This window comes from Pediococcus sp., assembly GCF_003533255.1.
GTDB classification, from domain to species: domain Bacteria; phylum Bacillota; class Bacilli; order Lactobacillales; family Lactobacillaceae; genus Pediococcus; species Pediococcus parvulus.
The window spans coordinates 22365-80035 of sequence record NZ_DOEM01000028.1 but is presented as its reverse complement, the minus strand read 5'-3'; the positions used below and the strand labels follow the sequence as shown (position 1 = coordinate 80035).

At 38.4% G+C, this 57671-nt stretch carries 57 protein-coding genes and 1 other annotated feature (1 of these 58 only partly in view); of the genes, 4 read left to right on the top strand and 53 right to left on the bottom strand.

The features are described from left to right. Window positions 1-203: the beginning of a ribonuclease J gene (locus DD627_RS07305; RefSeq protein ID WP_068805525.1), read on the bottom strand. Its footprint begins 1513 nt before the window's first position; the window shows 203 of its 1716 coding nt (coding positions 1-203); it begins with the start codon at window positions 201-203; the stop codon falls past the left edge of the window. 411 nt (window positions 204-614) lie between these two features. After that, window positions 615-884: a 30S ribosomal protein S15 gene (rpsO, locus tag DD627_RS07300; protein WP_057784500.1), complete on the bottom strand. Its 270-nt coding sequence runs from the start codon at window positions 882-884 to the stop codon at window positions 615-617. A gap of 267 nt (window positions 885-1151) precedes the next feature. Here rpsO and rpsT point away from each other — a divergent pair, with 267 nt between their 5' ends. Further along, window positions 1152-1406, top strand: coding sequence for a 30S ribosomal protein S20 (gene rpsT, locus DD627_RS07295; protein ID WP_057784501.1), 255 nt, complete (start codon window positions 1152-1154; stop codon window positions 1404-1406). 59 nt (window positions 1407-1465) lie between these two features. Here rpsT and holA read toward each other — a convergent pair whose 3' ends face one another. From holA to DD627_RS07200, 19 genes are all read right to left on the bottom strand, one after another. After that, window positions 1466-2503: a DNA polymerase III subunit delta gene (holA, locus tag DD627_RS07290; protein WP_260274541.1), complete on the bottom strand. Its 1038-nt coding sequence runs from the start codon at window positions 2501-2503 to the stop codon at window positions 1466-1468. Continuing rightward, window positions 2481-4694, bottom strand: a complete 2214-nt coding sequence (locus tag DD627_RS07285; protein WP_260267443.1) for a DNA internalization-related competence protein ComEC/Rec2 — start codon at window positions 4692-4694, stop codon at window positions 2481-2483. The genes holA and DD627_RS07285 overlap by 23 nt, the downstream gene beginning before the upstream one ends. A gap of 58 nt (window positions 4695-4752) precedes the next feature. Then, window positions 4753-5235, bottom strand: coding sequence for a ComE operon protein 2 (locus tag DD627_RS07280; protein ID WP_057784503.1), 483 nt, complete (start codon window positions 5233-5235; stop codon window positions 4753-4755). A gap of 51 nt (window positions 5236-5286) precedes the next feature. Beyond that, window positions 5287-6045: a helix-hairpin-helix domain-containing protein gene (locus tag DD627_RS07275; RefSeq protein WP_260274542.1), complete on the bottom strand. Its 759-nt coding sequence runs from the start codon at window positions 6043-6045 to the stop codon at window positions 5287-5289. Window positions 6046-6152: 107 nt separating this feature from the next. After that, entirely contained in the window at window positions 6153-7199 is a 1047-nt protein-coding gene (locus DD627_RS07270) for a SepM family pheromone-processing serine protease (RefSeq protein ID WP_260267390.1), read from the bottom strand. 12 nt (window positions 7200-7211) lie between these two features. Further along, the gene (gene coaD / locus DD627_RS07265; protein ID WP_260274543.1) at window positions 7212-7688 is read right to left on the bottom strand and encodes a pantetheine-phosphate adenylyltransferase; all 477 of its coding nucleotides are present in this window, start codon (window positions 7686-7688) and stop codon (window positions 7212-7214) included. Next, a complete protein-coding gene (gene rsmD, locus DD627_RS07260) occupies window positions 7689-8249 on the bottom strand; it encodes a 16S rRNA (guanine(966)-N(2))-methyltransferase RsmD (protein WP_068805519.1) in 561 nt (186 codons plus the stop codon). An 11-nt stretch (window positions 8250-8260) separates the two neighbouring features. Beyond that, on the bottom strand, window positions 8261-8536 hold the full coding sequence (locus DD627_RS07255; RefSeq protein WP_057784507.1) for a YlbG family protein: 276 nt from the start codon (window positions 8534-8536) through the stop codon (window positions 8261-8263). Between the two features lie 28 nt (window positions 8537-8564). After that, on the bottom strand, window positions 8565-11999 hold the full coding sequence (locus DD627_RS07250) for a pyruvate carboxylase (protein ID WP_260274544.1): 3435 nt from the start codon (window positions 11997-11999) through the stop codon (window positions 8565-8567). A gap of 19 nt (window positions 12000-12018) precedes the next feature. Continuing rightward, window positions 12019-13179 carry an FtsW/RodA/SpoVE family cell cycle protein gene (locus DD627_RS07245; protein WP_260274545.1) on the bottom strand — a complete coding sequence of 387 codons (1161 nt, stop codon included), beginning with the start codon at window positions 13177-13179 and terminating at the stop codon, window positions 12019-12021. Window positions 13180-13425: 246 nt separating this feature from the next. Then, entirely contained in the window at window positions 13426-14961 is a 1536-nt protein-coding gene (locus DD627_RS07240; protein WP_260274546.1) for a mucin-binding protein, read from the bottom strand. 25 nt (window positions 14962-14986) lie between these two features. Continuing rightward, window positions 14987-15301 (bottom strand): mucin-binding protein, encoded by a 315-nt coding sequence (locus tag DD627_RS07235; protein WP_260274547.1) that lies wholly within the window; start codon window positions 15299-15301, stop codon window positions 14987-14989. Then, window positions 15294-16820 (bottom strand): mucin-binding protein, encoded by a 1527-nt coding sequence (locus DD627_RS07230; protein WP_260274548.1) that lies wholly within the window; start codon window positions 16818-16820, stop codon window positions 15294-15296. Before DD627_RS07230 ends, DD627_RS07235 begins: the two co-directional genes overlap by 8 nt. 126 nt (window positions 16821-16946) lie before the next feature. Then, entirely contained in the window at window positions 16947-17330 is a 384-nt protein-coding gene (locus DD627_RS07225) for a hypothetical protein (RefSeq protein WP_260267395.1), read from the bottom strand. 9 nt (window positions 17331-17339) lie between these two features. Beyond that, complete coding sequence (locus DD627_RS07220; RefSeq protein WP_260267397.1) at window positions 17340-18053, bottom strand: KxYKxGKxW signal peptide domain-containing protein; 714 nt, start codon at window positions 18051-18053, stop codon at window positions 17340-17342. A 154-nt stretch (window positions 18054-18207) separates the two neighbouring features. Then, window positions 18208-18621 carry an arsenate reductase (thioredoxin) gene (gene arsC / locus DD627_RS07215; protein WP_057783871.1) on the bottom strand — a complete coding sequence of 138 codons (414 nt, stop codon included), beginning with the start codon at window positions 18619-18621 and terminating at the stop codon, window positions 18208-18210. 67 nt (window positions 18622-18688) lie between these two features. Next, window positions 18689-20533: a translational GTPase TypA gene (gene typA / locus DD627_RS07210; RefSeq protein WP_057783873.1), complete on the bottom strand. Its 1845-nt coding sequence runs from the start codon at window positions 20531-20533 to the stop codon at window positions 18689-18691. A 63-nt stretch (window positions 20534-20596) separates the two neighbouring features. Then, entirely contained in the window at window positions 20597-21367 is a 771-nt protein-coding gene (locus tag DD627_RS07205) for an inositol monophosphatase family protein (protein WP_260274549.1), read from the bottom strand. A 16-nt stretch (window positions 21368-21383) separates the two neighbouring features. Further along, window positions 21384-21665, bottom strand: coding sequence for a UPF0223 family protein (locus tag DD627_RS07200; RefSeq protein ID WP_229923075.1), 282 nt, complete (start codon window positions 21663-21665; stop codon window positions 21384-21386). A gap of 135 nt (window positions 21666-21800) precedes the next feature. Here DD627_RS07200 and def point away from each other — a divergent pair, with 135 nt between their 5' ends. Further along, entirely contained in the window at window positions 21801-22358 is a 558-nt protein-coding gene (gene def / locus DD627_RS07195) for a peptide deformylase (RefSeq protein WP_147206727.1), read from the top strand. A gap of 37 nt (window positions 22359-22395) precedes the next feature. On the opposite strand, the gene DD627_RS07190 is transcribed toward def, so the two are convergent. Next, a complete protein-coding gene (locus tag DD627_RS07190; RefSeq protein ID WP_057783879.1) occupies window positions 22396-22875 on the bottom strand; it encodes a hypothetical protein in 480 nt (159 codons plus the stop codon). A gap of 185 nt (window positions 22876-23060) precedes the next feature. Here DD627_RS07190 and DD627_RS07185 point away from each other — a divergent pair, with 185 nt between their 5' ends. After that, complete coding sequence (locus DD627_RS07185) at window positions 23061-23273, top strand: DNA-directed RNA polymerase subunit epsilon (protein WP_057783881.1); 213 nt, start codon at window positions 23061-23063, stop codon at window positions 23271-23273. 115 nt (window positions 23274-23388) lie between these two features. Here the strand turns inward: DD627_RS07185 and DD627_RS07180 are convergent, their stop codons facing one another. The 31 genes from DD627_RS07180 to mraZ form a co-directional block, all read right to left on the bottom strand. Beyond that, window positions 23389-24804 carry a C40 family peptidase gene (locus DD627_RS07180; protein ID WP_260267401.1) on the bottom strand — a complete coding sequence of 472 codons (1416 nt, stop codon included), beginning with the start codon at window positions 24802-24804 and terminating at the stop codon, window positions 23389-23391. 595 nt (window positions 24805-25399) lie between these two features. After that, the gene (locus tag DD627_RS07175; protein ID WP_260267403.1) at window positions 25400-27334 is read right to left on the bottom strand and encodes a PTS fructose transporter subunit IIABC; all 1935 of its coding nucleotides are present in this window, start codon (window positions 27332-27334) and stop codon (window positions 25400-25402) included. A 14-nt stretch (window positions 27335-27348) separates the two neighbouring features. After that, a complete protein-coding gene (pfkB, locus tag DD627_RS07170; protein ID WP_057783889.1) occupies window positions 27349-28260 on the bottom strand; it encodes a 1-phosphofructokinase in 912 nt (303 codons plus the stop codon). After that, window positions 28257-29018 carry a DeoR/GlpR family DNA-binding transcription regulator gene (locus DD627_RS07165; protein WP_502695685.1) on the bottom strand — a complete coding sequence of 254 codons (762 nt, stop codon included), beginning with the start codon at window positions 29016-29018 and terminating at the stop codon, window positions 28257-28259. Before DD627_RS07165 ends, pfkB begins: the two co-directional genes overlap by 4 nt. Window positions 29019-29125: 107 nt before the next feature. Next, window positions 29126-30181: an AI-2E family transporter gene (locus DD627_RS07160; RefSeq protein WP_260267408.1), complete on the bottom strand. Its 1056-nt coding sequence runs from the start codon at window positions 30179-30181 to the stop codon at window positions 29126-29128. A 141-nt stretch (window positions 30182-30322) separates the two neighbouring features. After that, window positions 30323-31303 carry a ribose-phosphate diphosphokinase gene (locus tag DD627_RS07155; RefSeq protein ID WP_260267410.1) on the bottom strand — a complete coding sequence of 327 codons (981 nt, stop codon included), beginning with the start codon at window positions 31301-31303 and terminating at the stop codon, window positions 30323-30325. A gap of 73 nt (window positions 31304-31376) precedes the next feature. Beyond that, the gene (gene recD2 / locus DD627_RS07150; RefSeq protein WP_068805476.1) at window positions 31377-33905 is read right to left on the bottom strand and encodes an SF1B family DNA helicase RecD2; all 2529 of its coding nucleotides are present in this window, start codon (window positions 33903-33905) and stop codon (window positions 31377-31379) included. Next, window positions 33905-34603, bottom strand: coding sequence for a tetratricopeptide repeat protein (locus DD627_RS07145; protein WP_260267412.1), 699 nt, complete (start codon window positions 34601-34603; stop codon window positions 33905-33907). Before DD627_RS07145 ends, recD2 begins: the two co-directional genes overlap by 1 nt. A 7-nt stretch (window positions 34604-34610) precedes the next feature. Next, the gene (locus tag DD627_RS07140) at window positions 34611-35285 is read right to left on the bottom strand and encodes a histidine phosphatase family protein (RefSeq protein ID WP_068805470.1); all 675 of its coding nucleotides are present in this window, start codon (window positions 35283-35285) and stop codon (window positions 34611-34613) included. Between the two features lie 121 nt (window positions 35286-35406). After that, window positions 35407-36534 carry a tRNA 2-thiouridine(34) synthase MnmA gene (gene mnmA / locus DD627_RS07135; protein ID WP_057783904.1) on the bottom strand — a complete coding sequence of 376 codons (1128 nt, stop codon included), beginning with the start codon at window positions 36532-36534 and terminating at the stop codon, window positions 35407-35409. 206 nt (window positions 36535-36740) lie between these two features. Beyond that, a complete protein-coding gene (locus DD627_RS07130) occupies window positions 36741-37082 on the bottom strand; it encodes a DUF1831 domain-containing protein (RefSeq protein ID WP_057783906.1) in 342 nt (113 codons plus the stop codon). Next, window positions 37082-38245, bottom strand: a complete 1164-nt coding sequence (locus DD627_RS07125; RefSeq protein WP_068805465.1) for a cysteine desulfurase family protein — start codon at window positions 38243-38245, stop codon at window positions 37082-37084. Before DD627_RS07125 ends, DD627_RS07130 begins: the two co-directional genes overlap by 1 nt. Window positions 38246-38278: 33 nt before the next feature. Further along, a complete protein-coding gene (locus tag DD627_RS07120) occupies window positions 38279-38965 on the bottom strand; it encodes a 5'-methylthioadenosine/adenosylhomocysteine nucleosidase (RefSeq protein WP_057783910.1) in 687 nt (228 codons plus the stop codon). A 10-nt stretch (window positions 38966-38975) separates the two neighbouring features. Continuing rightward, window positions 38976-39257: a nucleoside/nucleotide kinase family protein gene (locus tag DD627_RS07115; RefSeq protein WP_057783912.1), complete on the bottom strand. Its 282-nt coding sequence runs from the start codon at window positions 39255-39257 to the stop codon at window positions 38976-38978. 9 nt (window positions 39258-39266) lie between these two features. Continuing rightward, window positions 39267-39806 (bottom strand): NUDIX hydrolase, encoded by a 540-nt coding sequence (locus DD627_RS07110; RefSeq protein ID WP_057783914.1) that lies wholly within the window; start codon window positions 39804-39806, stop codon window positions 39267-39269. Window positions 39807-39832: 26 nt separating this feature from the next. Beyond that, window positions 39833-40087, bottom strand: coding sequence for a cold-shock protein (locus DD627_RS07105; RefSeq protein ID WP_057783916.1), 255 nt, complete (start codon window positions 40085-40087; stop codon window positions 39833-39835). A gap of 192 nt (window positions 40088-40279) precedes the next feature. Beyond that, window positions 40280-43075 (bottom strand): isoleucine--tRNA ligase, encoded by a 2796-nt coding sequence (gene ileS, locus DD627_RS07100; protein WP_260267414.1) that lies wholly within the window; start codon window positions 43073-43075, stop codon window positions 40280-40282. Window positions 43076-43123: 48 nt separating this feature from the next. Beyond that, window positions 43124-43337 (bottom strand) — a binding site (T-box leader). Continuing rightward, window positions 43336-44175 (bottom strand): DivIVA domain-containing protein, encoded by an 840-nt coding sequence (locus tag DD627_RS07095; protein ID WP_260267415.1) that lies wholly within the window; start codon window positions 44173-44175, stop codon window positions 43336-43338. (Overlaps the previous feature by 2 nt.) A gap of 13 nt (window positions 44176-44188) precedes the next feature. After that, a complete protein-coding gene (locus DD627_RS07090) occupies window positions 44189-44980 on the bottom strand; it encodes a YlmH family RNA-binding protein (protein WP_260274551.1) in 792 nt (263 codons plus the stop codon). Between the two features lie 15 nt (window positions 44981-44995). After that, window positions 44996-45262, bottom strand: coding sequence for a YggT family protein (locus DD627_RS07085; protein WP_260267417.1), 267 nt, complete (start codon window positions 45260-45262; stop codon window positions 44996-44998). A 4-nt stretch (window positions 45263-45266) separates the two neighbouring features. Beyond that, complete coding sequence (locus tag DD627_RS07080; RefSeq protein ID WP_057783925.1) at window positions 45267-45692, bottom strand: cell division protein SepF; 426 nt, start codon at window positions 45690-45692, stop codon at window positions 45267-45269. Window positions 45693-45779: 87 nt separating this feature from the next. Beyond that, on the bottom strand, window positions 45780-47069 hold the full coding sequence (gene ftsZ / locus DD627_RS07075; RefSeq protein ID WP_260274552.1) for a cell division protein FtsZ: 1290 nt from the start codon (window positions 47067-47069) through the stop codon (window positions 45780-45782). A gap of 25 nt (window positions 47070-47094) precedes the next feature. After that, window positions 47095-48447 (bottom strand): cell division protein FtsA, encoded by a 1353-nt coding sequence (gene ftsA, locus DD627_RS07070; protein ID WP_260274553.1) that lies wholly within the window; start codon window positions 48445-48447, stop codon window positions 47095-47097. Between the two features lie 175 nt (window positions 48448-48622). Further along, window positions 48623-49615, bottom strand: a complete 993-nt coding sequence (locus tag DD627_RS07065; protein ID WP_260267420.1) for a cell division protein FtsQ/DivIB — start codon at window positions 49613-49615, stop codon at window positions 48623-48625. Window positions 49616-49632: 17 nt separating this feature from the next. Then, window positions 49633-50727, bottom strand: a complete 1095-nt coding sequence (gene murG, locus DD627_RS07060; RefSeq protein WP_057783932.1) for an undecaprenyldiphospho-muramoylpentapeptide beta-N-acetylglucosaminyltransferase — start codon at window positions 50725-50727, stop codon at window positions 49633-49635. 3 nt (window positions 50728-50730) lie between these two features. Beyond that, window positions 50731-52107: a UDP-N-acetylmuramoyl-L-alanine--D-glutamate ligase gene (gene murD, locus DD627_RS07055; RefSeq protein WP_260267423.1), complete on the bottom strand. Its 1377-nt coding sequence runs from the start codon at window positions 52105-52107 to the stop codon at window positions 50731-50733. Between the two features lie 67 nt (window positions 52108-52174). After that, entirely contained in the window at window positions 52175-53143 is a 969-nt protein-coding gene (gene mraY / locus DD627_RS07050) for a phospho-N-acetylmuramoyl-pentapeptide-transferase (protein WP_057783937.1), read from the bottom strand. An 18-nt stretch (window positions 53144-53161) separates the two neighbouring features. Then, entirely contained in the window at window positions 53162-55339 is a 2178-nt protein-coding gene (locus tag DD627_RS07045; RefSeq protein WP_260267424.1) for a penicillin-binding transpeptidase domain-containing protein, read from the bottom strand. Further along, a complete protein-coding gene (gene ftsL, locus DD627_RS07040; protein WP_057783941.1) occupies window positions 55336-55725 on the bottom strand; it encodes a cell division protein FtsL in 390 nt (129 codons plus the stop codon). Before ftsL ends, DD627_RS07045 begins: the two co-directional genes overlap by 4 nt. Before the next feature lie 13 nt (window positions 55726-55738). Next, a complete protein-coding gene (gene rsmH / locus DD627_RS07035; protein ID WP_057783943.1) occupies window positions 55739-56686 on the bottom strand; it encodes a 16S rRNA (cytosine(1402)-N(4))-methyltransferase RsmH in 948 nt (315 codons plus the stop codon). Between the two features lie 11 nt (window positions 56687-56697). Continuing rightward, window positions 56698-57129 carry a division/cell wall cluster transcriptional repressor MraZ gene (gene mraZ / locus DD627_RS07030; protein ID WP_057783945.1) on the bottom strand — a complete coding sequence of 144 codons (432 nt, stop codon included), beginning with the start codon at window positions 57127-57129 and terminating at the stop codon, window positions 56698-56700. A gap of 333 nt (window positions 57130-57462) precedes the next feature. Here mraZ and DD627_RS07025 point away from each other — a divergent pair, with 333 nt between their 5' ends. Continuing rightward, window positions 57463-57582, top strand: coding sequence for a DUF4044 domain-containing protein (locus tag DD627_RS07025; protein WP_084254242.1), 120 nt, complete (start codon window positions 57463-57465; stop codon window positions 57580-57582). The last annotated feature ends 89 nt before the right edge of the window (window positions 57583-57671 follow it).

Here is a 57671-nt window from a genome sequence, read left to right as displayed (position 1 = left end):
AAGAACACCCCTACAATTTTGTCACTATGCTTTTCTAGATAAGAAAAATCAGGAATGACCACATCAATTCCCAGTAATTCATTTTCCGGATATTTCAATCCACAGTCTAAAATATAAATTGAATCATTCACCTCAACGGCATACATATTTTTGCCGTTTTCACGTACCCCACTAAATGGGATAATTTTGATACTATTACTCATTCATTCCACCTCAAAAATTTTTAGTTACTTTCATTTTCTGCTTGTTTATCTATCAAATATATGTGAGCTTTAAAACGACACTAGATCAATGTTCGCCACTTAGAAGCTCTCAAATATAAAACTTCGGTTGAATTTTCTGGTCCACAATTCTAAATAGTCCATATTTAGAATTATTTAATCCAAAAATTCTTTTAACCCTACTACAGCACATTTTAATGCGTTATTACAAAATCTATTCTGTCTCGACGTATAAACTGCTTTAAGTTTACCACATTTTAATACGAGAGTTGTGTTCCAAGTATTTGAAAGTTTATAAGTTTTCTTTAAAAGTGAACTAAACCTATTTTTAAGACCGTTATTTAATCGAGAGCACAAAAAAAGCGGAGACCGAAGTCTTCGCTTTTGAAAATCTTAACGACGTAAACCTAATGATTCAATTAAATCACGGTAACGTTGGATGTCAGTACGACGTAAGTATGCTAATAAATTACGACGATGACCAATTTTCTTCATTAATCCACGTTGTGAATGGAAATCTTTTTTATGAACGCTTAAATGCTTATTAATTTCATTAATATCTGCAGTTAAAACAGCGACCTGAACTTCTGTAGAACCAGTATCGCCATCATGACGCGCATATTTAGTGATGATTTCGTTTTTCTTTGCTTGTGAAATTGCCATTATTTTCACCCCTTTTATTTATTGCCCGAAACTGGGTTAATCGTTGGTGATTCGATAAACCAAGTATGGGTTCGTGCTTAACACACAAGATATATCATACCTAACTTTCACATAAAACACAAGTTTAGTTTCCCTCGTCATGGATAATCTAAGTGTTTTTGCCTATCAAGTAATGTTACTTGACAATTTCTTATTGCATTCAATACTTGTCTTCTGTATAATAACACTTGTTGTAGTATTGATTTCAGATCAGTGGAGGTGAATCAAATGCCAGTTATTAAATCCGCAATGAAGCGAGTAAAAACTAACGAAAAAGCAGCTTTACGTAACCAATCACAAGTAAGTAAGCTACGGACTGCAGTTAAAAAATTCGAATCAGCAGCTGTTAAGGGCTCTGACGACAAACAAGACTTATATCTTACAGCTATCAGTAAACTTGACCAAGCTAAAACAAAGGGCTTAATCAAAGCTAACAAGGCTGCTCGTACAAAGTCACGTTTAACAAAACAACTTGCTAAATAATTTATGAAACGAATAAAAGCCCTGAGGCATCTGTCTCAGGGCTTTTATTATCGAAACTTTTAAGCAATCTTTTGATCAATAAATTGTAGCAAAAACAGTTCAAACAGAAGTTCAGGATCTTTTTGAGTTGATTTTAGCTGTAAATCTAAATCAATCAATCCTGTATATCCCTTTGTAAGATCGGTCATCGAAAAATGCCGACTACTTTGCATTACCAACTTTACTCGATAAGGATGAACCTTTAAGGTTCCCGCAATATCACCTTGTGAAAAACCCTGATTTTGTAAAATTTTCACTTGTAACAATAATCTGATCTGCCCAACTAAAACGGCGTTAATTCGCAAAGGCTGTTCTTGCTGCGTAATTAAACTTTGATAAATATCGATAGCTTGTTTAGACTTTTTTTGCAAGACTGCATTACTCAAATCAAAAACATTTTGATCAAGACTTTTCGAAACCAAAGCATCTACAGATTCCACCGTAATCTCTTTTTTTCCAATATTATAAAGCATTAATTTTGGTAACTCATTCATCATGGTACTCAGTTTTGAGTCTGTGCGAAATAACAACTGATTCAAAGCCTCTGGTGAAATAGTGTAATTTTTTGTAGTAAGGCGTGTTTTAACCAATTGACTAATTTGACCTTGATTTAAATTACCAATTTGGATGGTTATCGCTTGTTTATTCAGAGTTTTAACAATCTTCTTGCGCCCGTCCAACTTTTCATAAGCGGCAAATATTACTAACACTGTGGAATCAACCGGATGTTCCAAATAAGTTTGCAAACCATCAACATCATGGTTTGGTCCCCCTTTATGTCGTTCTCCAGTTAAAAAATAAGGATCCCTCACAAAAACAACACGCCGTTCACCAAAAAAAGGGGCCGATGTGGCATCATCTAAGGCTGCTCCCAAGGAAGTCGATTCCATATCATAATTGCCAATATTCATTTCCTGCTCTTCTTTTGGAACTAAATTCTGAAAAGCCCGTTGAATTTGTTGTTCCAAATAATCCTCTTGACCCAAAATTAAATAAACCGGATCGGTTTGATCTGCATTCAGTTTTTTAAGTAAGTCAGTGTACTGTATCTTTTTCATAATTCCTCCGTACAAAACGCCAATTTGTAAATCCATGAGAGGTGAAGCGATAACTGATCATTCCCTCATCAATCGTTGATACCGATTGAATCTTTAACTGTTTCAAAGTTTGAAGAGTTTCTGGATTTGGATGACCATAATGATTATTCTTTCCAGCTGAGATAACTCCAATTTTAGCACGAATTTGGCTCAAGTAATCTTTAGCAGATGCTGTTTTGCTTCCATGATGCCCCAGTTTAACAACCGAAGCCTGTAATTGCGGATAACGGGCAATAATATCTCGTTCTCCTGCTTGATCTAAATCTCCCGAAAAAATAAAATTATCATCGCCAAACTTGGCCCATAAAGTCAAAGAGTCATGATTTTCACCTTTACCTTCTACAAACGGATGCACGATTTCAAATGGCAAATTGGCTACCTTTTGATCTGCCAATACTGGTAAGAGCGCTGATTTTTGCAGAAAAGGTTTAACTTTGGACTGAAAACCACGAGAATTTTCCATCCCTTTAGGAATTACCACTTGTTTAACTTTAATGCCAGCCAACAGCACTCCGGCATCCCCAATATGATCTGCATCCTGATGAGACAAACATAGCGTGTTTACTTTTGAAATTCCTAAACTATGTAAATAATCTAGAACTGGTGGGGTATGCTTTTTCTCTGGACCTTTTGCCCATGCCGGTTTCAAGAAACCAACTTTACCTCCAGTATCAATTACTGTCACGGACCGATTGAATGGCATTCTAATTAGGATGCTATCCCCCTGTCCCACATCCACAAAAGTTACCTCACCATGAAGCGGGAAATGAATCCATATGAATCCCATTAAATAACAGCTTAACAAAAGCCAACTAATTCGTCTCTTGTATCTGGGAAATGCAATCCAGGCGAGAGAAATGATTACTAAAACGGCCGTAAATGCTAAAGGAGGTTTTCCAAAAATAATTTGTCCAGGCAACTTACTCAACAAGGTTACCAATTGATGGAATAACTGCAAGCCCACCGTGAACCAGCTACTCAGTTGTGGAATTAACCAAAACGTTGCTGCACTCATGATCACCAATGGCATCACAAAATTTGAAAAAATTGGAATAATCAAAAAGTTCGCAAATGAAGTTAACAGATGCCACTGATAGGTATGAAACAAAATAATTGGTAAACTCACAATATTTAGAACCCAGGCCCGTCTAAACGACGAATAACTGCCAACAAAAATAAGTAAAAATGACAGTAAGTAACTCAACTGACCACCCATACTCAAAATAACATACGGATCAAAGACTAGATTCACCAGCATTGTTATACTCCACACATTCAATTGTGTGTGGCGTCTTTTTAAAGTCGTGCCTAACCCTAATTCTGCCATCATAATTGACCGAAAAAGACTCCCCGAGCCACCACCAATAATCAAAAAGGCAGGTAGAAAGCAAATCAGCAAGATACTTGTCGTTTCCTTAGTTACACGTAATCTCAGGAATAACTGGCGCAATAACCAACAAAAATAAAAAACATGTAATCCTGATAGACTAAAAAGATGAAGCAAACCCAGAGTTGTGACACCCTCCATATCTTCATCAAACGCCTCATCTTTGAAACCAATCAGCAAACTTAGCGCATATGTTTGCATTAGTTTAGGCAATTGCTGACAATAAAGTCGCATATTATTTCGCCAAGTATGCAAAAGCCCAAAAATTCCTACAATTGGATTACTTGCCTGAATTGGTTGCCAACTCACTACGGTTGTTTTACTTAATAGATTAGTAATTCCCTTTGAAAAACAATAAGTTCGATAATTAAATTGATTCAAATTTCCTGGTTGATCAATGGTTTGAATTTGCCCGCGAACTAGTATTTTTACTGGTCGCCGAATTTTTTCTAATTGTTGCTTTTCATGCGCTGCTTTTAGATACCCGGAAACTCTCAGTCGATGCCCTTTCTCGTCCACACCAGTAAACTGAAAATAATCTCCCTGGCATTTTAGTTCATCAGGCTGAACTATCAGACTTCCCTGCCAATTGGGCTGACTAGCCATCGTTTGCTGATTCAAAGTCGTACTATGCCACCAAAACAACATGGCAAAAATAAACCCAGCAAAAAACGTCCAATAGATCATCGTTTTGTCGCGTAAAAAGCAGACCCGAATCATCCAATAAACAACTAACAGAGTTAATACCCAAACGTGAGATGTGATTACAGCATCGAGAAGAACGCTTAAAATTGCAATAAAAAACCATGGAAAAGCTTCAAAGCTAGTCTTGATTTAAAATTTTATCCATTGAAACAGCTGCAATTTCTTCATCAGTAAATTCAACGTGCTGCACCTCAATATTCATACGTTTTAAAAGCCCCATTGCGTATGAATCATTGTGATAATTTCGTAAATAATGAATTTTTTTAATGCCTGCCTGTAAAATCATTTTGGTACATTGCAAACATGGAAAGTCAGTCACATAAATTTCGGCACCATCAGTTGCAGCACCAAACTTCGCACATTGTAAAATTGCATTCATTTCGGCGTGGATCGTTCTAACACAGTGCCCATCAACTAGATAACATCCCTCGTCAATACAATGTACATCACCGGAAACCGAACCATTATATCCGCCGGCAATAATGCGCTTGTCACGAACGATGGTGGCACCTACTGAGAGCCGTGTACAGGTGCTTCGCAGCGATAGTAAAACAGCTTGTGTCATAAAATACTGATCCCATGGGATTCTTTTATCACTCATAAAAATGCCTTCCTTCTTTAAGTTAAAGTATACCAAATATTTACCGCTAGGTTACACACTTAATTGTGGCTTTAGGGCTTCAAATGTTTTATCACCAATTCCTTGGACTTCCTTTAATTCATCAATACTTTTGAATTTACCGTGCGCTTCTCGATACTGAATAATTTGATCTGCCTTTTTATCTCCAATGCTGGTCAGCGTTTGTAATTGTTCTTTTGTGGCAGAATTCAAATTAACTGTTCCACCTGTAGATTCACTTCCACCTGTCGTCTCACTTGAAGAGCTACTGTCATTAGATGCACTGGTTGTAGTAGAATCGGACGAAACTGGTGCGGCTACTTCTGCATCCACGGTACCCGTTGCAGCACCTTTAATTTCACCACGAATGGGCACATAAACAACTTGTTGATCCGTTAATCGCTGTGCCAAATTAATATGTTTACGGTCCGCCGTTTTGAGCATCCCACCAGCCAAATTAATCGCATCGTCCACACGCATCGAATTTTTAACTTTAAAAATTCCTGGATGTTTAACTGCGCCTTTAACGTCCACATAAACATATTCACTTGTAGTTTCACTAGTAGTCATTGTAGGACCACTTGCCGTTCCAGAAACGGTGGCAGGTGAACTCGTTTGATTACTAGAACTAAATTGTTCAGACGAATTTTCACCACTATTCATCGTTAATGCATCTGAGTTTGTATTTGAGTTGTGTTTTCCCATCAAAAGAAAGACAATTAACACTACCAAAACACTCCCACCACCTATTAAAATGTATTTTTTATAGTTTTCCCATAATTCTTCAATCACACTCCTCACATCCCTTCACCTATTAAATACGCACATAAAAAGAGATATTTTTAATTATTATCAATTTTCGATAACTTTTTAAAAATATCTCTTGGTGTTCTATAAAACTATTTGGTTTTTTGCAAATACTTTATGGCATCCTCAAAATTCTTTACCGGAACCACTTTCAGCTTCGGATCAATTCGTTTAGCCGTTTTTATTGCCAACTGATAATTAGTCAAATGATTTGGCTCATATTTCTCAACAAGTTTCGTTGGTTTGAGATAAGGCGCAAAGAAAATTGTGGCACCCGCTTTTTTGGCAGCAACAATTTTTTTGTCAATCCCACCAATTTCACCGACTGACCCATCCGTAGCAATTGTGCCAGTTCCGGCAATATTACGACCCTTACGCAGATTCTGATTAGTTAACTGACTATAAATTTGTAATGTAAACATTAATCCTGCAGACGGCCCCTCTGTCCCATGCGCATCAATGGAAACGGGAATCTTAGTTGTCACAGAATTATTGTCTGTTAATCCAATACCAATACCAGGTTTACCAGTGGATAAACGGACTAGCTTACCAGAAGCTGTCTTAGTTTTACCATTATGCTGATAAGTAATTGTGATGGAATTGCCTACGTTATGTGATCTAATCTTCTTCATGGCATCTTCGGCACTAACTAATCGCTGATTATTGACTTTGGTGATGGTGTCACCAACATGCAAAACGTGTTTAAATTGTGAATTTTTCTCAATCTCAAGGATATAGATGCCCTTGAAATGAACCTTCACAGCCTTATCAGCCTTATGATAGGCCACATAAATGGCTTGATTAATTGCACTATTCATATAAAATGTCTGTACTTTATTATACGTGGCATTATCTTGATTACCAGTAATATCACTAACAGATTCGACTTCATAATTGGGCATGATTTTCGCAAACACATACATCGCTGGCGTCCCTTTGATCACCGAAACTGTGGTCATCCGGAAACTTCCCTTTTTGTGATCGCGTTTATGATTCACTTTAACGTACTGACTCAATTGATCCGCCGTTCCGGGACCTTCTACATAAAATGGTAAAGGTAAAAACACGAAAACAAGCGCAACGATCATTGCAACTAGTAATAACCAATATTTTTTGAAAAACTTTCGGATTCGTGCCAAAATGTATCTCCTTTACTTAAATTTATCTTTTAAAGGTTGCACGACATTTGCAGGCACAAAACTGGATACGTCGCCGCCCATTTTGGCAATTTCTTTAATAATACTTGAAGCAACATAAGTATTCCGAGGATTCGCCATTAAAAAGATTGTTTCAACTGCGTGATCGAGTTGATGATTCATCTCTGCAATTTGACGCTCATAGCGATAATCAGCCTCATCCCGCAACCCTCGGACTAACGTGGTTGCCTCTAATTGTTTAAACAAGTCAATGGTAAGCCCCTTAGTCGGGATCACTCGTACGTTGGACAAATCACTAACAGCATTTCGAATAAGCCGTACTTTTTCTTCAGTACTAAATAATGCTGATTTACTGGTGTTAATTGCGACAGCCACTACCAGTTCGTCAAATAACAAACTTGCCCGTTTAATTATATTAAGGTGCCCATTAGTCAATGGGTCGAAACTCCCCGGAAAAATTGCAACTTTCATCTAATCACCTGTTTCAAATTGATAAATGCTGACTTCCGTGATGCCATAATCTTGTCGTTTCCAAAGCTTAAAGTTGGGCATAGATTCCGGTAATTTTGCAAATTGATCCGTTTCGCAGACCACAATTGCACCGGCATTTAATAATCCTAAACTAACCATTTTTGCCATTTCTTTGACAATCTTCTGGAGTTTATACGGTGGATCCAAAAAGATCAGATCAAATTTTATGTCTTGATCAGCCAGAATTGTTAGTGCTCGATTGGCATCTTGACGCATAATTTCAAATTGATCTTGTGCCTTAGTAACCGCCACATTTTGTTCAATCGTTTGAATGGCTTGCCGTTGCTTATCTACTAAAACAGCCTTATCAATCCCTCGCGAAACGGCCTCAATACTCAATCCGCCACTTCCAGCAAACAAGTCCAAGGACCGACCACCATCAAAATAAGGGCCAATCATATTAAACATCGATTCTTTTACTTTATCTGTGGTTGGTCGCGTTTTTACACCAGGAACTGCCTTTAACCGACGACCACCAAAATCTCCAGAAACCACTCGCATTTATCATTCACCTAGTCTTCATTTGTACGTTTAAATTCCGCCGTTTCGTCATCATCAAAGTTCATCTTCAAGTCTGCACGCGGGGAAATTTCAGCGCTTTTAACGCTTGATAATTTGCCAATTGCAACACAAGCTTTTTGGGCCAGTTCACGATCAGTATACAAAACAGCATATTTCATGCTTTTTGAAACGTAATACAAAATGCCAAACTTTTTCAATTGCTTAACTTGTCTTAAATTAGATAAATTAATAATGATACTTTGTCGAGATTGAAGTGTAAATTCCATAATTGCCTCCTATGTGCGTCTCACAAGCCTATTTAAGCTTTTGAGGTGCAATCTCAATCAATAAGTCATTCGTGTCCACAACATCACCAGCAGCTACATAAACATGTTTAATGACACAATCAAACGGAGCTTGAATTGTTGTTTCCATCTTCATAGCTTCCGTAACCAACAGGTTTGTGCCCTTGCCAATTTTATCACCCGCGTGAACACTCACACTCAACACAGAACCACTCATTGTTGCCCCAATTTCATTACTATTTGTGGGTTCAGCCTTACGCTTAGTTGTTGCAGTTTCGTGAATACTTAGATCACGCACCACAATATCTTGTTTACGACCATTAACTTCGTAGTAAAGAGTTCGTTGCCCTTGCTCATCAACTTGGCCAATTTGATTTAACTTAATAATCAGATGGTACCCATGCCGCACTTCAACATCCACGGTTTCTCCTCGACGGATACCCTGAAAGAAGGTTGGCGTATCTAATTTGGTCACCGGCCCGGCCGAATCGATAAATGTATTATAATCATCAAATACTTTTGGATACAAGACAGCACTGATGACTTCTTCGGGGGTAACATCTCGTTGTAACTGTTTAATCAACTTTTTTTCAACTACGGCAAAATCGACTGCTTTGGCTAAACTACCAGGACGAACCGTAGTAGCCGTTTTATTTTTTAAAACCAATTTTTGAAGTTGTTTTGGAAAACCATTAACCGGCTGTCCCAAATTTCCAGCAAAAAAGTCAACAACGGACTTGGGAAAGTCAAGGTGCTCACCTTCAGAAAGGATTACTTCAGGGCTTAAATCATTTTCAATCATAAACAAAGCCATATCCCCAACGACTTTTGAGCTGGGGGTAACTTTGATAATATCACCGAATAACGTGTTAACCTGGCGATAAGCCTGTTTCACGTCCTCAAAACGGCCTTTTAAGCCAAGTGCTTGGGCTTGTTGTTGCAAATTAGAATACTGTCCCCCTGGCATTTGCGTTTGGTAAATATCAGTTTGGGAACCGGTCATGCCATTCTCAAAATCTTGATAGAACGGCCGAACACCTTTCCAATAACGGTTAATTTCTTCTGCATTTTGAATATTAATTGTGGGTTGCCGGTTGTCACCCGTCATTGCATAGTACAAAGTGCTTAAACTGGGTTGACTGGTAGTCCCGGACATACTGCTGGCAGCAACATCCACAATATCCACACCAGCCTTTGCAGCACTCAAATAAGTTGCAATACCATTGCCCGTTGTATCATGGGTATGCAAATGAATCGGAATTGAAATATTATCTTTAAGTACATTAATCAGTCGATAAGCCGCTGCCGGTTTCAAAACACCAGCCATATCCTTAATCGCCAAGATTTGGGCACCAGCTTGTTCAAGCTCTTTAGCTAGATTCTTGTAATACTCAAGCGTGTAAGTCTTTTGACCTGCATCCAAAATATCACCTGTATAGCACATTGTTGCTTCGGCAATTTTACCGGTATCACGAACTGCTTGAATACTGGTTTCTAATTGTGGCACCCAGTTCAAACTGTCAAAAATTCGAAAAACATCGATGCCATTTTTAGCTGCTAATCTGATAAATTCCTGAATAACATTGTCGGGATAATTTTGATACCCAACAGCATTGCTCCCACGAAAAAGCATTTGTAGTAACGTATGTGGCATCTTTTTGCGTAGCTCACTTAACCGTACCCAAGGATCTTCGTGTAAGAAACGGTACGCCACGTCAAACGTTGCACCGCCCCATGCTTCGGCGGAAAACAATTGTGGCAATCCTTGATCGATTTTACCTGCAATTGGCAACATATCATGGGTACGCATTCGGGTTGCAAATAAACTTTGATGGGCGTCTCGCAAAGTGGTATCTGTCAACAATAATTGTGATTGATTGCTAATCCATTCTTGTAATCCAGACACACCTTGAGTCACTAATATATCTTTTGCAGTTTGCTCTTTTTGAGGAATAATTTGTAACTTTTCTAAGGCTTCTGGGTAATATTTTTTCTCGTGACTTGGTACCCCATCAGTACCATTAACTGCGATCTTACTCATGTAAGTTAATAATTTATTGGTCGGGTTAGCATCATTTTGAACTGTAAAAAGCTCTGGCGTTTCGTCAATAAAGGTCGTTGTGGCCTCTCCTGATTGAAATACCGGATGACTAATTACATTCTTCAAAAAGCCTATATTAGTGTGAATACCGCTAATCATAAATTCGTTTAATACTCGTAACATTTTCTTGGCAGTATTTTTAAAATTACTGTCATGCACGCAAACTTTTACCAACAAAGAATCAAAAAATGGTGTGATAACAGCTCCCGTATAAGCATTGCCGACATCCAAACGGACCCCATTACCACCTGGAGAACGATAGGTTTCAATAGTTCCTGTGTCTGGCATAAAGTTTTTTGAAGGATCTTCAGTTGTAATTCGACACTGAATTGCAGCTCCTTGATAAGTTAAATCTTTTTGTTGTGGAAAATGTAAATCTGTAAATAAATTTTTACCTTGTGCAATTAAAATTTGTGATTGCACAATATCACGATCCGTAATTAATTCAGTAACGGTATGCTCAACTTGCACTCGGGGGTTAACTTCCACAAAGTAAAATTGGTTTTTTTCTACCAAGAACTCAACCGTAGCAGCATTCACATAATGTACTGATTGCATTAAGCGCACGGCAGCATCACAAATCCGTTTTCTTAAATCAATAGGCAGAGTTACACTAGGGGCGATTTCAACCACCTTTTGATTACGTCGCTGCACAGAACAATCCCGCTCAAACAAATGTAAAACATTGCCAAATGAATCCGCTAGTATCTGGACTTCAATATGTTTAGGCGATTGTAAATATTTTTCCAAGTATAATTCATCACTACCAAATGATTGCATAGCTTCACTTTTAGCACGATCATAGCTTTCTTTTAATTGTGATTCTTTTTGAACAATTCGCATCCCACGGCCGCCACCGCCCATTGCCGCTTTTAGCATGATGGGATAACCATGTTTGTCCGCAAAAGCCTTCACCTGCGCAAAACTAGTGACTGGATCTTTGGTCCCCGGAATTGTTGCAATCCCAGCCTTGTTGGCAACGGCTTTAGCTTCCAGTTTGTCACCAAACATATGTAGATGAGCCACTTTTGGTCCAATAAAGGTGATACCCTCTTCTTCACAACGTTTGGCAAACTGCTCATTTTCGGACAAGAAACCATAGCCTGGGTGGATCGCATCCACGCTATTTTCTTTAGCAATTCGAATGATATCTTCAATATCTAAATAAGCTTCAACTGGTTTTTTACCAGCACCAACTAAATAAGCTTCATCTGCCTTAAAACGATGAACTGACAGTGCGTCTTCTTTAGCAAAAATAGCAACTGTTTGTAAGGAAAGCTCCTTGCAAGCCCGAAAAATTCGTGTGGCAATCTCGCCACGATTTGCGACTAATACTTTTTTCACAAATACCCCTCCAAACTCTTTATTCGCGAACCAGTGTTAAATTTTTAGTTCGCTCACGTTGTACGTTTGCACTCACATTTAGCAAGATGCCCATGGCAACTGATAACACTAACATACTTGAACCACCATAACTGATGAACGGAAAAGTTACTCCTGTAATAGGCAGTAAACCCGTTACACCACCAATATTGAAAAATGTTTGGATTGAAAGATAAGTCGCTAACCCGTAGCAAACTAAAGTTTCGTACATGTTATGGGCATGAATACCTAACCAAATTGCGCGACCCACAATAACTAATAACAAAATTAAAATTAAGCTTACCGTAACTAAACCTAATTCTTCCGAAACAACTGCCATGATAAAATCAGTATTTGCCTCTGGTAAATACCCTTTTTTCTGAATACTGTTTCCCAAACCAACACCAAACACACCCCCATTTCCGAGAGCATAGTAAGAATTAACTAATTGGTTCCCCGAACTTTTGGCAAGTTCGAACGGATGCGCAAATCCTACAATTCGTTGAAGCATATAATTTTTTGTGTTTACATTAATTCTTGATGCAAGTGGTAGCAAGACAAACATGAAGGCTGAAACACCTAATAAAATAATGCCAATGCCCTTTCGATAGTCAATACCACTGGCAAAAAAGATGATCAGGGCGATTGTAAAGTTGATTGTAGCGCCCCCCAAATCACGCTGAAGAAAAATAGCCAAGACGAACACTAATGTCATAATTAAAGGTGCGCGATAATAACTCTTAGGATCTCTTTCAAGTCGATCATTATGTTTAGAAAGCATATCTGCTAGATAAAGTGTTAAAAACAATTTAGCAACTTCCGCAGGTTGAATATTAATCGGCCCTAATTCAATCCACCCTTTTGCACCATTCACAACCGAACCCCAAAACAGGAGATAAAGAAACGAGAAAATCATCCCAATGGCAAAAATTTTTAAAAATGTTGAGCTTCTAAATTTTTTTAGTTTAAGTTCAAAAACAAGTGCTGCAACCAAGAATCCAACCATGACATATGCCATTTGGCGAAAAAGATAGCTCGTTGCACGGATTCCATTAATAATATAATAATCAGCACTTGACGAGTACACCATGATAATTCCAAATACGCATAAAATTACGTATGGTACCACAATAAAATAATCTAAATACTTAAATTTCTTCATTAAAGATGAACCCACCTTGATTGTAAATATTTTCGTGCTAACTCTGAACATTATAGCATACGTAACCGCTGGCAAAAATGAGGAAAACACGCAGAACTTCTAAATATATTACGCCATACCACTAACATTCACGGTAAAAGTTACGATTACGTGAAGATTTTTCTTGCCTTTTTGTCCACACAAAAATGGGATTGAACGATTCAGCCTAACACTGAAGTTCAATCCCATTTTTAATTTTTGAGTAACTTACTCATCGTCGTGCTTTCTGCGTTTAATTCCAAATAACGCCATCATTGCACTCAAAATCGTAACTCCCATCACAGCTACAACATTTTCATTCTTCTCATCAGTCTGTGGAAGCGTGCTGGCTTTATTAGTCATTTCCCGTTTTGCATTCTGATTTGTTGATTGATTTGCTGTTAACTGTGCATTGCCATGGTTTCCAAACGCTGCCGTGTTATCAACAGAATTGTCAGAATGGTTACCAACTTCTGGATTCTCGATATTATCAGAATTTCCGTTACTACCAGAATTGCCAGTGCCACTACCGTCTGATTCTCCCGGACTTGGCGTTCCAGGATTTTCAGGCTTCTCAGGCTTCGTACCACCATTGCCATTGCCTGAGTTACCAGAATCCGAAACCTTCTTGTAATGAACCACAACCAAACTATTTGAAGGTTCAATTGTTGTTTCAACAGGGACAAGTTCTGCAACATCACCATCATTTGTATAACCGACAATATTAGGTGTCTCAACCTTGGCATACACATTCTGTGGTGAGTATGTCACCACACCAGTGCTCAAATTAGTGCCAACTTTGTAAATGACCTTTTCAATCACATCAACAGGTGTCTTTGATCCAGCCCCTACATAATGAATTGTCCGAGTAACAGTCATTTCTGTGTACACAATCTCATTAGTTGGCGTATAAGTTACCAAGACATCATCAGAACCAGCCACAAAGTTTGCAACTTCATCATCATTTAAGGTAACAGATGGTGCATTCTTGTCTGCTGTGTAACCAGTAACCTTTGGACTTGTGACGCCGGCAAAACCGTCATTGTTGTTATTGCCATCATCACTTGTGACCAAGGTCCAATCGCTATAACCAAGGAGCTCGCCTGTCTTCGCGTCAACAAAGGCCGTCCGGGTATAAGTTGCTGTTTGAGCAACACTTGACGGATTCTTGTTTGCACCGGTATAAGTGATGGTTCGACTAATGGTCTTATCCAAATCAGTCTCACTAACTCCGTCTGGATATTTTGGTCCATCTGGATTAGTTGGATCAATGGGATTCGTTGGATCTTTCGGATCAGTTGGATCAACAGTTACCGTTTCATCTTTCGTATAGGTCACCGTTTCATCATCAGAGCCAGCCACAAAGTTTGTCACAGCATCGTTATCTAAGGTAACATCTGCCACATTCTTATCCGCTGTATAACCAGTAACCTTTGGACTTATGACTGCTGTAAAGCCATCATTGTTGTTATTGCCATCGTCACTTGTGACCAAAACCCAATCACTATAACCAAGTACTTCACCAGTCTTCGCATCTACCGTTGCTGTTCGTGTATAACTCCCAGTTTGGGTTACACTTGCCGGATTCTTGTTTGCACCGGTATAAGTGATGGTTCGACTAATGGTCTTATTCAAGTCTTTTTCAGATACACCATTTGGATACTTAGGACCATCTGGATTAGTTGGATCGACTGGATCGGTTGGATTCTTTGGATCAGTTGGCCTAACAATGACTGTCTTATCTTTAACGTAAGTTACATTCACTTTTGAGTCTAACGGTCTGGAGCCTTCAGTTAAAACTATCGCTTTCAGAAGGGTACCTACTACCAGCTGTATATCCAGTAACTGTTGGGCTCGTAACTTCAGCATAACTACCTTGAGGTGTCCAAGCTGTCTCACCTGTTGTTTTATTGGTCATAGCCTTATAAATAACGTTTTGTATCACGTCTTTGGGAGTGCTAATCCCAGCTCCAATATAATGAATGACCCGATGAATAGTAACTTCATTTACTGGATTCGTTTCATTCCCATTATTTGGAACAAGCGTATCGGCACTATACTTTACAGTCACGTTGATATCTGCTGGTTGTGTCCCTTCAGACATAATTATGGCTTGGAATCACATCCAACACTGTTTCTTTATCAGCAGTATATCCCGCAACATGTGGGCTTGTAATAGCTGTGTAAAACCCTTGTGGCGTCCAGACGGTTTTACCTACTGTTTTATCAGTAACGGCTTTATAAATTACATCTTGTACGATATTAGTCGGAGTTTTCGCACCCGCTCCGGTGTAATGAATTGTTCGATGTACCGTGACTTCACTCACCGAATTAGTCTTATCCCCATTATTTTCCACAATCGTATCTTTACTGTAGTTAACTGTTACTATTGCTTCGTTTTTTGGTGTTTCACCCTTCTTTAACACAAAAACTCCAGGTTTCACCATAGGTACTGTAACTTGATCAACGTGATATCCAGCAAGATTCGGGCTAACTACGGCACTATATACGTTCTGCGGTGTCCATGACGTTACACCAGTCGTCTCATCAGTCATTAACTTATAAATCACGTCTTGAACAACATCGGCTGGCGTCATAACTCCAGCTCCTTTATACTGGATCGTTCGATGAACTAGAACCTCACTTATTGGATTTGCATCATCACCGTTATTTGGGACAAACGTATCAGGTGTGTATTCAACTTGAATATCAATCTGAGTCCCATTTGCTTTATTTGGAACTACGAGATCTTGTCCAGGAGACGCTGTGTAACCAGGATAATCTGGGATGTTTACATTTGAACCAATGTCTGCAGTAATTGGATCACTAGGTGTTAAGCAATTAATTGGCTTACCGTTTTTATCTACCGGTGTCACTGTATACGTAACTTGATCCTTAGCATATACAAATGTAACCTCTCCATCAGTTGGTGCAACAACCGAAACGGAACCATTTTTAATATCTGTATTAACATTGGTTAAGGATTCAGTAGTCTTTATATTTTGCACATGATACCCAGAAACAGTTGTTGCTGTTAACTGATTTTTGGTGTGAAAATCGGTTTCGATTTCAGTATCCGGGGACAATGAATCTCCCTTTTCATCCACATAGTGGGTTGTAACATTAATGATGCCCAAATTCAGTTGGATTACCATTAAATTTTTTATTGACACAACACCATTTGTACTAAAAGTTAGATTTGAGACATCTGTAATATTCTTTGCTTCTATTGGACCATCGCTATCAGATTCTGGTGACGATTCAAATACTGTACTTGGTAATTGCTTAAATATCGCACTTGTATCAGGTATACCCTCTGGATACAATGACTCAAGCTTTGCGTTCCAAGTTTCAACCATAATTTTAATTGTAAACGGCCCATCAGACACAGATTCATTCAAGATATTAGCAATTAGGCTTTTTAAAGTGTCCGAATAAGTATATTCGTTTAAATTATCAAATTCGTGCTTATAATATGCCGTTCCTAAAAATGTATCTAGCTTGCCCAGCAATGGCAGGTCATATAAAATCATTTCCTTTGCAACAAACGACTGATATTGACTACTGACTGAATCAGTCATATCGGAATTAAAGTTCTTAGTAGTCAAATAATCATTTTTCAATAATTCTGAGAAACCTTCTTGTATATTAGTAACAATTTCTATCACATTTGCCTGTGATAAATTTGATAAATTCAAATTTTGAAAATATAATGCATTTCCCAAATTATCTACAAAAACAGGTATGGTTTAAATTGTCGCATTAATAATTGTGTCAACTGGGAGTGAAATCACGTCTGAAACTGGCGATAAAGTTATTGTCTGCGGAGCATCTGCTGTGGGTCGAGCTAAATAATTTGTCGCATTCGTTGCTTTTAGAATAAGTGTTAAACCATAATCAGCTGTAGTATTAATAGTTGAACCAGGTTTACCATCTACTGATAGTTTAGAATCGGATGAATTAATCACTTTTCCAGTGGTTTGATCAACATATTGTATTTGATAAGTTTGATTTGCTAACTGCAAATGGATTAATAAGTTGTCACTATCATCTGCAGTAAGGGTATATTTCACCGTTCCACTTTGACCAGTTGCTAATACATATTTCTTTTTACTGCTGTTGACTTCGGACATAATATTAGTTCACGATAAATCATTTGCCACATTATAAGTATTGGTATCGCCAACCTGACCGTTTATTTTTTTTGTTGTAATTACGTTTTCCGCGTTGTCATCATCTACATAACTAATTGTTAAACTCGCGTTTCTTTCATTTTCATTGGTAGCTAAACTTGAAGTAGCTGTTGAAGAAACTGCAACCTTTGAGGCTTCACTTGTCGGACTAGTCGTAGAATCTTCTTTTTTTAAATCTCGATTAGCAACGGTTGATTCAGTAGAACTACTGCTTGCTAATTTGTTAGTTGCCAAATTTTTATCTTTACTTGCCACAACTATTGCTGCAGAACTCTGACCAATACTTTCCGAATTATTAGAACTACTTACACTCTGAGTAACAGTATTCTGTACTTCTTTTCTATTGTTTACAGAATCACTAGTTTTGACCTTATCAGCACTGGTGCTTTGCTCTGCAATACTTGAGCTAGATGCCGCTTTACTTGTAGTTTGAGTGCTATCTTTACTTACCGTTGAAGTTTTAGCCACTACAGAACTAGATTCAGAACTAGTATCAGCCTGAATACTTATCTGATTAAAGAAAATTCCACTTCCAAAAAAAAGGACAGTAACTCCCGCAAATAACCACGTTCGTCCTGCCTTAAACATTTTAAAATGTTCTTTTCTTTCTGCTAAATCCCTTTGTAAGCTCCAATTTAGCTTACTATAGTTACTTTTTTTCATGACATTTCGTCCCCCCTTTGATAATACTATCTGCAGCCTGCTAAACGCTTACATTATAGCATTATAAGAAATGATTAGCACCTTAAAAGAAATAAATATTACGGTTCAACTAATTTAGTAATAATATACTTTTGCAAACAATTTATTTTGTCTGTTACACACAATCTAAAGAAAGTTGTATGATTCGTTTTTCAATCTCATCGCGTACCTGCCGAAACACATTTAAAACCTCTTCTTCGTTACCAATTGCTTGTGCTGGATCTCGCAAAGGCCAATGAAGTTTCTTAATAGTGGCTGGGGTTACTGGGCAACGATCACGGGCATCTCCGCATAGGGTTACTATATAATCACAGTTTGCCAAATAGTCTGCATCAATTAACTTAGAAGTTTGCTTTGAAATATCAATTTGTTTCTCTGCCATAACTTTCACAGCAAGAGGATTTAATCCATGTACTTCAATTCCGGCACTTGCAATTTGCCAGTCATTTCCCAAAATTTGTTTTGCAAGACCTTCTGCCATTTGGCTACGACAAGAATTACCAGTACATAAAAAATAGATTTGTGGCATTTCTAAATTCCTCCTAAAATACAAAAAAGGAAACTCAACTAATGAGTTTCCTTTTATTATAACTTATTTATTTTTTTGAAGCAGTCTTACGACGTTTGGCTTCTTTTTCACGTTCATTTGTATTTAAAATCTGTTTACGCAAACGTACATGTTCAGGAGTAATTTCACAATATTCATCTTCATTGATGAATTCAAGTGACTCTTCAAGAGTTAAATGAGTTGGTGTCTTGATTTTAGCCATATCATCAGATCCAGCAGCACGAACGTTAGTCTGGTTCTTACCACGAGTGATATTAACTGAAATATCATTTTCACGGCTGTTTTGACCAACAATCATTCCTTCATAAACTTCCAAACCTGGGTCAACAAAAATTGTGCCTCGGCCTTCAATACCCATGATTGCATAAGTAGTCACTTTACCAGAGTTAATTGAAACCAAGGTTCCGTTACGACGACCAGGGTTCCAGTTTTTAATAACTGGCATGTACTTTGAAAAGGTATGGTTCATAATTCCGTAACCACGAGTCATTGATAAAAATCCAGTGGAATAACCAATCAAGCCACGAGTTGGTGCCAAGAATGTTAAACGTGTTTGACCATTGTCAGTGGTTTCCATGTTCTGCATTTCACCCTTACGTTGTGACAAGCTATCGATAATCGAGCCTGTATATTCGTCAGGGGTATCAATTTGAACAGTTTCAAATGGTTCGCAAAGCTTGCCATCAATTTCCTTGTAGATAACTTCTGGACGTGAAGCCTGTAATTCATAACCTTCACGACGTAAAGTTTCAATCAAAATTGACAAATGCAATTCACCACGACCAGAAACAATCCAAGCACCTGGATCGTCAGTGTCTTCAACACGTAGTGAAACATCAGTATGCAATTCCAACTTCAAACGTTGTTCCAGTTGACGTGAAGTGACAAACTTACCTTCACGACCGGCAAATGGCGAATCATTAGTTCTGAATGTCATCTGCAAAGTAGGCTCATCAATCCGAAGCAATGGTAAAGCTTCCTGGTGGGCAGGATCTGTAACCGTTTCACCAACGAAAATATCTTCCATTCCAGAAACAGCAATTAAATCTCCAGCCTTAGCTTCATTAATTTCCAAGCGTTTCAAACCAAAGAATCCAAACAACTTGGTAACTCGAAAGTTCTTAGTTGAACCGTCAAGCTTCATAACAGTAACGTTATCGCCAACTTTAATTTTACCGCGGAAAATGCGACCAATTCCTACACGGCCAACAAAGTCGTTGTAATCTAACAGTGCAACTTGGAATTGTAAGGGTTCTTCACTATTATCAACTGGTGCTGGAATTGTTTTGATAATTGTGTCAAACAATGGCTTCATTGTATGCTTTTGCTCAGCAGGATCACTAGAATAACTAGATGTTCCGTTTAACGCACTAGCGTAAACAATTGGAAAATCTAATTGATCTTCATCAGCACCAAGTTCAATAAACAGATCTAAGACCTCGTCGACAACTTCTTCAGGACGAGCGCCTGGTCGGTCAATTTTATTGATAACTACAATTGGTGTTAAATGTTGTTCCAAAGCCTTCTTAAGCACAAAACGTGTTTGTGGCATTGTACCTTCAAAAGCATCGACAACTAACAAGACACCATCAACCATGCGCATAATTCGTTCAACTTCACCACCGAAGTCCGCATGTCCTGGGGTATCCAAAATATTAATTTGTTTGTCGCCATACCGAACGGCTGTATTCTTAGAAAGAATCGTAATGCCTCGCTCACGTTCGATCGCATTGGTATCCATTGCCCGATCCTCAATATGGGTGTGTTCGTCCAATGTATCTGATTGCTTTAGCATTTCGTTCACCAAAGTTGTCTTACCGTGGTCAACATGGGCAATAATTGCGATGTTTCGAATATCATCTCGTCGTTTCAAAAGTGTTTCTCCTTTTCCTGGGTATCTCCATAAAAAAACTGCGACTAGTTTGTCACAGTCAGACTACCTAATCATATTTAGTATATCTTTGTGTGTATCTCTTGTTGATACTAATACATCATTTGATGATAGCATATCAACAGGTGTTCCGTCAACCTTTGTCACCGAAAGATCAAGGGTTTCTGCTAAAATCTTTCCTGCAGCAAAATCCCAAGGCATTAAATGAGAAATGTAACCGTTTTGCTTTCCCGTTAAGACCTGAATAAATTCAATTCCCGCACTACCAATAATGCGAACACCGGAACTTGCCTCATCAATTGCTTGCAAATGATATTTATCGTGAATCAGCATTGGCCCGCTGACTCCCAATAGACCATCTTTTAAACTAATATTTGCTGGTTTAGGTAATTGGCCACTCTGGTTAAACACACCCAGTTGCGGACCACCCCCATAAATAATGTCACGCATGACATCCATAATGTATCCAAGCACGCCCGTGCCATCTATATACAAAGCGATCATCACTGCAAAATTATCGCGTTGTTTGACAAAATTTAAAGTACCATCTAACGGATCAATGATCCAAACGTGTCCTTGCATGTCGGTAACGCGATCTCCTTGTCCTTCTTCACCCAAAATTTTTGCTTCTGGATCAAGCTCTCGAATATATTTAATTATCCTTTTTTCATTTGCTTTATCGACATTTGTTACAAGATCTTTGCGACTACTTTTTTCTGCAACTGACAAGGGATCATGTAGTTCACCCAACACATCCTTGCGAATTTCTTTCAACCAGCCGCGAATAACTTGATCGGTTTGTCTTAAATTTTCCATATTGTTCATAACTCACCTATTTGCTTAATGGTCCAATTCTCTTTCTATTTGAGGTTTGAGCAGCTTTCACAGCCACATACATATCAAATCCGGAAGCTTGTAAAAACCTTTTGGTTAATTGTTTTTCTTCAGATTTACTCTTCACAATTTGTTTGAAATCACGATATTGATTTAAAAACAATTGACGATCAATTCCATTTAAGAATGCTGTTTCCACCGCGGTGTATAAAGCAACCACAGTTGTAATTTCTTCTATCTCCCACTCTGGCTCTAACGGGTACGCGTAATTTTCACTCATCACTGTATCCTTTCTCATAAAATCAGTTAGCTACATTCTACCCCTTTTATCACAGTTTTAAAAATGTTCTTACCCGTTTTTATTAATTGTAAGTATGGTAAAATAATTTTGAAGAAACATTTGGAGGTTTTGAAAGTGATAAAAATGAATGACATCACCCGTGATGGTGATCCAGTATTACGAAAACGCGCAGAAAAAGCAACATTTCCATTAACAGCTGATCAAAAGAAATTAGCTGATACCATGATGGAATACTTGGTAAATAGTCAAAACCCAGAGATTGCAGAAAAATACAAACTACGGGCTGGTGTTGGCTTAGCAGCTCCCCAAGTTGGCGTTTCTTTGCAAATGGCCGCCGTTTTGGTTCCCGGTGGTAAGGATAAGCCAGTTTTATTTAAAGATGTTCTTGTTAACCCGGTGATCGTTAGTGAGTCTGTTCAAGTTGCTGCTCTCGAAGAAGGAGAAGGTTGCTTATCGGTTGATAAAGACATCCCTGGTTACGTACCTCGCCATGATCGTATTACACTCAAATATCAAACTGTTGATGGTGAAAATAAGAAGATTCGTTTGAAGGATTATCCGGCAATTGTTTGTCAACACGAAATTGATCATTTGAAAGGCACCCTTTTCTATGATCACATTAATAAAAAAGAGCCGCTTAAGATTGATGATGATGCCGTCATCATTGGCTAATAAAAATAGAGATGGGAGTTTTCCCAATCTCTATTTTTTATTCCACTTTATGCAGATCTTCAATATACTCTCTTGTAGGTTCATTAATGACATTCGCGACATCCACGTGTAACTCTTCATGATATAGCCAAATATCAGTCACGCAGAAGACAGGATATTCATACTTACTAGGAATTTGATTATCCTTCGCATATTTTTCTACGACTTCATTAATCCAGTGCCGTAAAGGCTCCAATTCACTTTTTTTCAAATCTGTTTTTCCAAATGAAAATTCGAAAGCTAACACACCACGTCCCCAGATATCCGAAACTAATTCAGGTTCAGTACCGACCTTATCAGAAAGGGTAATTTTTTGTTCATCCAATGCATAAGAAACTTTCTTCATGGCCAAGGCCACATCCTTGCGACTAGCCTCCTGCACAACTAATAAAGCCTGCTTGCGTTTGCGCCGCCGAATAGCATAGCTACCTATCAAACCAATTACGATAAGCACAATCAAAATATCTAGTATGATCATAGTTTAGCTCCTTTACTTATTAACCCCATTTTAGCATAAATCCCCCGTTTTCAATGGTTTATAGCGTTCCAATTCTATACTTAAAGAAGTTGGTATGCTAAAATAAGTATGTTAATCTTTAGCGTTGCTTGCTTTTTAACAGCTAAGCTTAGATATCTTAAATTTTCTTAAAAGGAGCACATGTCATGATTTTTAAAGTTTTATTCCAAACATCTGCAGAAACAACCCCTAAACGGGAAGCTACCAAATCTATTTATCTGGAAGCACCAACAAAAGAAGATGCTATTCAGTTGGTTGAGGATAATACAGATTACAACATTGAATTTGTTGAACCACTTGAAGGCAAAGCTTTAGAATATGAGCAAAATAGTGATAACTACAAATTAACGACGTTTTAAATTACAATATATAAAATCAGGAAACTCACCTTGCGATGTTAGATGGGTTTCCTGATTTTTTTGGATCAAAAAAGCCGGAAATCAATTACTCTCCAGCTTTTTGTTTTTTTAAAATTTATTTAACACGTCCTGCAAAGCTTGGTGCAAAGTAACTGCTGATTGTTTCAACATCAACATTTTGACCAGGTTGTGGAGCAGCAACATATTGGTTATTACCAATGTAGATAGCTACATGGTAAGTTGAACCTTTAGAACCCCAGAAAATCAAATCTCCTGGTTGAGCCGCAGAAACAGATTCTGTTGTGACATAGCTTTCAAGGGCAATAGTATTATGAGGTAAGCTAATCCCTTCAGCATTCTTATATACATAATCAACTAAGCCAGAGCAATCCATTCCACTTAAAGTAGAACCGCCCCATAAGTAAGGAATATTGGCATTAGCCAACTTGACAGCAAGACTTACCACTGAACCAGAAGTTAAAGCAGAACTGCTTGATGTGGTTGTAGTTTTGGTTGAAGCACTGCTTGCAGTTGTTTTAGAACTTGATGAAGCTGCTGAAGTAACTGTTGTCTTAGCTGCACTAGAAGCTTTCGTTGCTGTGCTACTTTGAGTTGAACTTGTTGAATAAGCTGTCTTCACGGCTGCAGCACTTGATTTAGGTGTTGCACTAGAAGCAACACTCGAACTAACTGTTGAAGCTACAGATTTAGCTGCGCTAGAACTCTGTGCTGCACTGGAACTTGGAGTTGTACTTGAAGCTGCACTACTTGAGCTTTCAGATACCACACTAGGCGTTGAAGCAGATGAAACTGCACTACTTGCAGATACAGTGCTACTTGCTGAGGTCGTTTCAGAAGAAGCCGCGCTACTTGAAGCCACACTCGAGCTTTCAGAAGTTACAGAACTTGCGTCTGTTGAAGAACTTGACACACTCGAAACTGAAGAACTTGTTGACGCAGCTTCAGCCTTGCTTGAACTGGAAACTGACGCTGATGAAACTGAACTTTCACCTGCAGCTGAGGTTGATGAACTTTGAGCAGCTGAAGAAGCAGCCTTATATTCAACCTTTGGTGCAGTGCTTTTAGCAGCATTGCTACCAGAAACAGGAACCTTTAAGGATTGACCAACCAAAATTAAATTACTGCTAAGTCCATTAGCTTCTTTAATCGAAGCAACAGAGACACCCTTATCTTGAGCAATTTGCCATAAACTATCGCCCGCTTTAACAGTGACTTTTATGTATTCTTTTGAACTTGCTTCGCTTTGTTTTTGATCTGTTGTTCCAGGAATTTCAACTTTTTGACCAACCAAAATTAAATGTGACTTTTGATTGATTTTATTTAAAGTCTCAATACTCTTAATGGAAACATTATACTTTTGAGAAATGCCCCAAACTGTGTCATTTTTGGCAACTTTTACTGAATCAGCATTAACAGTTTGTGTAGCTCCAGCGATAAACAATCCAGCCGCACCTGCAACTCCTGCGAGTACTACCTTTGTTGTTTTAGAATTACTGTGTGATTTAACCATATACCCCACTCCTTTAATTCAATTTCTAAAGCTATAAATAATCATTTTTAAACAATTAGTATAAACCTAATAAATTTACTAAGTGTATTGTAGCACGAAATTTCGTAAAAAAATAGCCTGTTTATGCATATATTTCCGAATAAGCTTTTGGAAAAGCATATGAAAGCTTGCTACTAAAGTTGTTAAGGTATCCGTTTTCCTTTAAACTTTCTTAAACTTTTTTTTGTTTCTTTTCTAAAGCGAACGCCTGTTTCAAGCACTGTTACAAACATGTTACAGTATTTGGCGATTGTTACATAGTCTTGTAACATTAGGCCTTTACACTTTGATTATCAGTCGTTTCCATAATGTATAAAAATTCCGTTTTGACGAATTTTATACATTTTCAAGTACCTAAATTTAGTCATTTTTTCATAATATTCAGACTGAAAATATTTACAAAAAACGAGGCTGCAACAAAACATAGTTTTGCTGGCCTCGTTTATATATTTTCCCATAAATTATTTCTAAAAAGTGAAAAAAGTCAGATTCTTCCGCTTAGTCTAGATTGTGCTCAGAATCTAACCGCCTTTTCCTCACTCTTTTTTAAACTTATTTATTTTGTTGATTGAACTTTAACCGGTCGCCAGATTCCTAATATGATCCCAGCTACAATCGCACCAACAACAACGGCCAAAACATAAAATAATCCGTTTGAAGCCAAAGGTAATACCCAAAGACCACCATGCGGTGCAGGAACACTAACCCGCCATAGCTGAGTCAAACCGCCTCCAATTGCTGAGCCGATTACACTAGAAACAATCACACGCAGTGGATCAGCAGTGGCAAATGGAATTGCACCTTCCGTGATAAAAGAAATACCTAATACCCAATTAGAAATACCAGCTTGGCGTTCCTGTTCCGTAAATTTCTTGGGCCAAACAGTTGTGGCAATCGCAGTAGCAAGTGGTGGAATCATCCCACCAACCATAACAGCAGCCATCAGTTTGCCGTCGCCAGTTGATGTATAGGCTGCAATTGCAAATGTGTAAGCAGCCTTATTGAATGGACCTCCCATATCCAATGCCATCATGCCGCCAAGAACCGTCCCTAGCAAGACTGCACTCCCGGTCCCCATTCCGTTTAAGACATGGGTAATCCATACATTTACAGCTGCAAAAATTGGATTAATGATAAAGAACATTGACACACCAACAATTATTAAACTCAAAATTGGGTAAAGTAGCATTGGCTTCATACCTTCTAAACTTCTTGGAACCCCTTTAAAGACCTTTTTAAGCCAGTTCACTACAATTCCGGCTAAGAAACCAGCTAACAAACCACCAATAAATCCAGAAACACTAGTAGTTTTCATGATATTGGCAGCCGCCGTATTGGCCATAAAACCGCCAACAACACCTGGCATTAAAGCAGGCAAATCACCAATTGATTCCGCAATATAGCCGGCCAAAATTGGAACTAAAAACGCAAACGCATAGTTACCTAAATGATTAAAAAACAAGAAGTACATACTATGCGAACCCACATAACGTTCTAGAATAAATGATAACGCCATGATAATTCCGCCACCCACAACGAAAGGCAGCATATGCGAAACACCATTCATCAAATCTTTATAGATTTCATTCCAAAGACCGCCATTTTGGCCCTCTTCAGAATCACTTGGTTCATCACCGTCAACAGCCTGATAAATCGGTGCGTTGCCAGCTTCAATTTGATCTAATAATTCGTCAGATTTATTAATGCCATCAATTACTGGTCGGTTTAATAATTTTTTACCATTAAAACGCGCCATTTCCACCTTTTTATCTGCGGTAATCACGACGCCATCAGCTCTGGCAATGTCCTCAGCGGTCAAACGATGTAAAACGCCTTCAGAACCATTTGTTTCAACTTTAATATCAATATTTTTTTCTTTAGCGGACTTTTTTAAAGCAGCTTCTGCCATATACGTATGAGCAATCCCGTTTGGACAAGCAGAAACAGCCACAACATAAGGGCGTTTACCATTATCTTGAGGGACATCGCTTGTCTTAGATTCTTTTTCAGCATCTGCTTTTTCCTGAGCCTCTTTTGCCGACTGGGCATCAGAAAAGAGCTGTTGCACCTCATCAGGAGTCTTAGCTTGTTTCAGTTTAGCAACTAAATCTGGATTAATTAATAAGCTAGATAAGGAAGCTAAAGCCTGTAAATGAGTATTATTAGCACCTTCTGGAGCGGCAATCATAAAGAATAACTGAACTGGTTGCCCATCTAACGCATCAAAGTCGACCCCGGCTTCACTTTTAGCGAAAAGAACTGTGGCTCGTTTTACGGCCTTGTCTTTAGCATGAGGCATCGCAATCCCATCACCAATTCCGGTTGTGGATTCTTGTTCCCGTTTGATGATGTCGGCCTTATACAACTTCTCATCATCAATCACACCCTGTTCAAAATACTTATGAACCATTTCATCAATAACTTCGTCTTTTGACTTAGCTTTTAAATCCATGATCATGACATCCTTAAGTAATAATTCACGAATATCCATGAGATTCTCTCCTCCTAAAATTCTTCTATTTTAATTTGTGGTAATATTTCATCAATTTTTGCCTTGGTCGCAATATCTGCAGAAAAGGCTGTGGCACTTCCACAGGCCAATCCGTAACGGAAACTTTCCACTGGATCGTGAGTAGCATCAAAAGTCCCGGTAAAACCAGCTAACATTGAATCTCCGGCGCCGACAGAATTTTGAACGGTCCCCTTTGGCGCGGCACTGCGATAACAATGATCCTTGGTAACTAACATCCCACCATCACCTGCCATTGAAATCATGACGTTTTGCGCACCCATGGCGATTAATTTTTGTCCATACTTTTTAATTTCAGCTAGGCTATTGAGTTCAACTCCAAATAAATCAGCCAACTCATGATTATTAGGCTTAACAACCACTGGATGCGTTGGCAAAGTTTTCTTGAGCGCCTCACCAGTCGTATCCACTGCATATTCCGCATGTCGTTCCTTAACCTTTTGAATTAGGTCAAAATAAAAGGTTTCGGGTAAACTACTTGGCACACTTCCAGAAAAAATGACCACATCATTTTCTTTCAACTCATCAAATTGGGAAACAAACACTTGCTTTTCGGCTTTTGTAATTTTTGGACCCGCTGCATTTAATTCAGTTTCTTGATCAGCTTTGAGTTTGACATTAATTCGAGTATCATCTGCAATCTTAGTAAAATGACTATCCAAGTTTAGCTGATTAAGTTTGTCACTGACAAATTCACCTGTAAACCCACCTAAAAATCCCCAGGCTTGATTGGCATAGCCAAGTTCACGTAAAATTCGTGAAACATTAATTCCTTTACCACCTGGGAATTTATAACTGGTTTCAAGTCGATTGACTTCACCCAAATTTAATTTTGGAAGTTGAACCACATAGTCTATCGATGGATTCAAAGTTACCGTATAAATCATTTTTCAGCCTCCATTATTCTTTTTGTCTGATCAAATTCTTGTAAAACTTCTTTATCGTGCTCATCAGTAAGTAAAACACCAGCACCTAGTTCAGCAACTTTCGCAAACGACACTTCGTTTAATTTACTTTTATCTGCAAGAAAATATCCTAACTCACTTTGAGCTAGAACGGCCCGCTTCACAGCCGCTTCATTTGGGTCCGGAGTTGTAAACCCGTATTTAGGATGAACCCCGTTCACGCCCATGAATGCCCGGTTAAACCGAAAGTTTTTGATCGTTTCGACTACATCCGCACCAATGATGGCCTTAGTGGTGTTTTTAAGTTCACCACCTAATAAATAAGTTTTCACATTAATGTCTGCTAACTTTGAAGCCAATTGCACACCATTTGTGACTACCAGAACAGAGCTTAAAGTTGTCATAAACGGAATCATCGCTTCAGTCGACGTCCCTGCATCCAAATAGATAACTTCATCAGCCCTAATCTGTTGAACAGCCAATTTAGCGATTTTTTGCTTCGCCTGAACGTTTTTGGAAGACTTTTCTAAAACACCTGGTTCGCTTTGCAAAGTAGTAATTTGGGTTGCCCCACCATGAACACGCACAAGTTTTCCCTGATCTTCTAACTCTTGCAAATCACGGCGCACCGTAGAAATTGAGTAGTCTAACGTTTGCACCAGTTCTTGAAGTTTGACGATGCCATCTCGATTAAGCTGTTTGATTATTGCTTGTTGTCTTTCTTCTGTAAACACTTTCATTTCACCTGCCTATAGTAATATAGCACCAATTTCGTTCAAAATCAATCATAAAAGTTCATTTTTTACTAGTCAATTATCAAATTAATTATATAAAACGTTTTCAAAGCTTAATTATCAATTTCTGAATGAATACTTTGCTTTATGTTTTTGGGTTGCTGTTTGCGAATATTAACCCCTAAGACATCGATAAAGAAAGCCACAATTGGAATGCCCACAATCAACCCCCAGGTTCCAAACAATTCATCACTTACGATTAAAGTGATGAAAGTCACAAATATTGGCAGTGCCGTAGCATTTGCCATAAGCCGTGGGTGTAAGAAGTACGATTCAAAAGCATGCACAAGGACAACCAAGATTAATACTTCTAGGACCGTAATTAGACCGTTAACGGAAAAGCCAATTACCGCAAGTGGAATAAGTGAAATTAACACACCAGCAACCGGAATAAGGCCCAAAACAAAAACAACTAAGGCCAGAACTAGTAAACTCGGCATCCCAATGATCCACAATCCGATAGTCATGAGAATGGTATTAATGGAACAAATAATCAGCTGAGTTTCAATAACCGTTCCGAAAATCGAAATAAATTTATCAGCCAGCGTATAAACATTAATAAACAAACGATTATAGCGACTATGCAAAAAAGCATGGCCAAAATTACGTAAATGAGTGTAGGTTAAATTGAAAATAAAGCTTAAAAAAATAGCCATTAATACATGTTCTAAGCCACGACCGACATGACCCAGTTTTACTAACCCAGTCAAAGCTAAATCTGAACTATGTTTCAGAATAGAAGAGTTATGAATGGCCTTTTGAGCCCAAGTATAAATTTGTTTGTCAAAAACGGGATGTTTGTCGATTGTCGCTTCAACTAGTTTAGGCAAGCCGCTAAACTGATCGACCAACAGCGGGGTTGCAATGCTAACAATCATTACAAAAAGACCGATTGTCACCACATACAAAATAACGGTAGCAAAGGGTTGATTCAGAGGTAAAATTTTTCGTAAATTTTTAGTTCCCACGTGCCCAAGAAAAGAAAAAATCACGACAAATAAAATCAATGACAAAAATGGTTTCAATAAAAATAAAATAAGAATAATCACAAATAACGTTGTATACAATTCAACGTCATCGCGTTTCATAAAACTTAGAATACGATCCAAAAGACATCCCTCCAACGCATGTTTAATATTAACATAGCATTAAATTACCCATATTAAAACCACGGCATCAGCAAAAAAGCATTCCTTTAGACATTCATCGAAAAAGATGAACTGCTCCAGAAATGCTTTCAAAACGAATGTTTAGTTTTTAATTGAGCTTCTAAAAAGTGGTTCTAATGGCTCATTGTTGTGAATCATCTTAATCGCATTACCCACTAATGGGCCAACTGACATTTGAACCAGTTTATCAAATTGTTTTTCTTTGTCAATGCGAATAGAATCGGTCACAACAACTTTCTCTAACTGAGAGTTTTGGAGAATTTCAGGTGCGTTTTTAGAGAAAATAGCATGCGTTGCGCAACCATAAACTTTTGTAGCACCGGCATTTTTCAAAGCCGTCGCCGAAATAGTAATTCGGGTTCCCGTATCAATCATATCATCCACGACAATACAGGTTTTCCCCTTTACATCACCAATTATTTCAGTAGGAATTTCATCAAGTGACTCACTAGATTCCACATTCCGATTATCAATGATGGCAATCGGGGTTCCTAATAACTCCGCCATGGTTCGTGCACGAGAAACACCCGCATGATCAGGTGATACAACTACCAAATTATCTGTAATCTGATGATCCGTAAAATAACTGGCCAATAATGGAGCTACCACTAAATGATCAACTGGAACATCAAAGAAGCCTTGAATTTGAGCTGCGTGTAAGTCAATTGTTACAACCCGAGTAATCTTATCCATTTCCAGCAAATCAGCAATTAGCTTTGCAGTAATGGGTTCACGTGACCGTGCCTTACGATCCTGACGCGAATAGCCATAGTAAGGAATAACCACATTGATTTGACTCGCGCTTGCTCGGCGAAGCGCATCAACCATAATCATAAGCTCCATTAACATATCATTTACTGGTTCTGAAATTGATTGGATTACATAAACTTCAGCCCCACGGATACTTTCATCAATATTAACCTGAATTTCACCATCACTAAAACGATTGACAGTCGCTTTACCAAGTGGAACTCCGGCTTCTCTAGCAATTTTTTCAGCTAACGGTTGATTCGAATTTAGCGTAAAAAGTTTCATGCGTTGCTTAGCACTATCTGATGTCATGACATCCTCCATTAAAACTCTCAAATTTATCCCGACACCATTATCGCAGTCCTGGCAAAAAAGCGCAACACCTTTAAGCCTTCATAAAACTTTGCGGCGTAATTCCTGCCATCCCAATCATGGGATCGATTATTTGACCTTGGACTTTACTGATGGTTAAAACAGTGTCGGGTACCGCAGATTCCCCTGATTTTTTTTCTACTTTAGCAGTGACTGGCGCTTTTATTTCTGTTTCGACTTGTGGCACAACTTTTTTTGTCGCAACTAAAAGATCGGATTTTGTTTTTGCAACCTGTTTTCCATCAAAAACAGTTAACAAACGCTGTTTCAAGGTAGTCCGTCGATTAACGGCTAAATTGTTCACGCACTTTTCGAAGGCTGTTTTATCCCCCAAGAGAATTAACAAAGATTCTGCCCGGGAAACTGCAGTATACAACAAATTTCGTTGTAACATCCGTGAATATTGCTGAACCATTGGCAAAATTACCATCTTGAATTCACTACCCTGTGATTTGTGAATCGACGTACAGTATGCCAAGGTGATTTGAATCCAATCCTTGCGTCCATACGTCACTTCAGTCTCGTCAAAATCAATCACTAATTTATCTTGTTTATCAGTATTATCTTTGTCCTTAGCTGAAATAATCCCCTTAATGATCCCCATATCACCATTAAAAACGTTATTTTCTGGGACATTAACTAATTGAAGGACTTTGTCACCAATCCGAAAGTGTTGGCCACGAAATTCAACTTCTTTGGTCCGCGCGTTTTTTTTAGGATTTAAGATCTTCTGCAATGATTCATTCAATCGATCGATACCGGCCATCCCCCGATACATCGGTGCTAAAACCTGAATATCTTGGGCGGTAAATCCTTTTTGCTCAGCCTTATGGACGACCTGTGAAATGACACTATCTACTTGACTAGTTGAACAGGCAATAAATGAACGATCTTTTTGGTTTTTGGTAAAGTCATCAGGCAGCCGTCCTTCTTTAATCGCATGAGCAAGGGGCACAATGCTTGAACCATTATCTTGTCGATAGATTTTGGTTAACTCAATCTTAGGAATAACTTCACTCTTCAACAAATCATTGAAAATCTGACCAGCACCAACAGATGGGAGCTGATCCTTATCGCCCACCAAAATAACTTTCATGTTATTGGAAATTGCCCGCATCAAGGTTTTAAACAAAAAGGTGTCTACCATCGACATTTCGTCCACAATTAACAAACTGCCTTCAAGATCTTTCGTTTCTTGGTCAGGATTTGTTTCACGACCGGTTAGTCCCAGCATCCGATGAATCGTACTTGCTGGTAAACCTGTCACTTCACTCATCCGTTTAGCTGCCCGTCCAGTTGGTGCCGCTAATAAAACCGGAAACGGATTATCATGATACTCATTGACGTCTAAAGAAAAATCATTTAACGTGGCAAAAGTTTTGACAATCCCATTAATAATGGTTGTTTTACCAGTTCCAGGACCCCCGGTTAGTAAAAACAACTTTGACTGCATTGCCTTTAAAAGAGCTTGGCGTTGAGAATCATCATAGGTAATGTGAAACTGTTTTTGTGCTAAATCAATCGCACCTTGAATTTCATCAGTTTTAAACGTGTGCGTTTCTTTGGCATCATGCAACCGTTTGACGTGCTCAGCAATTTGCCATTCTGCTTCAAATAAATTGCGTAGATAAATTCGATTCTCTTCCCCAACAACCTTGCCATCCTTAGCCAAACTAACTAATTCATCGGCTACTTTTTGCGGATCAACGGCCTGATTGCGACTATTTTCCAATAGCCCTAACGTCGTTTTTAAAAGTGAACGGGCATCAGTATAGGTATCACCATTAGAATTACTGATGTCACTCGAGGCCGTTAAAATAGCGCCATCAATCCGTGCCGGTGCATCAAACGAAATATCTAAAGCTTCCGCAATTTGATCAGCTCGCTTAAAACCAATTCCATCAATATCTTCGATCAATTGATACGGATTCTTGTGCAGAATATCGAGGGTTTCTTCACGGTATTTATTATAAATACTAGCTGCTAGCTGACTCCCGAACCCATAACCGTTCAAGCCAATGATGATTTGTTCCATTCCATTATTAGCTTTAAGGACGGCAACTAAATTTGCTTGCATTTCTTTTTTAAAATTTAAAGGTGTTAAAACGTCTGGATCTTGAATAATTTTATCAATTGCGCCGGTTCCGAGTAACGCCACAATCTTTTCAGCCGTCTTTTTACCGATTCCTTTGAACTCGTCACCGGATAAATAAGCAACTAGCCCCTCTTTCGTTGTTGGTGTGGCACTCTCGTAATTAGTTGCCTGAAACTGAGTTCCATACTTCGGATGGGTAACCGTGGCACCCACAAAACGATAGGCTTGTTCTTCTTTAATATCACCAAAGCTACCGGTTACCACGATTTCATCTTCATGCCACTCCAAATTAGTTTCACTGATTTTTACCAGTAAAACTTTATAAAAACTATCCGGACTAGCAAAAAAAATCGCAGAAACTTTGCCCACCACAAACTGAGGTTCCGTTTTAATTGATTCAGTATTTTGCGAATCTTCATCAAATAAATTAAGCGATTCGTTTGGCATTACTTATCATCCTTTGTTTTAGCATCTTGATCACGCGTTTGGATAAATTTCTCGATATCTTCAAGGCGCTGTTGACCTTTTTTAAAATAAGCTGGATCTAATTGTTTTGCTTTTTTAAAGTACTCAGTTTCTTTTTCACCCTGTACCAAAGCAATTAATCCGCGTTCAAATTGATACTTGCCATTTTTTTCGTTGGCATGAAGAGCCTGATCATAGTAACTCTCGGCATGAGCAAAATCTCCCAATGCTAAGAAAATCTCACCAATTAACCCATTGATCGTTGGATCTTGTTGATGTTTGGCCTGTGCAGTTAGCGCAAATGCCAAAGCAGTTTTATAATCATCTTGTGCGACATAAGTTTGAGCAATCATCAAATAAGCATCACTTTTAAGCGATGAATCTTTGACCAACTGAAACTGAACTAAGGCTTTTTTGAACTCGCCAGCCTCGTAATACGTATTCCCTAAACCATAGTGCAACGTATTTTGTGCTTGACTGTTCTTTTGAAAACGTCCTAAAGCTTTCATATACAATTCTTCTGCTTGCTCAAAACTGTTTGCTTGGGTCAAAAAAACGCCTAAATTATAATAGCGATGAAAATCATCTGGTTTTGCGTCAATTGCTTGAACTAACAATGATGCTGCTTTTTGAGCTTTTTGTTTGGATGCTTCGCGTTTTAAATCTTTTTTTTCTGTCATGTTTACCTCAAATCATATCAGTCGGGTCAGCCTTGCGGGCAATATAACTTGTATCATTCCATTTAATTAATGAAAATGTTTGGCCAGCATCAAAAGTCTCTAAAATTGTCGTACTTGTATTTGATAGGCCGCCCCGTTTACGCAAATCCTGCAAATCAGTACCTAGCAGTGTATTCACCAACGCGTTCAAGGCTGCTCCGTGACTGACAATCAACACATTATCCGTAGGTTGGCGATAGATATCTGTAATTCGATGAATAGACGGTTTCATTCGTTGGATAAGTTGTGGAAATGACTCCCCTTGAATGGCCCGTGGATCATATTGATCGGGATGATTCTGAAAATCATCAAATTCGCGTGGATATTTCTTTTTAACATCCGTAAACTTCATACCTTCCATTTTGCCCAAATTAAACTCACGCAACCGACTTGCAATTGTCAGCGGCGTTGGATGACCCTGAAGTTCATCCAAATCATGTTGTAAAGTATTACCCGTAACACGAGCACGTCGAACTGGGCTCACATATATATGACGAAAAGCAGTTAAACTTAGATGCTTAGCCAAGGCATCAATCTCCTTGTAACTTTCCTTCAGGAGTGGTGAATCTCCTCGTGCACCCTGATAACGGCCTTCCTGATTCCATTCAGTTTTTCCGTGGCGAATAAAATATAATTTAGTCAACTTAATCTTCCTTTTCATCTATTGCTAAAACTATTATGCCAGTCTAGCGCAGAAAATTCAAAGTAAACAAAAGCCGTTCACGCTTCCCCATGGAATTGCAAACGGCCTTTTATTTTAATTTTTAGATGTATTGTAAAACTTTATCATTACTGTAAGCAGCATCAATAATCCCGCCACCTAAACACTCCTCACCGTCATATAAAACAACGGCTTGGCCTGGTGTAATGGCACGCGCAGGGTCATCAAAATCAACTGTCATCTGAGTACGATCCTCGTTGAAGTGAACAGTGACGTCAACATCCATTGCACGATAACGGAACTTTGCTGTACAACGGAATGAATCACCACGATCAACAATATCATTTACAAAATGAAGATCAGATGCAACCAATTGATCGGCATATAAATGCTCATTATGGTAGCCTTGACCAACATACAAAATATTCTTCTTCAAATCCTTACCAATAACAAACCAAGGATCATTATTTTGGCTACCGCCGCCGATGCCAAGACCGCGACGCTGACCAATTGTATAATACATCAAACCAGCATGCTCGCCCTTAACTTCGCCGTCAACTGTCATCATCTTGCCAGCCTTAGCAGGTAAATAATTGCCCAAAAACTCTTTAAAATTCTTCTCGCCAATAAAGCAGATCCCAACTGAATCCTTCTTATTAGCAACTGCTAAACCGGCCTTCTCAGCGATCTTACGAACCTTAGCTTTAACCATGCCCCCTAATGGAAACATGACGTGATCTAATTGTTCATGAGTTAGCTGATTCAAGAAGTAAGTTTGGTCCTTATTCATATCCTCTGAACGCAGTAAATGCTGATTGCCCTGTGCATCACGCTCAAGTTTTGCATAATGGCCAGTAGCAACGTAATCCGCACCTAAACTAATGGCATAATCCAAAAAGGCTTTGAATTTAATCTCATTATTACAAATCACATCTGGATTTGGCGTTCGGCCCTTTTTATACTCATCCAAGAAGTATGTGAACACACGGTCCCAATACTCCTTTTCAAAGTTAACCGAATAGTAAGGAATTCCAATTTTTGCAGCGACTTTCGCTACATCCTTGTAATCCTCAGTTGCAGTACAAAAACCATTCTCGTCGGTGTCATCCCAATTTTTCATGAAAACACCAACGACATCGTAGCCCTGTTGCTTGAGCAAATAAGCTACGACTGATGAATCAACACCACCACTCATGCCGACAACGACACGAGTTTTGCTATTGTCTGTCATCAAAATCACCATCATTTCTATCAGATTCTGGAGAATCTACGATTGAAGGTCGCAACATCCAGTAACGATCATTATAACAAAGTAAGCAAATCCTGAAAAGCATTTACTATTTATTAGTTAGTTTTATCTGAAACGTTGAACAACAATCACAATTTAATGACATAAAAAAGATTATACCAACTCAAACTATGGCATAATCCTTCGAACTAAGCTTTGACAAAAACTTCACGGGTAACCATATCATCTAAAATGTAGTGATACTGTTCCACAAGTGGTTGGTCATTTTCTTTGTTAAAAATATTGACCCGCTTCAAACCATTAGCCGTCGTTACTGACATTTTAAAGCCACTTAAATCTTTAGCAAAGATAATGCGTAATTTGTTTCCTTGTTTGTATGGAGAAGTCGGATCCAACGATCGTTCAAACACAAAGTTACCTCCATTAGAAACGATGAAGCCCAAGTCTCTTAACGTGTACTTCTTTACTTCCGGACTTATCTTATACGTATCGTGATCACCATCAACTTTTACTTCTGTTGTAAATGCCATTATTTCACAGCCTCCTTAGTTTTTAAACGCTGAATAATTTGAACTAAATTATCAACTAAATAATCTACATCTTCACTTGTATTATATTTTCCAAAACTAATTCGAATGGATTCCCCAATGCGTGGTGACTCTTTTCCATACATTGCAATTAACACGTGGGATGGCTCTAAACTACCCGCGGTACATGCAGAACCACCAGACACTGCAATTCCATTCAGATCCAAGTTAGTTTGCATCACGTAGGTTGAAACACCCTTAATCCAAAGATTAAATACATGCTGTAAATTGTTGGGATTCAATGTACCATTTATCTCAAAATCAATGTCAGCTTGTTTCAGACCATCAATAATTTGTTGTTTGAAACCTTGATACTTCGTCTGCATCTCAGATTTTACTTCTGGAGTTAATAAAGAAACTGCTTTTGCAAATCCAGCTATGCCTGGCACATTCTCGGTACCTGCTCGGCGCTTATCTTCTTGTTCGCCACCCTTTAGGAAACTTGGGAAGTTGACACCATCCCTTTTGTATAAGAAACCTAAGAACTTAGGACCATTCAATTTATGTGCAGAGGTTGACATTAAATCAATGTGGTCGCGTTTAACATCAATATCCAACAAACCATAAGCCTGTACCGCATCGGTATGAAACCAAGCTTGATGATCCTTTAAGATCTCCCCAATTTCATGAATTGGCATGTGACTGCCCACTTCATTATTCCCCGTCATGATAGAAACTAGGATCGTATCATCACGTAACGCAGCCTTTAAATCATCCAAACTAATTAGACCTTGCTGGTCAACTGGTAAATAAGTCACTTCATAACCGATTGATTCTAAATAAGCTAAAGGTTTCAGAACTGCAGGATGTTCAATCGCTGTCGTGATGATATGTTTACCAAGCGATTGACGAGCAATTGCAGTTTGCATAATCGCCGTATTATCACTTTCAGTTCCGCCACTTGTAAAGATAATTTCATCTTCATTGGCATTAATACTGTCTGCAATCACCTGACGACTCTGATCTAATACCATTCGTGCCTTCCGTCCAAACGCATGTGTACTGGAAGCATTACCAAAGTCTTGACTCATTTCTGAAGTGATTTTTTTAACCACTTCTGGTGCCATGGGCGTGGTTGCTGCATTATCAAAATAAACTTGCTTCATTTCAATTCTCCTACTCATTTTTCAAAAATTCTTTTAATTCTCAAATAACGCTAACAGCATCTTAGCTGAGCGTTTGCCAGCATCAATAATAAAATCATCAAAAGACACGCCAGCATTTTCATCGCCAACATCTGACATTGCGCGAATGACCACGAATGGCACATTGAATTGGTGGGCAACCTGCCCGATTGCACAGCCTTCCATTTCACAACAAAGTGCATCAGGAAAGTTATTCAAAATAGTTTGAATTTTGTCTGAACTACTAATAAATTGATCACCAGTAACGATTAGACCTTTTTTTACCGTTAATCCTGTTTTATGACCAGCGTCCACAATTTCAGCTACTAACTTAGGATCTGCATCAAAACGAGCAGGTTGACCTGGTAATTGTCCTAGTTTATAACCAAATGCAGTCGCATCAACATCATGATAGAGGGTCTGGGTAGAAACAACCACATCACCCACAGACAATTCTTTACCAATCCCACCCGCAGAACCGGAATGGATTAAAGCATCCACTTTGAAATTTGTGACTAATAAAGCCGCCGTGATCCCAGCCTCAACTTTACCAATTCCAGAACGCACCAAAACAACCTCGGTATTTTGAATTGTTCCTTCATAAAAAGTAATCCCATTAATGTCAGTCTCGTTTGTTACTGTTAATGCACTGTGTAAACTTTTAATTTCTTCTTCCATCGCACAAATTACGCCATACTTCATTTTCTATTCCTCATTCCACAAAAAATAATATTAAATAAACAATCACAATTGCCACAAGTAATCCAAAAATAATCCAGTTTAAACGTTTACCTAAATTGCGGCTTTTACGTTCTGCTGTACTTCGAATTGTGGGCTCTTCTTCTGGAGACGCGTCTTCAGCATGTGTTCGAGCATAATCTCGTTCAACTTGAACCCGTTTCCGATCTCGCTTTTCAAACTGCTCATTTTCTGCCTGTTTGCGTTTTTGATAGTCTTCACGAGTCAGACCGTCTTGTTGTTCGTCATCCTTCACAGTTTTCACCTACTTATTTAAAGTTTGCCAGTAGTAAATAGCCAGAACTGTTTTTGAATCTTCAATTGTGCCATCAGTAACCCCTGCTAACGCCTCTGTCAAAGAAAGGGACATTAATTGAATGTTTTCATCAGCATCCTGTGGCAACTTGGTTATTACCTGTTTGAGTCCCGTGGCTACATAAAGAGTCATATACTCGTTTGTAAAACCAGGACTTGTATAAAAGCCAGCAACCCGTTTTAAATTATCTGCTTGATAGCGCGTTTCTTCGTTAAGTTCACGAATCGCAGTCGTCTCATCAGATTCACCAGCCTCAACTTTTCCAGCAGGAATTTCAAGCGTCGTTTTCTTTATGGGTGCGCGCCATTGTTTTTCAAAAATGGCTTTGTTGTCATCTGTAATTGCTAAAACAGCAATGGCATCTTGATGCAAAACCACATCCCGATTAGCTAACTCACCATTTGGTAATTTTACTGTTTGTTGGTAAACGTCAATAATAGCTCCGTTGTAACGGGGTTCACTTTTGACAATTTTTTCTTCAAAATTCATTAATTATTCCTCGAACTTTTTTAAATTTACTTTGTAGATTCATCTTTAGCTTGATCTGGTGTTTCAGACGGCGTGTTGTCAGTCACTAAACTCACTTTGACTGCCTGAAGGCCCTTTGCACCTTGGACGACTAATAAATTAACTTCATCGCCCTCATGTAATATCCGAAAACCCTCGCCTTCGATTGCAGAATAATGTACAAAAACCTCTGTACCATCATCCAAAATAATAAATCCAAATCCTTTATCTTTATCAAAACTTTTGACTACCCCATGTTCCATGAAACTCACTCCTCGCTAGTCTAGCTATTATCTCATTTTAGACTGCTCCTTTAAACATCATACTGATAATTAAGAAAAAAGTAAATTAATTACCGTCTAGTTTGCACACATCTTAACGGATAATAAAAAAATCTCATCAATCATTGTCAAAAATTAGATTCGACAAAATTTTGATGAGATTATTTTTTTGAATTAAGCTTCTAATCCTTCTTCAACTGTTTCTGGATAATTTTCGCGAACAATTTTGGCACAACGCGCACATAATTCAGGATATGCTGTATCTGAACCAACATCCGTTTTAGTCATTCGACAACGGGCACAAACAGAACCTTGCGCAGGTGAAACTTTAACGGCCATTCCCTTAAACTGATCGGCATCTGCAGGAGCTTGATCCAAATCTTCAACTTCTAATTTAGAAATGATCAACAACAAACGTACATTTGTGTTCAAATCATTTAAAAGTTGGTTGGTATCTTTGTCAACATATAGGTTAACTTGAGCTTCCATAGATTTACCAATCATTTTAGCATCGCGGGCCTCTTCCAAAGTCTTCAACACATTAGAACGAATTCCCTTGAATTTTTCCCAGTTGGTAAAAATGGTTTCTTCATCGGCAAAATGTTGTACTTCTGGCATTTCTGCCAATTGAACAAATTCTTCCGGCTCTTTCAAGTACTCCCAAATTTCTTCAGTAGTATGAGGCAAAATTGGCGTAAGCAATTTTGTTAAGCCAACTAAGATTTCGTAGAAGACGGTTTGCATTGAACGACGACTTTGACTCTTTTCAGGATCAATATAAACCACGTCTTTAGCAAAATCGAGATAGAAGGCAGACAAGTCGGTGATCACAAAATTCATAACCCGTTTGTAAATATTTAGAAAATCATATTTTTCATAATCATCGCGTAAAGTTTGAACCAACTTGTTATATTTAATCAACATATATTTGTCTGCTGATTCCAAATTTTGATAGGCCACTTTATCAGTTTTCGGATCATAATCCGTTGTGTTTGCTAGCAAATAACGCAGCGTATTTCGGAGCTTCTTGTAACTATCAGAAATCTTCACAAAGTTTTCCATTGAGACACGAACATCAGATGAAGAATCGACTGAAGCAACCCATAACCGAACAATTTCAGCACCCATTTTCTTGATTACCTCACTTGGCACAATCGTATTACCAAGTGACTTACTCATTTTATGACCTTGGCCATCCAGTGTAAATCCTTGGGAAACCACCTGTTTATATGGTGATTTGCCAGAAACAGCTACACTGGTAATTAGACTGGAGTTAAACCAACCACGATACTGGTCAGATCCTTCAAGATAAAGATCAGCAGGATAGGTGAGATAGTCGCGTTCCGCCAAGACACCTTGATGTGACGAGCCAGAATCAAACCAAACATCCATAATGTCAGTCTCTTTCGTGAATTTACCATTTGGTGAATGCTCACTAGTGAAGCCTTCCGGAAGTAAGTCCTTAGCTTCACGATCAAACCAAACATCGGAACCATATTTTTCAAACAAGTCAGCAACATGACCAATCGTTTCTTTGGTCATGATTGCTTCACCATCTTCACCATAAAAGATTGGCAATGGCACACCCCAAACACGTTGACGAGAAATTACCCAGTCACCACGATCACGAATCATGTTGTAAAGACGTTTTTGACCCCATGATGGTGTGAACTTAACATCATCAATCGCCTTAAGGATTTTATCTCGAATTTTATCCACTGAAGCAAACCACTGAGGAGTTGCTCGGAAGATAACGGGTTTCTTGGTCCGCCAATCAAATGGATAACTATGTTTGTAAGGCATGTAGTCTAATAACAAGTTAGCTGCCTTTAATTTATCTAAGGCAATTTTATTTGCATCATCATAGAAGACACCTGCAAAATCTTTACCAGCTTCATCTGTCATATAGCCTTGATCATTTACAGGTACTAAAATATCTAAACCATACTGCTGACCAACACGGAAGTCATCTTCACCAAAACCAGGAGCAGTATGAACTAAACCAGTTCCGGCATCTAATGTCACAAAATCGCCCAACATGACAACTAATTTACGCTCTGGATAGAATGGATGTTGCGTTAAGACACGATCCATGTCAGCACCTTTAACTGTTTTAAGAACTTTCACATTTTCCCAGCCAAATTTCTCGGTCACATTGTCAACTAATTCTGTGGCAATCACGAATTTGCGGGTTTCACCTTCAGGCTGCACAACTGAATAATCAAAATCAGCATCAATTGTAACCCCTTCAGAAGCAGGGATTGTCCAAGGAGTAGTTGTCCAAACCACCAAATAGGTATCAGTATCCAAGACCCCTTTGCCATCTACAACTTGTTCCGCAAAGAAAGCTGATGGTGAAGTGACATCATGATATTCGACTTCTGCTTCTGCCATGGCAGATTCAGATGACCAAGACCAGAACACAGGATGTTTTCCTTTATAAATCAAACCTTGTTCCGCCATTTTACCAAATGTACGAATTTCTTGAGCTTCAAATTCTGGTTTCAAAGTCAGATATGGATTATCCCACTCACCAGCAACTCCCAAACGCTTGAAGTCTGCTTTTTGCATTTCAACTTGCTTCAACGCATAATCTCGGCAAAGTTTACGGAATTCTGTGGTTGTCATTTTTTTTCGATCATAGCCGGCTTTTTTTAATTGCTGTTCAATTGGTAAACCATGGGTATCCCAACCAGGGACATAGGGAGAACGATAACCTGCCATAGATTTGTAGCGCACAATAATATCTTTGGAAACCTTATTCATGGCATGACCCATGTGGATATTGCCGTTTGCGTATGGAGGTCCATCATGCAAAATAAAGGTTGGTTTACCCTCATTTAACTTTTGTCGTTGTTCATACAGTTTATTTTCTTCCCAAACCTGTTCGCGTTTTAGCTCATTAACAGGTAAATTACCGCGCATCTTAAATTTTGTCTTTCCTAAATTCAATGTGTCTTTTACACGCATTAACTCTCACTCCTTAAATTATTTTTTGATATAAAAAAAGACCTCGTCATAAGGGACGAAGTCTTCGTGGTACCACCCAATTTTGAAAACACTAGTAATGTTTTCCTTAATTCAATAACGGCTTTTAAACCGATCAAATCTACCTGAAGTCAATTTGATGTCTCAGAGATGATATCTCAAATGGATTCTGATTAGCCTCTCATCAATTCGCTAACTCGCTGACAGTTTGCCATTTTTAATGTATTCTCTTCAAAGAAAATCTATTCATTTTTAGCATTAACATGAAGTCCAGAATTTTCATGACCTTCTGAATCTGATTTGTCATTTGGAAAGACAACTACCGTTTCTGGAGCTGTATTCTTTGAATCATCTTCGTCCTCATTATGAGAGTCCCCATCCTGTTTAACCGATGTTTCGGTTGAATTCTCAGCTGGTTTCTCTTTTTCCTGAAGAAATTCATCATCTTTTTTCTCTGGTTCAACAGCCGGCGTAATATCGCGAGCGTCTTCTTCATCAACTGAGTTTACTCTTGACTCTTTGATCTTGTCAAGGGTTCCAGTATGCAACATTGCATTCTTCAGGTCGCTCACCTGCACATCTTGATCTTCTTTTAAAATACTATCCCATTCGCTGCCATTAATCATCTGCAATTGAGAATCAACCAAAACTTGAACCCGTTGGCGATAAAGGCGCGCATTTTTACGTAACTCGTTGGTTGCTAAGATAAGTCGCTTTGCTTTTTCAGCCTGCTCATCAATCACAGCCTCCGCACTAACCCGCGCTTTTTGAACCATTCCATCGGCCTGCTTTTGAGCTTCTTCAGCAGTCAACTCTGCTTCCCGCTTAGAACTACTCTTAACCTTGTCTGCCGCATCTTGTGCAACCAAAATTGATTTATTAAGTGCTTCTTTCATATCATCGAAATATTCAATTTTAGTTTCAGCATTTTCTACTTCTTTTTGTAAAGAAGAGATTTTGTCTAATGCCCGTCGATATTCAATTGCAACTTGTTGTAAAAACTCATCAACTTCATTAGGGTTATAGCCGCGCATTTTATTTGAAAATTGTTTGTTCTGAATATCTACTGGATCTAAAGACATACTGATTCCTCCATCATTTTTTCTTTTTACTACTAATAATTGAAATTAAAATTCGAATTTTATTTTTTTTGGTTTTGCCTTCAATACTGTCAAGCCGAATACGCCCATATCCACGAACTGATAACAAATCATTTGCTACCAATTCAAAATCAGGTCGTTGATGAGGTTTCCAGTTCAAAGTAACCTTCCGTTCTTCTAATAATTCCTTGGCGTGGTTACGAGACAAATGAAAACCCTCTGCAATCACAGAATCAACTCGAACTGACGCTACTGTTGTACTACCCGATTCCCAGTCATTTTCAGGTTCAACTGCATCACTTAACTCTTTTTCAGCCAATCGGACCTTGACATTGCCAATTTTACTAACCTGTGACAAAAAGAAATCTACCATTTCAGATTTTACAAAAAACTGCCACTCATCGCCATTAGAAATGATATCCCCAAACGTGTCTCTTTCCACGCCCATATTAGCAAGCGTCCCTAAAACATTGCGATGATGAATTTTGGCAAACTTTACCGGATAGCCAATGTTCATTAAACTGACATTGAAATCCTGTCGTTCTGGCACAAAATAATCCGGAAAAATAATTGCCCGTTGCATTTCTGCTCTGGAATATCCACCAAAGCTTTGAACTTTGATATCATCCAAACGATTGACTAACGTTATCAAAATGAAAATTTCCCGTGGATTAAGAAAATTTGTTAACACAAATCGGTTTTGATCACGTACTTCTTGAATCCAGCCCGTTGCTTCATCTACAAACGGTGCTTCCTCAGGACGAAAATGTTGCATAATATTGTCCATTTTTAGTTATTCCCCTTATAAAGAACCTAATATAATAAACAAATATTGAATTCCGTACTGTGCCATTTCTAAAACCAAGATAGCTATGATGGGTGAAAAGTCCAACCCAAAAATAGGTGGAATAAATTGAAACACCTTTAGATAGGGCATACAGATTTTAGCAAGCCATTGTCCAAGCTTAGTTTGGTAAGCACCTGGAAACCAGGACATCAAAACGAATACGAAAATCAATAACATGTACAATTGAATAAGTTTACTAATAATATTAAATAAAAAGACCAAATGTTTACTCCTTATTTATATTGTCGTGACTCAAATCTCCATTTTGAATATTTGAGTACAGACTGCCATTAATTTCAAAGCTCTTGGGCGTACACAAAAATATATGTGTGCCCACTTCTTCAATTGAACCATCAATGGCAAACAACGTTCCAGATAAAAAGTCAACGATCCGTTTGGTTTGCTCATCATCAATACGTTCAAAATTTAAAATAACAGCCTGTCCAGCGATTAATTGTTTTGCAGCCTCTTTAGCATCACTAAATATCCTTGGTTCAAATAATGCAATTTGGCTTTTTGAATCCGAAATATTATCATTATCCATCGCAGTCACCTTGTCATCAACATCTGTTCGCTGATTGAAGTCAGTATCAGGTTGCCCTTGTTCATCATCCAACCCAAACAGTTTATTAAATCGATCATTTAATGCCATACAGATCGCCTCCTAATAATGACGCTGTATCAAAGAACTGGGACAAAACAGTTGTCTTGTTCCCAGTCCTTGTAAAATGATATTCAATTACTTACGACGACGTTTGAAAAATGGTGGAGTATCAACACCCTTGTCGCCATCATTATCTGAATCATTAAAAACATTAAAATCTTTCTTTTCAATATCTTTAAATTCATCATCATCCTCAACAGAAGTTGGCCGAACACCATTTGAATTTGATTGACGCAATTGCCAATCACCAAATGGATCATCTTTTTTAGCGCTTTTTTCTTCTGATTTTGGAGCAGCACTACTTGTATTCGACGTGTTAAATGCAGGAGTTGAATTTGTGGAACTCTTTGTAGCTGCCGGAGTATCAAAGCTTGTCCGTGCAGTTGCTCGATGCAGTGGACGGTCGTTTTTCTTGTCAATACCAGTTGCAATGACAGTGACACGTACTTCATCCTTCATGTTTTCGTCGATCGATGTACCAAAGATGATATTAACATCATCAGTAGCGGCTTTAGCAACAATTTCTGAAGCAGCTTGAGCTTCAAACAATGAAAGGTCCGGACCACCAGTAATGTTTAACAGGACTTGCTCTGCGCCATCAATTGAAACTTCAAGTAATGGTGAAGAAATGGCCTTCTTAGTTGCTTCTTCGGTACGGTTTTCACCGTTTGCAGAACCAATTCCCATTAAAGCAGACCCTTGATTAGACATAACAGTTTTAACATCAGCAAAGTCCAAGTTAACGTAACCGGGTGAAGTGATCAAATCAGAAATACCCTGAACACCTTGACGTAATACGTTATCAGCTTCACTGAATGCTTCCATCATAGGGGTTTTTTTGTCAACCATTTCTAACAAGCGGTTGTTAGCAATGATAATCAAAGTATCAACTTGCTCTTTCATTTGAGCAACACCTTCAGCAGCAAAACGTGCGCGCTTTGGTCCTTCAAAACTGAAAGGCCGAGTCACAACACCTACCGTTAAGGCTCCTGTTTCTTTAGCAATCTTAGATACTAATGGTGCAGCACCTGTACCGGTACCACCACCCATTCCAGCAGTAACAAAGACCATATCTGCACCTTCAAGAGCTGAAGATATTGTTTGTTCACTTTCTTGAGCAGCTTTGGTACCAACTTCAGGAGTTGAGCCAGCGCCTAATCCCTTTGTTAATTTAGGTCCTAATTGAATTTTTGTTTCAGCTTTTGATTGTTTTAAAGCTTGAACATCTGTATTGGCAACAATAAATTCAACGCCTTTGACACCTTCAGCAATCATTCGATTAACGGCATTGTTCCCGCCGCCACCGACACCAATAACTTTGATGTTTGCACCAGCATTTTGTTTATCATCCATTGTAAATTCCATCCCTTTTTCCTCCATAATTTTAAAGTTAGTCAAAGAATTCGCTAAACCAGCGCTTGATACTTGCAACTAAGCCGCTAAATGAGAAAGAATTCTCTTTCTTTTGTTTTGGTTTCTTAGGTGCACTCTTCGTCGTTTGACGTACATCTTCACTATTTGTTTGTGGTGCAGGATCTGTATCGTCAGACGCAAATGTCTGTTGTTCTGGAATTGTCCGCGTTCCCGCTACCATCGCGCTCTTTGCCAAAACATCAACCTCACTTAGTGAAGCTTCATAGTTTAGTATAGCGTAAGCTTGTGAAAATGCTGGATGTCTTAAGCCCATTGGTTCAGGCACATACAATTTGACGTTTGTTCCAAAAATATCTGCAGCCAAACTTTGAATTCCCGGAATTGCCGCAGCGCCGCCAGTAATGATGACCCCACCTGGCATATCCAATGCATCAATGTTCTCAAGATGATTATAAGCGTTGTTTAAGATTTGTTCTAGTCTCGCTTCAATAATCTCAGCCAAATATTTCTCAGTGATTTGGGCTGGTGCAGATTGCCCAACAACCTCGACTGGAAAACCATCATCACTAGCGCCATCGGCAAATGCATAGCCATATTCGCGTTTTAGCTTTTCGGCGTTACTCAAAGATGTATTCAAAACAACTGAAATATCTTTGGTAACGAATTGGCCACCCTCTTGATCAACATATGTATACTTCAAATGATGATCATGAATAATTGCTGTTGTTGTCTGTCCTGCGCCCATATCGATGAGAATGGTACCAAAATCTTGTTCCCCATCATTTAAAACAGTTTTTCCAAGCGCTAAAGGATTTAGAACTAGATCTGTTAAATGTAATCCAGCCTGTTGAATTGCGCGTTTTGTATTGTGAATGATCGTCTTGGGACCAGTTAGCACAGTTCCGTTCATTTCTAAACGAACACCAACCATTCCCCGTGGATCTTTGATACCATCAAATCCATCAACAACAAATTCATCAGGTAAAACATCAATTACTTCTTGTTCTGGTGGCAAGCTGTGTACAGAAGCTGCATTAGCAACATTAATCACGTCTTGGTTAGTAATTTCACGTGATGTTTCTGCGATTGCAATCATACCACGACAAGGCTCGATTTTTAACAAATTCGCCGGAATCCCAGCAACTACTTCATGAATCTTTAAATTTGCTTTATTTTCTGCAACTGAAATTGCTCTTTTAATCGCTGCTGATGCCTTGTCAATATCGACAATCACGCCACGATTCATTCCATCAGAGCGTTCACTTCCCACTCCAATAACACTCATTTGCTCATTTACGTTCTCAGCAACAATGACTTTTATTGAGGTGGTTCCTATATCAAGTCCAACATAAATTCCTGAATTATCCATAATAAAGGAACCTCCTAAACATACCCTATTTTAGACCTTTGTATATACTCTCAAGTTTACCATAACTTCAATGTATTTAAATAGTCAATTCTTTTAAAAAAATGAGTAAAAAACCTAAAAATTCAAAAAATACTGCTAATCCACACATTATTTTTCATTTTGGGTCATTACTCGTTTAATTTGTACTTGCAACACTACTGGAAGTGCTTACTGAACTTGTCGTACTCGTTGCAGAATAAGTTTGTCCCGACGAGCTTGAACTAGAGGTGGTCGAATAACTACTACCACTACCGACTGGGCTTGAACTAGAAGACGACGAACTAGTTGCCGTTTCCTTACTCTTATTCTTGAAAGGATAAGAGTAAGCCCCCACCTCTAAATCGATAACTCCTTTTTGTTTCATATCTGCTGCCATTTGTGGATAATACTTCATTTTTTCTGCGAAGGTTGGTAAAACCGCATAAACCTCATTGCCGTCATTCATATAAAGATGCAGTTTATTGGGATTATCCTTGCTTGGCACATAATCAATTTCAGAAATACCAGTGCGAACCACTGAAGGTAATTCTTGGAACTGTGTAAGTAACGTTTTTAATACACTCGCTGAGTGAAAGTTTTTAAAAACGGGATAATCACTGGACGGTTGCTTTTTTGACTTTTTGATTACCTTTCCATTATCTAAAATGGTGTAGTAATACTTATTTCGCAAAACTAGCCCAGCAATTGAATTTTCCTTCACTGTTACCTTTAAATGATTGAATCCTTGGCGTTTTATTTTGTAACTTACAAGTTTAGGTTGTTTCTTATAAACTGACGTCGATTTGTTTCGTTGTCCAAAAAGATAGGGAAAAATCCAATCATCTTTTTTCACATTGCCGATCTTCATGATTTGCGTCTTAGAAAATTCTTTATTTCCTGTCACTTTTATCGACTGTATATGACTAAGAGGTGAAAGTAAGTACCCTGCAATAATTAAGATCAAAATTAAAACACAGCTAAACCAAATCCAAAATTTTTGTGGTGCCTTTAATTTTGGCACAAAAGTTTGCGATCTTTTCTTTTCTTTTTCTGCTTTCTTTTTCTCAATTTCCTGGTTACGTTGTACCTTTTCCCAGGGAGTCAATTCCCGTTTTGGCTGAGGAGTTTTCGTTTTCTTTTTTCTAAACACGATCGCCACCCCATTTTCTATTTTTTAATCACCGATTCCAAAACATTCAAAAGATCTTCTGCTGCTCGTGGGCGACCCATTTTTTTAGCTGCTTCACCCATTTTTTTACGTTTGTTTTCATCGGTCATGAGTTCATCGGTAGCTTTTACTAATGAATCTGCATCTAAGTGAACCTCAGGTAATAATTCAGCAGCACCCTTTTTCACCAAACTTCGCGCATTTTTTGTTTGATGATCATTGGTTACATAAGGACTTGGCACCAAAATTGAAGGAATTCCTAACGCTGTGATTTCAGCGATACTAGTTGCTCCCGCCCGACCTAAAATTGCCTCAAAGTTTGGTAGCAATTCAGGCATTTTACTAATGTATGGTCGAACCACTACATTACTTCCTAAATCGGATGGCTTGATGGCAGCCATAATTTTTTGGTAGTGTACCTGACCCGTGACAAACAAAACCTGATAATCTTTTTGCTTAAGCTGTGGGAGTGCTTCGACTGTTGCTGAATTAATTCTTTCTGCACCTCGACTACCACCAAAAATTAGTAACGTAGGAAGATTGCTTCTTAATCCATACTCACTAAGTGCATCGTTTGGTTGCATTAACGCGACTTGAGTTGCTCGTGGGTTACCAGTGAAAACAACTTTTTTAATTGGAAATTGCGAACGGGCATCCTCAAACGAAATTCCAATTTTTGTTACAAAATGGCTTAAGAATTTGTTGGTAACACCTACCACACTATTTTGTTCATGAATCACCGTTGGAATTCTTTGGAGACTCGCAGCAAAAACTACCGCCCCACTAACATAGCCACCAGTTCCCACAACAACATCAGGCCTAAATTCTTTAATCATTTTATGGGCATCACCGACACTTTTCAAAAACAGACCAATCGTTTTAAAGTTTTCTAAGGACAACGATCGTTTGAAACCTTGAATTTTAATCGTTTTAAACGCAATACCCTGAGCGGGTACAATTTTGCTTTCCAATCCTTTTTCAGTTCCCACATACAAGATTTCAGAATTTGGTTCGCGTTTTTTTAAGGCTTCTATTAAGGCCAATGCTGGATAAATGTGACCTCCAGTACCGCCGCCCGAAATCATTAATCGCATTGTTTAAGCCTTCTTTCCGTTTTGAAGGGTTTGAACAGCGTTAATGAATTCATCCCCACGAACTTCAAACGTTTTGTATTGATCCCAACTTGCATTGGCAGGAGATAACAAAACCACGTCCCCAGTATCACTTGCTTTGTATGCAAGCGGAACAGCATCCAACACTTTGTGAGCGAACTCAATTACGGGAACCCCAGCATTTTTTGCAGTCTCAGCCAGCAAGCTACTTGTTTGGCCAACTAAAATAATGGCTTTAACATGGGCTTTAAAATCAGCTTCCAACTTTTCAAACGTATAGCCACGATCTAATCCACCAGCAATTAAAACGATTGGTTTTGTAAATGAACGTAGCGCAACTTGAGTAGCTTCAATGTCGGTGGCTTTTGAATCATTGTAGAAATCTCGGTCATTCCAAGTGGTGACGTACTGAACGCGATGTTTAACGCCACCAAAGCTTTCTAATACGTGGACAATTGACTCATTCGACTGCCCTTCAATTTTAGCCACTGCAATTGCCGCCAACGCATTTTCAACATTTTGTACACCAGGTACTTTTATGTCTGAAGCCGCAATAATCTTTTCACCTTTAAAGTAAAGATCTTCGCCTTTCTGGTAGGCGCCATCTTCAGTTAAATCCTGTCGAGAAAACGGGACAACCTGAGCTTTAGTTTGTTTGCTTAAGTGTTGCCATTCTGGATTATCCCAGTTAATCACCAAATAATCTTTTTCGGTTTGATTTTTAGTAATGTGCATTTTATCACGCACATAGTTTTCACGGGTACCATGCCAATCCAAATGATTAGAAAAGATATTAGTAATTACAGCAATATGGGGTTTGAGTGTCGTGACACTGGCCAACATAAAGCTTGATAACTCAGTCACCATCGTATCTTGAGACTGAATTTTTTGCACAACTGTAGTTGCAGGAATACCAATATTTCCGGCCAGATAAGCATGTCCAGCAGGACGTTTTTCATCAAGCATCAGCTGAATCATAGTTGTGGTTGTTGTTTTACCATTACTTCCGGTAATTCCGATCATTTCACCACTTAAAACTTGATACGCAAGTTCGGGCTCTGAAATAATTGGAATTTTTTTGCTGAGTGCGCCTTTAATGATTGGGTTTGTATATGGGATTCCTGGGTTTTTAACGATGAGTTCAAAACCTTCGTCCAATAAAGTTAGGGGATGACCACCTGTAACCACTTTGATACCATCTTCTAACAATTCCTGGGCATCTGGATTCTCGTCAAATGGTTTGGCATCATTCACCGTAACTAATGCTCCCAATTTCTGTAATAATCGGGCTGCACTCACCCCACTTTTTGCCAATCCTAATACCAATATCTTTTTATCTTGATAGTCTGTAATATCCTTCATGACTCTTTCCCTTCAAATCAAACTTTATTATTTTGAGGACGTAGCAGAATGCGTTCAAAAATCTAAACTAGTTAAGAATGCCAATCAATGCAATCATCGCACCAATTAAGCCAACACACCAAAACACGATATCCACTTTCCACTCACTCCAACCCAACATTTCAAAATGATGGTGGATTGGACTCATTTTAAAAATACGATGACCGGTAAGTTTAAACGAAGCAACTTGTAAGATGACACTAGCTGTTTCACAAACAAAGACAACCCCAATTAACAGCAAGGCAGCTTCGTGATGCACTAAGATGGAGACGGCAGCTAAAGCACCACCTAAGGCTAAAGATCCCATATCACCCATGAATATTTTAGCTGGTTTATGGTTAAAGATGAAGAACCCAAGCAATGCCCCAATGATGGCTAAACAAAAGATAAGCACATCAAATTGATTTTGCACCGCCGCAATAATGGCATACGCGCCAAAGGCAATGATTGCTAGTCCACTCACCAAACCATCAAGACCATCCGATAAATTGACCGCATTTGAAAAACCGACCAACCAAAAGATGACAAACAATGCAAACCAAGCACCAAGATGCCAGCCACCTACCCAAGGTAAATTAAGTACTTGGGCAAAACCTTCGTGAACATACACAAAATAAAAGATAACAGCACCCACAACCTGGCCTAAAAATTTCTGCCAAGCTTTCAATCCTTCATTTTGTTTTTTCATTAGTTTGATACTGTCATCCCAGAAACCAAGAAAACCATACATAATCAAAATTACAATCAAAATTACGCCTGTTGCATTAATTTGATGACTTACAATTTCAAAAAGCAAACTGCTCAGACTGATGGCTACTATAAAAATCAATCCGCCCATTGTGGGGGTTCCAGATTTTTTTTCGTGCCATTTGGGACCTTCTTCACGAATCATTTGGCCCTCATTGCGACTACGGAAATAATTGATAAACGACGGCATGGCTGCCACCGTTATTAAGAAACTGACAAGTATCGTTCCAATCTGCTCTATCGAATTCATAGTAAACTCCATTCTCTCTTACTTTTGCTTAAGTTTTACCGTCAAAGTTTGTCCGCTTTGAATAGTCGCACCGGCTTTTATCGATTGTGACTTGACAAAACCGGTTCCGGAAAAGTCTGCCTGTAAACCAACTAACTTAGTTAGCTTAAGCACATCGTTACGTGACCATCCCGACATGTTTGGCATCTGCATCTGACCACTTGTCACAAGAATAACGCGCTGACCGGCCAGCATTTCAGTATTGGCAGCTACTGATTGTCGAGTCACAGTATTACCCGTTCCCAAAACCGTGGCCGCGATGCTTTCTTTGCCAAGTTGTTTGGTAGCTGTATCAGCAGTTTCGCCAACCATATTTGCAATTTTTGCTTTTCCGGTTAATTGGTTCTTAGCCGTAGTTGAATTTTCTCCTAAGGCTTGTTTCATAACTGGACTGAAGATTTCATCCAAAAGCTGAGTTGCCGTTTTTGTAGCAGGCAACGTTGGCTGTTTCATTGTGATATACATGATGTACTTTGGATTACTTGCAGGAACCATGCCAACAACTGAATATAGATAACTATCATCTGTATTCAAGTATGTCCCATTTGATCCCACGACTTGAGCAGTTCCAGTCTTAGCCGCAACACGGTACCCAGATAGCTTAAAATCGGAGCCAATGCCATAACTCTTATAAACAACATCTTGCATCAATTTACGAACTTCTTTAGCTGTTGAACTACTAATTGGATGTGCCACAGTTTTCGTCTTCATTCGGTAAGTAACCTTGCCTGTGTTACTGTTAACTATTTTTTTGATATATTGTGGTTTTACCATTTTACCATTATTCGCAATTGCCGTGAATCCTTGTAGCATTTGCATCGTGGTGACATCTATTCCTTGACCAAAAGCAGTATCAGCCTGATCAATTGGGTAAGAGAACTGCATACTTCCCTTCGCTTCACCACTCAAGCCAGAATTTGTGCTTTGCAAGAATTTGAACTTTTTAATGTACTTCTTCCAAGTCTTTGCACCCATTTTACGTTCCAAATGGGCCATCGCAACGTTACTTGATAGGGCAAAGCCTTCTTCATAGGTAATTAATCCCCAACCTGAGGTTTGCCAATCTGGCACGACTTGACCATCTATTTTATAAGTTCCAGATTTATACTTTTCCTTAGCATTAAAATGGCCACTATCAATGGCCGCAGCAGCCGTAAATACCTTCATGGTCGATCCTGGCTCAAAAGTGTCTTGAACAATTGAATTGCTCCATGCTTTACTAATGCCACTTTTAGTTGTGGGATTAAATGTTGGCCGTTGTGATGTAGCTAAAATAGCACCGGTTTTGGCATTCATAATAGTTGCCGTCATAGACTTAGCATGGACCTGTGCTTGGACCTTTGTCATTTCAGACTCAAGTAAAGTTTGTAAACGGGTATCCAACGTTGTGTAAATGTTTTCGCCATCAACTGCAGCTTTCTTTTCTTGAGAGGAAGGCAACTGATACCCAAATTTATCCTTTTGAATGGATCGTTCCCCATCAGTTCCCGTTAATTTTTTGTTAAAGGCACTTTCAATACCCATAACACCTTTTAATTGGGTAATATCCGAACTCTTCTTCTGAACCGACGCCGTAATTCCAATCAAATTTGAAGCAAAAGTACCGTTTGGATAAAGTCGAGCTTCAGATTGAATAAAATTGATACCAGTCAGTTTATAAGATTCAATTTTTTCTTTCGTAGCTACCGAAATATTTTTTCCTGCCGTTCCAAATTCTACTTGAAACGAGTTCTTATTAGTTGGATTTAACGCTTTAAGGGCTTCTTTTTTTGAAATTGGTAAATATTTTGCCAAAATCTTAGCAGTTTTAGCCTTATTAGTGACATAGAGTGGCTTCTTATTGGCACCCACCTGGGATTTATTCAAAACTGCATAAATCGAGTATGTGCTAGTATCCTCCGCAATTGGCTGACCAGATGCGTCGAGGATGGATCCACGCTGTGCTTTGAGCACTTTATTATCTGTATATAAACGACGGGCCTGTGAACTCAAATTGATGTGTTCTACAGTCCCGCCAATTGCAATGTAGGAAAAACGTAGAATTAAGATCACGAAGAGGGCAATGGCTATGAAAAAAAGCCATTGACCGAACGCTCTTCGATTGTGGCTTGATTTGTTATTATCGTCCTTTTTTGAACGCTTTTCGTTATTGTTCATTTATTAACATTCCTTATATTTGAAGTTGTCAGGCTTAATCCATACTGTTTCGCAATTTTGTTTAAGCGAGTACGACTGGAAAGCTGGTTCACTTCCTGTTTCAAATTGCTGTTATCAGAAGTAACTTTCGTAACTTGCTCTTGCGAACTAGATAAATTATGTTCAGCGCTTGATAATGCAATTTTACCAGAAACTACAAAAATCATTAAGCCTGTCAAAATTATACCGCAGAATGTCATTAAAATTTTCTCGAATTTTGAAAATGGCAAAGACTTTGGAATGACGACAGCTTTTGCCTTATGTAGAGTCCCTTCTTTAAGATCCGGTATACTTCGTTTTACGGGTTTACTCGCCGGAAATGCTTCTGCTAAATTATTTTGTGCCATTATAAATCAGTCCCTATTTTATTTTTTCAATAACTCGGAGTCTTGCGCTATGAGCGCGATGATTATGTGCCAATTCGTCCTCACTAGGTAAAATGGGTTTTCGGGTAGCCAATTTAAAATGGGGTTCAAGCTCTTTGGGAATAACTGGCAAACCCTGAGGAAGTTCAGGTAAATTTGCTTGTTCTTTAAAAATATTTTTAACCAATCGATCCTCTAATGATTGAAATGTGATCACACTAATTCTTCCGCCAACCTTTAACAGATCCAAGGCCTGCTCTAAAGAAGTCTCCAAAACACCTAATTCATTGTTAACCGCAATTCGAATAGCTTGGAAAACCCGCTTTGCAGGATGTCCTCCTGTACGACGTGCAGCTGCCGGAATTGCTTTTTTTATAAGTTCAACTAGTTCGCCAGTTGTTTGAATTGGTGCAATTTCTCGTTGTCGTTCAATTTCACGAGCAACTTGTTTAGAATAGCGTTCTTCACCATATCGAAAGAAAATCTTCACTAATGATTCATATGACCATTGATTAACCACAATTTGAGCGGTTAATTCAGCAGATTGATCCATGCGCATATCAAGTGGTGCGTCGTGTTGATAACTGAAACCACGACTAGCGTCATCCAATTGGGGTGATGAAACTCCTAAATCATAGACAATGCCATCCACGTGTTGAACGCCATACTCTGCCAAATCTTTTGTAATATTTTTAAAATTATCTTCAATAAAAGTAACTTGATTACGATCTAAATAATCTTTCAAATGACTTTGATTATATTCAATCGCTGCAACATCCTGATCGAAAGCATACAAATGACCCTTTTGACTTAATTGGCTTAAAATCAACTGACTGTGACCCCCACCACCAAGGGTGCAATCCACATAAATACCATCTGGATTGAGATTTAATTCGTCAATTGCTTGGTTTAGTAAAACAGTTGTATGTTGAAACTCACTCATTTTTCTTACTCCTACAAGCCAAAATCAATTAAATTTTCAGCAATATCGTCAAAATTTTCTTCTGTATCTGCAGTTACTTCATTCCATTGGGCTTCATCCCAAATTTCAAATCGATTTGATACACCGACTAAAACACATTTCTTAGTAAGTTTTGCATGTTCACGTAATTGTTTCGGAATATTAATTCTGCCTTGCTTATCAAAATTACATTGTGTTGCATCTGCAAACAAAAAACGTACAAAAGCACGATTATTTCGTTTGTTCAACGGTAATTTTTTTAGATTATCTTGAATGTGTTGCCATTCTGCCAGCGGATAGCCAAACAAACAGCCATCTAAACCACGTGTGATAACAAAATCAGTTCCAAGATCTTCCCTAAACTTGGCAGGAACAATTAGTCGTCCCTTGGTATCAAGTGAATGTTGATATTCGCCCATGAACATACTAATTGCCCCTTTCCTCTCGATTACAAATTTAGTTTACCACTTTGTACCACTACCTACCACCAATTTCGAAAACTATTTTAAAATGCTTAATTTTTATTATATTTATGATAAAAAAGCGTTTTTATATTTATCAAAATATTCTTTGTAATTACTAGTATAACAGCATTCATAAATAAAAATAAACTTTGGTGGATGATTGGTGGGGATTTTTTTAAAATTTTAAAGTAAAACCAATCAAAAATGGTGATCTTTTGATATTTTTGAAAAAAATTTGAAAAGTTAAAATGAACACGTTAGAATAGTGAGTAACATTTCGGAAAGTGGTGCCTTATGAAAAAAAAGAAGAGTACATTTCAAAGAGTTACGATGATTGTGGTTTGGATTATGATTATTAGTATGGTTGGTTCAGTCGTTTTAACAGCTATATCTTCACTTGGATTATTAGGATAAAAAATGAGGAACACCATTTAATTGGTATTCCTCATTTTTTATTTTTCGCTAATCTCAGGACAGCTCGATAAAACGATAAGCCACAAAAT

Excerpts from the sequence above, each read along its gene's own strand:
- DD627_RS07180 (WP_260267401.1), bottom strand. The coding sequence starts at position 24,804 with ATGGTTAAATCACACAGTAATTCTAAAACAACAAAGGTAGTACTCGCA.
- recD2 (WP_068805476.1), bottom strand. The coding sequence starts at position 33,905 with ATGCCAAACGAATCGCTTAATTTATTTGATGAAGATTCGCAAAATACT.
- ftsA (WP_260274553.1), bottom strand. The coding sequence starts at position 48,447 with ATGGATAATTCAGGAATTTATGTTGGACTTGATATAGGAACCACCTCA.
- DD627_RS07125 (WP_068805465.1), bottom strand. The coding sequence starts at position 38,245 with ATGAAGCAAGTTTATTTTGATAATGCAGCAACCACGCCCATGGCACCA.
- DD627_RS07245 (WP_260274545.1), bottom strand. The coding sequence starts at position 13,179 with ATGAAGAAATTTAAGTATTTAGATTATTTTATTGTGGTACCATACGTA.
- rsmH (WP_057783943.1), bottom strand. The coding sequence starts at position 56,686 with ATGAGTGAGTTTCAACATACAACTGTTTTACTAAACCAAGCAATTGAC.
- DD627_RS07280 (WP_057784503.1), bottom strand. The coding sequence starts at position 5,235 with ATGAGTGATAAAAGAATCCCATGGGATCAGTATTTTATGACACAAGCT.
- DD627_RS07120 (WP_057783910.1), bottom strand. The coding sequence starts at position 38,965 with ATGAAGTATGGCGTAATTTGTGCGATGGAAGAAGAAATTAAAAGTTTA.
- mnmA (WP_057783904.1), bottom strand. The coding sequence starts at position 36,534 with ATGACAGACAATAGCAAAACTCGTGTCGTTGTCGGCATGAGTGGTGGT.
- DD627_RS07145 (WP_260267412.1), bottom strand. The coding sequence starts at position 34,603 with ATGACAGAAAAAAAAGATTTAAAACGCGAAGCATCCAAACAAAAAGCT.
- DD627_RS07220 (WP_260267397.1), bottom strand. The coding sequence starts at position 18,053 with ATGAAAAAAAGTAACTATAGTAAGCTAAATTGGAGCTTACAAAGGGAT.
- DD627_RS07165 (WP_502695685.1), bottom strand. The coding sequence starts at position 29,018 with ATGAAAGTGTTTACAGAAGAAAGACAACAAGCAATAATCAAACAGCTT.
- DD627_RS07025 (WP_084254242.1), top strand. The coding sequence starts at position 57,463 with ATGAAAAAAAAGAAGAGTACATTTCAAAGAGTTACGATGATTGTGGTT.
- murG (WP_057783932.1), bottom strand. The coding sequence starts at position 50,727 with ATGCGATTAATGATTTCGGGCGGCGGTACTGGAGGTCACATTTATCCA.
- murD (WP_260267423.1), bottom strand. The coding sequence starts at position 52,107 with ATGAAGGATATTACAGACTATCAAGATAAAAAGATATTGGTATTAGGA.
- DD627_RS07200 (WP_229923075.1), bottom strand. The coding sequence starts at position 21,665 with ATGAGTGAAAATTACGCGTACCCGTTAGAGCCAGAGTGGGAGATAGAA.
- holA (WP_260274541.1), bottom strand. The coding sequence starts at position 2,503 with ATGAAAAAGATACAGTACACTGACTTACTTAAAAAACTGAATGCAGAT.
- DD627_RS07225 (WP_260267395.1), bottom strand. The coding sequence starts at position 17,330 with ATGTCCGAAGTCAACAGCAGTAAAAAGAAATATGTATTAGCAACTGGT.
- DD627_RS07235 (WP_260274547.1), bottom strand. The coding sequence starts at position 15,301 with ATGTCTGAAGGGACACAACCAGCAGATATCAACGTGACTGTAAAGTAT.
- DD627_RS07205 (WP_260274549.1), bottom strand. The coding sequence starts at position 21,367 with ATGGAAAATTTAAGACAAACCGATCAAGTTATTCGCGGCTGGTTGAAA.
- rpsT (WP_057784501.1), top strand. The coding sequence starts at position 1,152 with ATGCCAGTTATTAAATCCGCAATGAAGCGAGTAAAAACTAACGAAAAA.
- arsC (WP_057783871.1), bottom strand. The coding sequence starts at position 18,621 with ATGCCACAAATCTATTTTTTATGTACTGGTAATTCTTGTCGTAGCCAA.
- DD627_RS07080 (WP_057783925.1), bottom strand. The coding sequence starts at position 45,692 with ATGGCATTAAATGATCGATTTAATAAACTGTTTGGGTTGGATGATGAA.
- mraZ (WP_057783945.1), bottom strand. The coding sequence starts at position 57,129 with ATGTTCATGGGCGAATATCAACATTCACTTGATACCAAGGGACGACTA.
- ileS (WP_260267414.1), bottom strand. The coding sequence starts at position 43,075 with ATGCGTGTAAAAGACACATTGAATTTAGGAAAGACAAAATTTAAGATG.
- coaD (WP_260274543.1), bottom strand. The coding sequence starts at position 7,688 with ATGAAAGTTGCAATTTTTCCGGGGAGTTTCGACCCATTGACTAATGGG.
- rsmD (WP_068805519.1), bottom strand. The coding sequence starts at position 8,249 with ATGCGAGTGGTTTCTGGAGATTTTGGTGGTCGTCGGTTAAAGGCAGTT.
- DD627_RS07130 (WP_057783906.1), bottom strand. The coding sequence starts at position 37,082 with ATGGCATTTACAACAGAAGTAAAAGTTGATGGTGATCACGATACGTAT.
- DD627_RS07110 (WP_057783914.1), bottom strand. The coding sequence starts at position 39,806 with ATGAATTTTGAAGAAAAAATTGTCAAAAGTGAACCCCGTTACAACGGA.
- DD627_RS07190 (WP_057783879.1), bottom strand. The coding sequence starts at position 22,875 with ATGATCATACTAGATATTTTGATTGTGCTTATCGTAATTGGTTTGATA.
- ftsL (WP_057783941.1), bottom strand. The coding sequence starts at position 55,725 with ATGGCACAAAATAATTTAGCAGAAGCATTTCCGGCGAGTAAACCCGTA.
- DD627_RS07255 (WP_057784507.1), bottom strand. The coding sequence starts at position 8,536 with ATGGAATTTACACTTCAATCTCGACAAAGTATCATTATTAATTTATCT.
- DD627_RS07090 (WP_260274551.1), bottom strand. The coding sequence starts at position 44,980 with ATGGACAATATTATGCAACATTTTCGTCCTGAGGAAGCACCGTTTGTA.
- DD627_RS07095 (WP_260267415.1), bottom strand. The coding sequence starts at position 44,175 with ATGTCTTTAGATCCAGTAGATATTCAGAACAAACAATTTTCAAATAAA.
- DD627_RS07105 (WP_057783916.1), bottom strand. The coding sequence starts at position 40,087 with ATGGAACATGGGGTAGTCAAAAGTTTTGATAAAGATAAAGGATTTGGA.
- rpsO (WP_057784500.1), bottom strand. The coding sequence starts at position 884 with ATGGCAATTTCACAAGCAAAGAAAAACGAAATCATCACTAAATATGCG.
- DD627_RS07175 (WP_260267403.1), bottom strand. The coding sequence starts at position 27,334 with ATGGATATTCGTGAATTATTACTTAAGGATGTCATGATCATGGATTTA.
- DD627_RS07155 (WP_260267410.1), bottom strand. The coding sequence starts at position 31,303 with ATGACATCAGATAGTGCTAAGCAACGCATGAAACTTTTTACGCTAAAT.
- pfkB (WP_057783889.1), bottom strand. The coding sequence starts at position 28,260 with ATGATTTATACGGTAACTTTGAATCCATCGATAGACTATGTGGTTCAA.
- ftsZ (WP_260274552.1), bottom strand. The coding sequence starts at position 47,069 with ATGGAATTTACAATGGATGATAAACAAAATGCTGGTGCAAACATCAAA.
- mraY (WP_057783937.1), bottom strand. The coding sequence starts at position 53,143 with ATGAATTCGATAGAGCAGATTGGAACGATACTTGTCAGTTTCTTAATA.
- DD627_RS07045 (WP_260267424.1), bottom strand. The coding sequence starts at position 55,339 with ATGAACAATAACGAAAAGCGTTCAAAAAAGGACGATAATAACAAATCA.
- DD627_RS07185 (WP_057783881.1), top strand. The coding sequence starts at position 23,061 with ATGATTTTTAAAGTTTTATTCCAAACATCTGCAGAAACAACCCCTAAA.